This window comes from Lysobacter firmicutimachus, assembly GCF_037027445.1.
Classification (GTDB): Bacteria; Pseudomonadota; Gammaproteobacteria; order Xanthomonadales; family Xanthomonadaceae; genus Lysobacter; species Lysobacter firmicutimachus.
The window spans coordinates 4,891,569-4,949,004 of record NZ_JBANDL010000002.1; the positions used below are offsets into that span (position 1 = coordinate 4,891,569).

Sequence of the window (57,436 nt, forward strand, 5' to 3'; positions counted from 1 at the left end):
TCGACGACAACGACGGTTTCCGCGATTCGACCGCCTGGCTGCTGGAAACCGCCGGTTTCGAAGTGCTGGCCTATCCGTCCGGACCGGCCTTCCTCGACGCCTTCGCCGGCGAACGCCAGGGCGGCGGCGCCCAGTGCATCGTCTGCGATATCCGCATGCCGCTGATGAGCGGCCTGCAGCTGCAGGAGGAACTGCGCCGGCGCGGCATCGGCCTGCCGCTGGTGTTCGTCACCGCGCACGGCGACGTGCCCCTGGCGGTCGAGGCGATGCGCAAGGGCGCGTCCAACTTCCTCGAGAAGCCCTTCAACGACGAGACCCTGATCGACGCGCTGCGCACCGCGATCGCCAACGCCCGCCAGCACGCCGGCGCCGATGCCGGCGACGATCGCCTGTCGCGGCTCAGCCCGCGCGAGCGCCAGGTCATGGACCTGGTGGTGGCCAGCAAGCCGAACAAGATCATCGCCGACGTGCTCGGCATCAGCGTCAAGACCGTGGAACTGCATCGATCGAACATGATGAACAAACTCGGAGTACGCTCGCTGCCCGAACTGATGAAGGTGGCGCTGGGACATGGTTGAGACGAGCGAAGCGGCCGCACCGGCCGCCCATCCCGCCGCCGCACCGGTGCGCGGCCGTCTGCCGGCGCTGCACCCTTGGCAGGCCGAGGCCCTGCGCGACGTGTTCGCCCTGCGCCAGCGCTGGCCGACCCGCGACGGCGCCTGGCTGCAGTTCCTGCCGGCGCAGGCGGTGCACGGGGAAGTCTTCACCCTGGAAGGCGACGGCGCGCGGATCAAGCTGCATTTCGAAAGCAACCCGAGCCAGGAAGCCGATACCGGGCTGCATTGGAGCGACTACCAGGGCCGCTCGCGCCTGTTGGCCTGGAGCCTGGCGCACGAAACGCAGCTGATGCGGCTGAGCCAGGCGATCGACGTCGCCCTGATCCCGGTCGCCGACGACAACGACCCGATCCGCAGCGCGCATGCCGAGGCCGAGGCCGAGCTCGACGGACTGTGGCTGGCCTTCGTCATCGGCGATCCGTCCGGACAGCAGGTGCTCAGCCGGGGCAGCCTGCGCCTGCCGGTGAACTGGGTCGGCCAGTTGCTGTCGCGCTCGGACATCGTCGAGCCGGTGCAGGACCCGAACGCGATCGCCCGCTGGGGCGACCTGCCGGTGCCGGTAGCGCTGCGCTGGAACGGCCCGCAGTTGCGTTACGACCAATTCCGCCAGCTGCGTCCGGGCGACGTGCTGGTGATCGGCAACGCCCAGCGTCCGCCGCCGGTGCAGGCGCAGGTGCCGGGCTTCGCCTGGCCGCTGAGCGCGCTCGCCGACGGCTGGCGCATCGACGGCCCGCCCTTGACCCTTGCCACGCACCAGGAGACTTCCGCGATGTCCGACACCGAGTCCGCCGCCCCCGAGTCCGCGGAACCCACTGCGCCCGACGTGCCGGTCCGGCTCGACTTCGATCTCGGCCGCCTGGAGTGCAAGTACCAGGAGCTGTCCGGCTTCCAGCCCGGCTACGTGTTCGCCCTGCCCTCGCGCCTAGAAGGCGCGAACGTGGTGATCCGCGCCAACGGCCGCGACGCCGGCCGCGGCGAGATCGTGGCGGTCGGCGACACCCTCGGCGTGCGGCTGATCAGCTGGAGCTGACCGATGGATTTCAGTTCGTTCTCGCCGGCGCTGGTGCTGGTCACGGTGGTCAGCCTGGCGCTGGCCCCGTTCGTCGCGGTGATGGTGACGTCCTTCACCAAGATCGTGGTCGTGCTGAGCCTGCTGCGCAACGCGCTGGGCCTGCAGCAGGTGCCGCCGAACGTGGTCATCAACGGCCTGGCGATCGTGCTGTCGATCTACGTGATGTATCCGGTGATCCTGGAAACCCACGACGCGATCAATGCGCGCCTGAGCGGCCAACCGGCGGCGAGCGCGACTCAGGGCCAGCCGCCGGTCGGCGCCGCCGCGCCCGCGGGCGCACCGGCCGCCAGCGCAGCGACAGCGCCTGCGGCCAGCGCTGCGCCGGTCGCCGTCAATGCCGCTGCGACGCCCGCCGCGAACGCGCCGGCGCCGACCGGCTTGGCCGCCGGCACCAGCGTGACCGTCACCACCACCGCCACGCCGGTCGCCGCTGCGCCCGCCGCACCGGCCGCGGCCGCGACCACCGCCGGCGGCGCGGGCAAACCGCCCTCGGCCCTGCTCAGCGCCGGCGGCAAGATGGACACCGCGCGCCTGTTGGCGCTGATGGACGCCGGCAAGGAGCCGCTGCGCAAGTTCCTGATCAAGCACTCCAGCGATGCCGAGCGGGCGTTCTTCCTGCGCAGCGCCCAGCGCCTGCTGCCGCCGGCCGCGCGCGGCGACATCTCGGTGAACGACTTCATCGTGGTGATCCCCGCCTTCACCGTCAGCGAACTCACCGCCGCGTTCCAGATCGGCTTCCTGATCTTCCTGCCGTTCCTGATCATCGACCTGGTGGTGTCCAACATCCTGCTCTCGCTGGGCATGATGATGCTGTCCCCCACCACCGTCTCGCTGCCGTTCAAGCTGCTGCTGTTCGTGCTGATCGGCGGCTGGGCCAAGCTGGTGCACGGCTTGGTGTTGACCTACGGCGGCTAGCGCCGCCTTCGGGATTGGGGATTCGGGATTCGCCGAACCCCTCCCGGCCCCGCACCGCTTTAGCTTTCCAATCCCCAATCCCAAATCCCCAATCCCGGCCGCTATGGGCGACATGCTAGAACTCACCAAACAGGCCCTGTGGCTGACCCTGCTGTTGTCGGGGCCGCCGGTGGTGGCTGCGGCCGTGGTGGGCCTGGTGGTGGCCTTCATCCAGGCCGCAACCCAGTTGCAGGAGCAGACCTTCGCCTACGCGATCAAGTTCGCGGTGATCGTGGTGACCCTGTTCGTCACCGCGTCGATGATCGGCGGCACGCTGTACACCTTCGCCGACCGGATCTTCATCGACTTCCCGGGCCTGGTCCGGCACTAAGGCGCAGGCGGGCGATGAATTTCGATTCGGTCGGCAACGTCCTGCTCGCGCTGGGGCTGGTGCTGCCGCGGGTGATCGGGGCCTTCATGATGCTGCCGCTGCTCACCTCGGAGAACATGCCCCCACTGGTGCGCAACAGCTTCATGGTCAGCCTGGCGATCATCGCCATCCCGGTGGCCATGAACGGCGTGCCGCTCAATACCCTGGGCACCTTCGCCTGGGCGCCGATCATCCTCAAAGAGCTGTTCATCGGCGTATCGATCGGCTTCTGCTTCGGCATGGTGTTCTGGGCGATCAGCGCCGCGGGCAACATCATCGACACCCAGGTCGGCATGACCCTGGCGCAGGTGTTCGACCCGATCCAGGGCCATCAGGCCTCGCTGCACGGCAGCTTCCTGTCGCAATTCGCGGCCTGGCTGTTCATGGCCAGCGGCGCCTTCCTGGTGTTCCTCGACCTGCTGCTGTCGAGCTACGCGATGTGGTCGGTGACCTCGTACTTCCCCGACCTGCATCCGATCGGCATGGAGCTGTTCGTCGGACAATTCAGCTACCTGATGACCGCGCTGCTGGTGCTGGCCGCGCCGGCGATGGTGGTGCTGCTGCTGATCGACCTGTCGTTCGGCCTGGTCAACCGCTTCGCCCCGCAGCTCAACGTCTTCACCATCACCATGCCGATCAAGGCCTGGCTGGCGACCTGGATCATCCTGCTGATGCTCGGCGTGTACGTCGAGATCGTGCTCGACCGCCTGGCCGACAACCGCGGCTTGCTGGATGCCTTGAACCGCGTGTTCGGCGGGTGAGGCGGGGATTCGGGATTCGGGATTCGGGATTCGGGATTCGGGATTCGGGATTCGGGATTCGGCGGAGCATGCTGCCGATGCCCCTTTGGATCAACGCTGGCGGTTCTCCCTTTGAAAAAGGGAGGTAGGAATTTGCTTTTGGCTTCGCTTCGATGCGCTTGCTCGTGAAAGCAACCGCAACGGCAAATCCCCCCTAGCTCCCTTTTTCAAATGGGGAAACAGCGAGAGGATTGCGAAGGCCGTCCACAACCGCCGCGCCTCAGCGCGGCTCTTCCACCGGCGGCGGCAGTTCCGGCGTGCTGTCGTCGCCGTCGCGCAGGCGGCGCACGCCTTCGGCCCAGTGCAGGACCTCGGCCACCGCTTCGAAGAACTCGTTGCCGATGTAGTCGTCCAGGGCGACGCGCTCGTTGAGGCCGCGCGCGAGTTCGACGTTCTGCAGGATCGGCACCCCCGCCTCGACCGCCGCGGCCTTGATCTGCTCGGCCATGTAGCCCTCGCCCTTGGCGACCACGACCGGCAGGTCGGTCACGCCGTGCTCGTACTGCAGGGCGATGGCGATGTGGGTGGGATTGGTCACGACGACGTTCGACTGGCGGACGGCATTGAGCATGTTCTGCTGCGACCATTCCTGATGCAACTGCCGGCGCCGGCTCTTCACATGCGGGTCGCCCTCGTTCTCCTTGACCTCCTGCTGGATGTCGCGGCGGCTCATGCGCAGCTGCTTCAGGTAGGCGAACTTCTGGTACCAGACGTCGATCGCCGAGACGAAGAAGAACACGAAGATCGTCCACACCGAGATCCGCACCAGCCCGTGCCAGATGCCCGCGCCCATCGCCGCCGGCGGCGCGTAGGGCAGCAGCATCAGCTGGGCCAGCATCTGGAACAGGACGAAACCGCCGATGCCGATCAGGGCGGCGCTCTTGAGCACCGACTTGACCAGCTCGACCAGGTTGTCCATGGAGAACATCTTCTTCAGCCCTTCGGCCGGGTTCATCTTCTCCATGCTGGGCTTGAGCTTCTCCAGGGTCAGGATCGGCCCGACCTGGAGGAACTCGACGATCACGCCCAGGAACACCGCCATCGCCAGCAACGGCAGCGACAGCCACAGCAGGGCGTCGAACGCCGCTGCGCCGGATTCGCGCAGGGCGTCGCCGAAGGGTTGGTTGATCGCCTTGAGGCAGGTCTCGAACAGCCGGATCAGCTTGGTGCGCATGAAGTCCAGCATCAGCCAGCCGCATACCACCCAGCCGAGCACCAGCACCGTGCTGGTCAGCTCCTTGCTCTTGGCGACATTGCCTTCCTTGCGCGCGTCCCGGATCCGTTTTGGGGTCGGCGGTTCGGTCTTGTCGGCGCCCTGGTCCTTCGCCATGCGCGGCCCTTGCAGCGAGAGGGTGACGAGGCTATCACGCAGACCGGACCGCGACCGTGGCGGCGTCGCCACTCCGGTCACGCTCCGGCGCCGGGCAGCTGAACCGGGGCGAGGGCACCTAGGGTCGTCCCGAGTATCCTCCCTCCCCGTGCGGCGTTACATTTCGCCCATCCCCCCGACTTCACCCGTTGCCTGCCCCGCATGAGCACCATCGGTCCCGATTCGCGCATCGACCGCGCCAGCCTCGACGGGCAGGCCGCGCTCGAGAGTCTGCGCGGGCGCGAACCGACCGCACAGGAACAGATCCAGCAAGCCCCCCAGGTTGCCGAAGCGGCGATGCCGGCGTATGCGCCGCCGGCCGCCGACGCCGGCGAAACCGTGCTCAACGCCGACGCCTGGAGCGGCGTGCCGGAAGGCGAGCGCCGCCTGGCCGGCGATCCCGGCTTCGAGCACGAACTCGGCCGCCTGGACCTGTCCTCCGCCGCCGACCGCGGCGCCGACGCCGTCCTCGACGCGCTCGCCTGATCCGTTCCGGGGCAGGAGCGGCGCCAGCCGCGGCCGTGCCCCGGCGCGCCCTAACCGAGACATCGGCCCGGCCCCCGCGTCCGCGCTACCCTAGGCGCCGGTCCGACCGCGTCCCGCCCCGCTTGAACGATTCCATTCCCAGCCCCGAAGCCCTGCGCGCCGGCGCCGACCGGCTGATCTCCGCGCTCGCCGCGCACAGCGACGCGGAGTATCGCCTGGCCGTGCTCAAGCGCGTGGTGCGCCGGCTCGGCGAAGACCGCTATCCCTTGTTCATCCGCCTGCTCGGGGTGGTCGCCGAGAGCGACGACGCGCATGCCCAGCGCCTGCTCGCCGACACCTTCGGCACCGCCTTGCGGCGCATGGACCTGCCCGGCGGCGCGTTGAGCTCTTGGGGCGCGACCCGCCTGCCCGATGCCGGCGGCCCGGTCGCGGTCAGCGCCTTGTCCGGACATTTCTTCGGCGCCACGCCACGGCGCCTGCTCGGCCCGGTCGAATACCTGACCGTGTGGCACCTGCAACGCACTCAGCGCACCGCGCTGGGCGCGGCCAGCTTCCGCACCGCGTTGTCGCGCCTGATCGCCCTGCTCAACCGCAGCGAAGACGCGCGCACCCTGTATCCGCAGAAACTCGCCGCCGACGCCCAGAACGAAATGGAAGGCGCCTACACCCGCGCCACCCGCGAGCGCCTGGCGGCGATGGCCGCGGCCTGGAAAGCCGGACGCAGCCCGGACGAAGTCGCCCAGGCCGCGCTCGACAGCGGCGAAGACGCACCGCACCCCAGCGGCTGGGTGGTACGCGATCTGTAAGCGCTGGCAGCGCCACCCCACGCTGCGACACTCGACCACATCCGCGCCTGCGACGGCGGTGCTGCAATGCGGACCTCCCGCATCGACCAGGCCGCCGCCGTGTCCGCGCTCCGCCTTCCCGTCCCGATCGAACTGTCTGCGCGCCGCCGCATCCTCGCCGGCCTGGCCTGCGCCGGCCTGCTCAGCGCCTGCGGCGGTCAGCGTCCGCTGTCGCTGCACGGCATCAACTTGACCGGACGCGATTTCGCCCGCGATTTCCAGTTGCTCGACCCGCAAGGCCGCGAACGCCGCCTGGCCGAATTCCGCGGTCGCCCGGTGTTGCTGTTCTTCGGCTTCACCCAGTGCCCGGACGTGTGCCCGACTGCGTTGACCCGCGCGGTGCAGATCCGCAAATTGCTCGGCGCGCAAGGCGAGCGCCTGCAGGTGATCTTCGTGACCCTGGACCCGGAGCGCGACACGCCGAGCGTGCTGGACACCTACGTGCGCGCCTTCGACCCGGGCTTCCTCGGGCTGTACGGCGACGCCGAGCGCACCGCCCGCACCGCCAAGGACTTCCGCGTGGTCTACGCCAAAGTTCCGACCGGCGCGTCCTACACCATCGACCACTCGGCGCTGAGCTACGTGTTCGACGCCGAAGGCGCGCTGCGCATCGCCCTGCGCCACGAGCAGAGCGCGCAGCACTGCGTCGACGATATCCGTCAGATCCTCTGACGTCCGCTCTCCTCGGTCCCCCACGAGCGCTACCCGATGATCGCCCGCTTCCGTTGCGCCGCCCTGGCCGCGTTGTTGTGCTTGTCCAGCGCCACCGCCGCCGCCCAAGTCGCGGTCGACGCGCCCTGGGTGCGCGCCAGCGTCGCCCAGCAACACGCCACCGGCGCCTTCATGCGCCTGACGGCGCAGCGCGACACCCGCCTGATCGCGGCCCGCTCGCCGGTCGCCGCCGCCGTGGAAGTGCACGAGATGGCGATGGACGGACAGATGATGCGCATGCGCCAGATCGCCGCCCTGCCCCTGCCCGCCGGTCGCCGCATCGCCCTGGCCCCGGGCGGCTACCACATCATGCTGATCGGCCTACATCGCGCCCTGCGCGCCGGCGAACGCGTGCCGATGCCCCTGGTGTTCGAAGATGCGCAGGGCAAGCGCAGCGAGACGCAGGTGCAGGCGCTGGTCAGACCGCTGGGGGCGACGGGGCCGTGAGGCCCCAACGCGGCGACGGCGATACGCGCTGTTGTTGCTGTTGCCGTGAAGCGCTTGGCGCCGCTTCGGACTCGCGAAAACAAATCGAAGCCCCGTCGGGCGGCCCGCAGGGAGGCGGGCCGTGCGCAGCCGGGCCAGGGAGGGCCTGTGAGGAGCAGCCCGCGCCATGAGGTTTTCTTTGGTTGCTTTTGACCGAAGGAAATCCGGTAGGACTGCCTTGGTCAAGAAGGTGGCCTGGCCGCTAGCGGACGGAAGCTTCGCTTGAAGCTTTGAAGCCTTCGAGCGACAAACGCCGCGAGACCGCACGAGCGCGGTCGCGGCTTACGCCGCTCCTACAAAGGTCTAGGACAAAGACGCGACGAGCGTGAAGGATGGCGGTCGCGACTTGCGTCGCTCCTACAAGGGGGCCAGGACAAAGACGCGGCGAGCGTGAAGGATGGCGGTCGTGGTTTGCGCCGCTTCTACGCCGCGACGGTCGCGGGCTTCGATCGGTGGCGTCGGCGTTGGGCTCTCTGCGCGTCCCGGGGGCGCGGCGTATGACCGGAGGAAATCCCCGTGCTGCGCCGCTCCCACCTGACCGGGTTACAGGCCGACGATGCGGCGCTCCGGACCGGGACGCTTGCCGAGCTTGCGCTGCAGCGAACGCCGGTGCATGCCGAGCAGGCGCGCAGTCGCCGAGATGTTGCCCCCGGTGTCGTTGAGCGCCTGCTGGATGTGCTCCCACTCCATCCGCCGCAGCGGCATCATCGTCTCGCTCGCCGCGGCCACCGGCGGCGGCGCGTCCGCCGATTCGATGCCGAGCACCGCCAGGATCGCCGGCACGCTGGCCGGCTTGGGCAGATAGTCGTCGGCGCCGCGCTTGATCGCATCGACCGCGGTCGCCACGCTGGCGTAGCCGGTGACCAGCACGATGCGCATGTCCGGCCGCAGCTCGCGCAGCGGCCGGATCAGCTGCAGGCCGGATTCGTGGCCGAGCTTGAGGTCGATCAGGGCGAAGCCCGGCGGCTGCGCCAGGGCCAGGTCGAGCGCCTGGCGGACGCTGCCGGCAGTGCGGCTTTCGATGCCGCGGCGGGCGAGGCTGCGTTGCAGGGTGGCGACGTAGGCCGGGTCGTCGTCGACGAGCAGGCCGCTCAGTAACGGACGGGACAATGCGTTCATGCGCCGCATCCTAGTCCCGTCGCCGCGCCGCAGGGCTGCGGCAAACCGCCGCAGGACAAACTGTCCAGGGGTCTGCTAGCACGCCGCCCGTGTAGGAGCGGCGCGAGCCGCGACCACCGGAGCGGTGGGATACCACGCCACGCTCAAAAAGCGACTACCCGCCCGATCCGTAGCGCCATGGCCTCGCCTACCGGGCCTTGCCCACAACGCTTGCGTACGTCGCTTCGGTTGTCGCGGCTTACGACCGAAGGAAACCCCCGTGGGAGGCCGTTCCTACAGGACAGCGGCGACGCCGCTCCGCCCGGCGGGCGAAGCGGCGCTGCGAGCGTCACTGGCGCTTGCAGTCGATCACCTTCTCCGCGTCGGTGCCGTAGGCCACCTCGTGCAAGGTCAGCGAAGTGCCGGCCCCCGCCTGCAGGCCGAACGGAATCTCCAGCTTGGCCATGTCGGCGCCGGCGGCGCGCAGACACTTCAGCGGCACGCCGATGCGCTGCCACTGCCCGCGTGGCAGCGCGCGCAAGGCCGCGCTCAGCGGCAGCCGGGCCTCGCACTTGGGCCCGCAACCGGCCAACAACGCGACCTCGTCCGCACCGATCGCATCGACCTTGAGCGCGATCAGCAACTGCACGTCGCCGTTGGTCTCGCGCAACAGCTCCTGCGGCGCATCGGCGATCCACTCCAGCCGAGCCGCGTCCTTCCATTGCAGGCGCCACGCGTCTTCCTGCGCACGGTAATCCACCGCCGTCACCGCCAATGCCGCCGCGGCCGCCAGCGGCGGCTTGATCGCTTCGCTGGCGCGCCCCTGCGCGGTCGCGCGCAGGCGCCAACCGCGCGGGAGCGCGCCGCGACCGAGGAATTGCACCGAGCGCGGGTCCAGATCGGCCGTGCCCGGATCCTCCGCCAGCGTCCCGAGCGTGCCCCCCTGGGCATAGCTCAGGCCATAGCCGAACGCGAACTGCGGTGCATAATCGCGATCGCCGACATTGACCGTCTGCACCGCCGTCTTCGGCCACGAGTACGACAGCTTGCCCTTGAAATCGTGTTGCACGCGGCCGTCGCGGCCGCGCAGCAACACATCGGCGATGCCGCCGCCCTCCGAACCCGGCAGCCAGGCGGCGACGAAGGCGTCGGAAGCATTGATCTCGCGATTGACCCACAGCGGCCGCCCCGACAGGAACACGCTCACCACCGCGATCCCGTCGGCCTTGAGCTTGCGCAGCAGGTCCAGCTCGGGATTGCGCGTCGGCCGGAACGCCAGCGTGCGCAAGTCGCCCTGGAACTCGGCATACGGTTCTTCGCCGTAGACGTAGACCGCCACGTCGGGTTTGCGCCGGTAGCGGCCGTCGACGGACAACTCCGCTTCGCCGCCGCCGGCCTGGATCTGCTCGCGCAGGCCGGCCCAGATGGATTGCGCATGCGGGAAGTCGGACGGCTTCAGGCCGGTGCCCTGCCAGTTCAAGGTCCAACCGCCGGACTGGCGGGCGACGTCGTCCGCGGCCGCGCCGACCACCAGGACGCGGGCCTTGGGCGAGATCGGCAGCGTCTCGCCTTCGTTCTTGAGCAACACCAGCGATTCGCGCACCGCCTGGCGGGCGACGGCACGGTGCGCCGGACTGCCGAGCAGTTCGAACTTGCCGCCGAGCGGACGCTGCGAGGGCTTGCCGGCCTCGAACAGGCCCAGGCGCAGCTTGACCCGCAGGATTCGCGCCACCGCATCGTCCAGCCGCGCCATCGCGATCTCGCCGCTGCGCACCTGCTTCAACGCGCTCTCGTAATAGCCGCGCCAACTGTCGGGCGCCATCAGCATGTCGACGCCGGCATTGAACGCCGCCGCACAATCCTCGTTGCGGCACCCCGGCAGCTGGCCGTGCGCGTTCCAGTCGCCGACCACGAAGCCGTCGAACTGCCAGCGCTGCTTGAGCAAGCCGGTCAGCAAATCGCGATTGCCGTGCATCTTGCGGCCTTGCCAGCTGGAGAACGAAGCCATCACCGTCTGCGCGCCGGCCTGCAGCGCCGGCGGATAGCCCGCGCCGTGCACCGTGCGCAGTTCGTCCTCGTCGATCCGCGCATCGCCCTGGTCGCGGCCCTCGAACGTGCCGCCGTCGGCGAGGAAGTGCTTGGCCGAGGCGATCACGTGCGCGCCGTCGAGAAACTGCTTGCTGCCGAGCTTGCCCTGCAGGCCTTCGATCGCGGCGGCGGCATAGTCGGCGACCAGGCGCGGGTCTTCCGAATAGCCTTCGTAGGTGCGTCCCCAGCGATCGTCGCGCGGCACGGTCAGGGTCGGGGCGAAGGTCCATTCCATGCCGGTGCTGCGCACCTCGGCCGCAGTGGCTTCGCCGATGCGGCGGATCAGTTCCGGATTGCGCGTCGCGCCCAGGCCGATGTTGTGCGGAAACAGCGTCGCGCCGATCAGGTTGTTGTGGCCGTGCACGGCGTCGATGCCGAACAGGATCGGAATCGCCGGCTTGCCGTCGGCGGTGTCCATCGAGGCCTCGTAGAAGCGGTCGGCGATGTCCAGCCATTCCTTGGGCGCGGCGTCGTAGCGTCCGCCGGGCTCGGAGATGCCGCCGGGCTCCGAATTGCCGCCGGCCAGCACCGAACCGAGGTGGTACTTGCGCACGTCGTCCGGGGTGGCGCTGTTGATGTCGGCCTGGACGATCTGGCCGACTTTCTCCTCCACGCTCATCCGCGCCAACAGCGCGGCCACGCGCGCCTCCAATGCGGCGTCGCGCGGGATCGGCGCCTGCTGCGCGGGCCAGCGCGCAAGATCGAGCGAAGGCGCCTGCGCCGGCGCCATCGCCGGCAAGCAGGCCAGAGCGAGCGCGCAGGCCAACCGGTGCGGAACCGGGCGCCGCGCCGGCGACGGTACGTGATCGGCGCCTGCGCGCCCGCTGCTTGCGTTCATGGTTCGCTCCTCGGGATCGATGGATGTGCCGAACATGAGCGTCCTATGGGCGCTGTGTCCGTACGGCGGAACGGGAGTGGGCGCGGCGCGGGCATCCGCCGCCGGTTCTGGCAGAATGCGCCCAACACGCGACAGGGAATCGGCAGCTCATGCGGGTGCGTATCGAAGACGTGGCGGACGCGGCGGGCGTGTCGATGAAGACGGTGTCGCGCGTGCTCAACCAGGAGCCCAACGTCAGCGACGAGACGCGCAAGCGCGTCGAAGCCGCGGCGCGCAAACTCCAGTACCGTCCCAACCCCTCCGCGCGCAGCCTGGCCGGCCAGCGTTCGTTCCTGGTCGCGCTGCTGTACGACAATCCGTCCAGCAACTATCTGATGGAGGTGCAGGCCGGCATGCTCGACGCCTGCATCGCCCAGCACTACAACCTCATGCTCGCGCCGGTCACCTACGGCGAGCGCAAGCTGGTGGCCCACGTCGACGAGATCGTGCAACGCTCGCGCGCCGACGGCCTGGTGCTGACCCCGCCGCTGACCGATCATCCCGGGCTGATGAAGCGGCTGGGCCAGCTCGGCATTCCCTACGCCAACATCTCGCCCAAGCTGCGCAGCGGCCGCATCGGCGTGATCCTCGACGAAGAGCGCGCAGTGCGCGAAATGATGGCGCACCTGATTTCGCTCGGCCATCGCCGCATCGCCCACATCAAGGGCCATCCTGAACACGGCGCCAGCCAGTGGCGCTTGAACGGCTATCGCGACGGCCTGGCCGCGGCCGGCATCGCCTACGATCCGGCGCTGGTGGCGGAGGGCGACTTCCACTACGACACCGGCGCGATCTGCGCCCAGCGCCTGCTGTTGATGCCCGATCCGCCGACCGCGATCTTCGCCGCCAACGACGACATGGCCGCCGGCACCATCCGCACCGCCAGCGAAATGGGCCTGTCGATTCCCGGCGACGTGTCGGTGTGCGGCTTCGACGACACGCCGATCGCGCGCCAGATCTATCCGCCCTTGACCACGGTGCGCCAGCCGACCCGCGAGATGGGCCGGCTGGCCACGAACGAGTTGTTCAAGCGGATCAAGTCGCCGCAGGACGGGCAGATGATCGTCGCCGCCTACGAGTTGCAACTGCGCCAGTCCACCGGTCCCGCCGCCAAGGCCCGCACGCGCCGGCGCTGATCGCGCCCGCCGCCGGCGTGCGGCGCGGCGGCCGCACGGATCGGGCGCTGCCGCCCTCACCAGAACACGGCGTACAGCGCGACCAGGATCGCCAGCACGGCGATCGCGGCGAGGTTGAACGAAGGCGCGGTCGCATAGCTCACGCCGTCGTGGCGGATGCGGTCGACTCCGGCGCCGGAGGGCGTGGCCAGCGAGACCAGCACGGCCAGCGCCGCGGCGAGCACGAACACCAGTCCGACCCGATTGACGAACGGCAACTCCGGCCAGGCCAGCTTCAGCGCGATCGACAGCAGGAACGAACCCAGCGCCGCGGCCAGCGCGCCGGCTTCGTTGGCGCGTTTCCAGAACAGGCCGAGCACGAAGATCACCACGATGCCCGGAGTGAAGAAACCGGTGTATTCCTGGATGTACTGAAAGCCCTGGTCGAAGCCGCCGATCAGCGGGCGCGCCGTCAGGATCGCGATCGCGATCGCGATCGCCGCGGTCACGCGCCCCACCCGCACCAGTTGCCGCTCCTGCGCATCGGGTCTGCGCTTGGCGTAGAAGTCCAGGGTGAAGATGGTCGCGACCGAATTGATCTTCGAGGCCAGCGAGGCCACGATCGCCGCGACCAGCGCCGCGAACACCAGGCCGAGCACACCGGTCGGCAGCAGCGCCATCATCGCCGGATAAGCGTCGTCGGAGCGCGGCAGGTCCGGCGCCAGCATCAGCGCGGCGATCCCCGGCAGGACCACGATGATCGGCAGGATGATCTTCAGCGCGGCGGCGAACACGATGCCCTTTTGCGCCTCGCGCAGGTCCTTGGCGGCGAGCGCGCGCTGAATGATGTACTGGTTGAAGCCCCAGTAGCTGACATGCATCACCCACAGGCCGCCGAGCAGCACGCCGATGCCGGGCAGGTCCTTGTAGTGCGGGTTGTCGGGCGAGAGGATCATCTTGAAGTGATCCGGATGCGTCGCCCACAAGGTCTTGAAGCCGGCCAGGATGCCGGCGTCGCCGCCGATCTTGCCCAGTGTCAGCGCCGCCACCATCAGTCCGCCGAGCACCAGCAGGGTGACCTGGACGATGTCGGTCAGCGCCACCGCCTTGAGGCCACCGTACAACTGGTAGGCGAGCGCGAACGCGCCGAGCAAGGCCAGGGCCAGGAACTGGTCCATGCCGGTGACCTGGGCCACCGCGATCGAGCCCAGCCACAGGATCGAGGTCAGGTTCACGAACACGTACAGGCCGAGCCAGAACACCGCCATCACCGTGCGGATGCCGTTGCCGTAACGCTCCTCGAGGAACTGCGGCATGGTGTAGATGCCGTTGCGCAGGAACACCGGCAGGAAGAACTTGCCGACCAGCAGCAGGGTGGCCGCGGCCATCCACTCGTAAGACGCGATCGCCAGGCCCAGGGCATAGCCCGAGCCGGACATGCCGATGATCTGTTCGGCGGAAATGTTGGCGGCGATCAACGAAGCGCCGATCGCCCACCACGGCAGCGCCTTACTGGCGAGGAAATAGTCCTTGGCGGTTTTCTCGTGGCCGCCCTTCTCGCGCGAAACCCATTGCGCGAGGGCGAACACGCCGGCCAGATAGAACAGAACGATCAGGGTATCGAGCAGGGAGAGTTTCATGCGGTTCCGGAGAATGGCTGCGCGGTGCCTGCCGTTCTACCGGCCGCTGCCGGGCTTGACCACGGCGCAGCGGCGTTTTCGGGCAAGAATTCGATTGCAATGAAATCTACGGCGGCGGGGAGCAGGCTGAATCGGGAAGTAGGCACACTCCATGCACGACGCTGGCGCGCAGGGAGCGCACCCGGACACCGCGGAATCGACCCGATGCCGTGCCCGCAAAGGCGGGAGTCCAGGGCTCCGCCGAGGCATGACGCCGAAGCCTCTGGATTCCCGCGTTCGCGGGAATGACGGGGGAGAGAGTGCACTGAAGCCGCTGGACTCCCGCGTTCGCGGGAACGGCGCAACACAGAGCGTACTGAAGCGTCCGAATCGCCGCTGTCGCGGGGACGACCATGGCGGGGCGTCGCCGAAGGCTCTTGGCCCGCTGTCGCCAACGCGTCCAGCCGTTGCCGCCGTGCGCCGCGGAGCGGAGCGCACGACGGCACGGCCGGCTTGCAAGGCCGTGTTGCCGGCATCAGAAGTTCCAGCGCACGCGCATGCCGTAGCTGCGCGCGTCGTTGAGGAAGCGCACGTTCACGCCGGAACCGACCAGGGCCTTCTGCGACACGTCTTTGTTGGTCAGGTTGCTGCCCCAGACCTCGAACCGCCAAGCGCCGTCGAGGGTGGTGAAACCGGCGCCGGCGTTGATCTGGGTGAAGCCGGGCTGCTCGTCGGGGAAGCCGGCGATGGCCGAACTCTCGACCCGGTCGACCGTGCCGGCGGTATCGCGCAGGAAGGTCACGTCGCGGTCGTTGTACTGGGTCAGGAAGAACGAGGAGCGGTAGGCCGCGAGGACCTGCCAGTCGAACGTGCCGCGGGCGAAGTCGATCGCCTGCTGCAGCCGGGCGTTGAGGGTGAACCGCGACGACAACGGCAGTTCGTTGCCGGCCAGGTCGATCTGCGAAGTGATGCCGCCGTTGCCGAAATCCTGGCTGCGCACGTCGGCGACCACGCCGCGCTTGATCTTGGTCTGCAGGTACAGCGCGTTGAGGTCGAGGGTGAAGCCGCCGCCGAAGCGCAGACGGCTCTCGGCCTCCAGGCCGTACAGTTCGGACTTGCCGACGTTGCGGTTGACCAAGGCGAAGCCGGTGGCCTCGCCGTCGGGGTTGAACGCGATCACGCTCAGGTCCTGGAACACCTGATCGGCATAGTCGTAGTAGAAGCCGCTGACGTTGAAAGTCGCGGTGCGGCCGAGGAAATCGAACGAGTTCTTCGAGCCGATCTCCAATGCGGTGAGCTTCTCCGGCTTGTAGGTCTCGGGAATGACGTTGACGTCGAAGCTGTCGTTGAAGCCGCCGGCCTTGTGGCCGGTGGAGACGGTGGCGTAGAGCAGGTTGCGCGGAGTCAGGTCGTATTCGAAGCCGATGCGCCAGTCGAGGAAGTCGAAAGCGCTGGAACCGTGCTGCGGCGACGGCACGCCCAGCACCAGGAAGCTGTGCTGGCCGTTGGCCGGGCAATCGACGCTGTTGCCGCCGATGTCGGGGCGGTCGATGCAGGTGCCGTTGGGACGCGAGCCGTCGACGATGCCCTGCAGTTGTTGCTGCATGGTGTCGCGCGCGCCGGCTCGCAAGATGCCCTGCAGCAGGAAGCGGGCCATGTCGGCGTTGCTGCTCAGCCCGGCGACGTCGAAGCTCGGCCGGTCGAGCAGGGTCGGCATGAAGCCTTCGGTGCCGAGCCGGGTCTGGAACACGCCGCCCTCGCCGCCCAGGCCGATGGTCCAGTTGCCGCCGATGCCGTCGCGCGACTTGCGCTCGTCGGTGTAGCGCAGGCCGCCCTTGACCCGGAACCGCTCGTTGACGTCGAAGGTGCCGTCGCCGAACACCGCCCAGGACTTGCCGTCGACATCGGGCATGGTGAACTCGGTGCCCGAGTAGAACGCGCCCTTGTCGGCCAGGGCGATGAAGCCCACCTGTTGCTTTTCGTGGAAGTAGAACCCGCCGGTGGTCCAGCGGAAGCGCGCATCGTCGGCCGACGACAACCGCACTTCGTGGGTCTGCGCCTGCGACCGCGCTTGCAGGTAGTTGGTGCCGAAGTTGTCGTAGTCGATGCCGCCCCAGGTCGCCGGCTGTCCGGGCGGACGCTCGCGCAGGTCGCGGCCCGGCCAGGTATTGCCGTCGGAGGCGGAGTTGATCTGGAAGTAGTCGACGTCGCGGTAGCTGCCGTTGTATTCCAGGTTGACCGGACCGAAGTCGTAGCGCACGGTGCCCTGGAAGCCCCACAGCTTGTTGTCGACCTTGCCTTGTACGCCGCGATAGATGATGTCGCGCAGTTCGATATCGTCGGCGTCGTAGCCTTCCTGGGCGGCGCGGAACAGGTTCGCGCCCGGATAGCCGGTGCCGCGTTCGCGGCCGACGTCGAGCATCGCGAACACCGAGAGCTTGTCGTCCGGCTCGTACAGGAACGACAGACGGCCGGCGTTGTCGTCCTGGATGCCGGCCGGCTGGATATGCCGCCACAGGCCGACGTTCTCGAACCCGGCCTCCTTCTCGATGTGGTAGCCGGCGAAACGCAGTGCGGCGTAGTCGCCGAGCGGGAAGTTCAGCGCGGTCTCGTAGCCGCGCTGTTCGCGGTTGCCGATCTCGCCCTGGACGTAGCCGCCGAACACGCCGCCGAGCTCGGGCCGCTTGGTGACGATATTGAGGGTGCCGGCCAGCGCGTTGCGGCCGCGCAAGGTGCCCTGCGGACCCTTGTTGATCTCGACCCGTTCCAGGTCGTAGAACATGCCGCCCAAGCCGCGCGGACGCGGGATGTAGGCGCCGTTGACGTGCGGCGCGGCGCCGGGGTCGCCGAGTTCGGTGTTGTTGGAGGAACCCACGCCGCGGATGAAGACTTCGGTCGCGCCCTCCTGATTGGCGATGCTCAGCCCGGGCACGGCGACCTGCATCTGGCGCAGTTCGTTGTTGATGCCGAGTCCGCGCAGATCGTCCTGCGACAAGGCCTGCGCGGTGCCGGCGTACTTCTGCAGGCTCTGCTCGCGGCGCTCGACGGTGACGATCACCGAGTCCAGGTCGGTGGCTTCGCGCGCGCTCGCCGCGGCGCTCGTTTCGGCCGTCGGCGCGGACTGCTGGGCCCAGGCCGGCGCCGCCATCAGCACCGAACAGATCGCAAGACTCAGGCTCGAACTGCGCAAGCGCGCGCTGCTGGACACGGTCATCAGTACATCCCCTCCCCGGGGTCGGCCGGCGGCCGATGGTTGTGGCCTGTGGTGTGCGCGGCTCGAATCGGAGTCGAATCCGAAGCCGGCGGCTGACGATGCGCGGCCGATGTAGCCCGACTATGACAGCGCTGTCAATTTTCCGGACACGATGCGGCGATGCAGCATGGTTTCGAGCCTCAGCCGATCGGGACGGCAAGACCCGTCGTCGGCCTGGACGAGCGTGACCCCAATCACGCATGTGCCTGCCGACGGTCGACGTAAGCGGTTACACGCGCCGGTAGACGCGCGAGTCGTTCGACCAAAGTCGATAGGCCTCCGAACGGACGCGGCGGCCCGGTAAGCGGGTTTGAGGCATCGCTGCATGGCGCAGTGCATCATGCGTTCGCGCGAGCGCGACGGACGCCGAAAAGACGAACCCCGGCCGAAGCCGGGGTTCGCAGGACGGGCAGGCCGATGCCGGCGATGCGGTTACGGCGTGGCGTCGGTGGCTGCGTCGGCGTTGGCGATGCCGGTACCGATCGGCGGAACCGGAGGGATCGGGAACGGGGTGACGTTGGCCTTGATGATGGACTCGATCCCGGCCGGCGACGGCGCGGCGGCAGGCTTGGAGCGCATCAGCGCGACGATGCCGGCCACGAACGGCGCCGCCATCGACGTGCCGCTGTAGTTGGCGTAGCTGGCCGCTCCCGGCGTGGTGGTGCCGCTGTTCAAGGTCGACAGGATGCTCACGCCCGGCGCGGCGACGTCGACCGCCGGCCCGTGGTTGGAGAAGCTGGCGCGCGCGCCGGCCGAAGTGGTCGCGCCGACGGTGATGACGTTGGCGCAGCTGGCCGGCTGGAAGTTGCGCGCGTCGGCGTTGCTGTTGCCGGCGGCGACGACCACCGTCGTGCCGCGCGACACCGCGCCGTTGATCGCGGTCTGGAAGGTCGAGCTGCAGGCGCCGCCGCCGCCCAGGCTGAGATTGATCACGCCGGCCTTGTTGGCGCCCACCGCCGGCACGCCGGCGACCACGCCGCCCGAGGCCCAGGTGATCGCATCGGCGATGTCGACCAGGGTGCCGCCGCACTTGCCGAGCACGCGCGCCGACAGCACTTTGGCGCGGAATGCGGTGCCGGCGACGCCGGTGGCGTTGTTGGTAACGGCCGCGGCGATGCCGGTGACGTGGGTGCCGTGCCAGCTGGACGGGTTCGGCGAGCACCAGTCGCCCGGATCGCTCGGGTCGCTGTCGCGGCCGCCGCCGTCGTTGGCGGTCGCGGCGTTGCTGATGAAGTCGTAGCCGCGCGGCGTGGTCAGGTTGGCGATCAGGTCGGGGTGGTTGGTGATGCCGGTGTCGAGCACCGCGATGACTTCGCCCTGCCCCTGGTAGCCGTTGTCCCAGCCGGTGTTGGCGCGGATGCCCCAGGTGCCGTGCAAGCCCCATTGCGAGGGATAGTTGGTGTCGTTCGGGGTCAGCGCCGGATGGAAGATCGAGTTCGGCTCGACGTATTCCACGTTCGGATCGGCGGCGATGTGCTGCATCAGCGTGGTCGCTTCGGCCACGTCGAGCGGACGGCTGGTTTCGACCAGTTCGGCGCCGGTGGATACCGAGCGCGCGTGCTTGATGCTCAGGCTCCGCTTGCCGAGTGCGCCGACGGCGATGTCGAGGCGGCGCTGGAAGTCGGCGGCCTTGCCCGGCGAACCGGACTTGTAGGCGATGATGAAGCCCTCGACCGGACGATTCGGATCGAGGCTGCTCAGATTGACGCGTTCGGCGGCGAAGCCGGGAACGGCGACGGCGGCGAGGGTGGCGGCCGCCAGGATGTGCCGGCGGAGGTGGCGCTGGGATTGCTGAGACATTGGCGAAACTCCCGTGAGGTTTCGTTTCGTTTGGCCGCGCTAATGCGGCGAACCGTCCTGGTTCTCTCGCGATCGACGATGGAGATACGGCTGCCTTCCGCGATTGCGTCCGGACGTCGTAAGGGATGCAGCGCTATGCATCCGGGCTAGGCAGCCTAGGCAGGAATATTTATTCGACAACGGCTAAACGTCTATTCGTCACATCGGTTCCGTGGCGCCGGATCGGAATTGCGGTTGGCGCGCGGTCGCAGTGGGCAGCGCCGCAGCGCCATCGGTGCGCGAGCCGGTTCGGAACGCGCCGGCGGCGCAACCGAGAGTGGCGTGCCGTCCACCGCCTGCCGGGGATGGATGCCGGCTGCGGCGGTCCGCGTCGCCCAGGGCGCCGGAAAAGCCGGCGTTCACGCCCGCCGCGGCAGTGCGTTTCTCCGGGTGCGCCGCGCGAGCGATCCGTCGCCGCCGCCTTTGTCACGTAGCGGAGTTCCTGCATGTCGACGATACGCATCGCGTTGTCCGGTGCCGTATGCGGCTTGGCGATCCTGGCGTCGCCGGCGGCGGCGAACGAACGGGGCCCGGCGACGATCGATTGGCCGCAGGCGCAGTCCGATATCCGCGCCGACGAAAAGCTCGAGCCCGACACGGTGCGCCTGCTGCGTTCGGCGCCGCCGTGGCGCGCGGCGCGCGCATCGGCCGGGTGTCCAACGACTTCGACGGCGCCGCGACCACCGTCCACCTGCATTTCGATATCAAGGACAGCGTGCGCGTGGGTGCCCGCAGCGAAGTGGTGTTCGTGCCGCCGTACAGCAGCCGGCGCAAGGCGTACGAACGCTTGCTGAGCGGACAGCCCTGACGCCGGTGCGCGGTGCGCTCGCCGTCCGCACCGGCCACGGCGCGCGGCGCGGCGCAGTCGCGGCCGGCCTTTCGCGCGAAAGGCCGGCCGCCGTGGATCAGCTTTCGTACGCCGATTCGCCGTGGCTGGTGATGTCCAGCCCCTCGCGCTCGGCTTCCTCGGCCACGCGCAGGCCGACCACGGCCTTCACTACGACGAAGGCGAGCACCGACACCAGGCCCGACCAGACCACGGTAATGCCGACGCTGAGCGCCTGCACGCCGACCTGTTCGAGGATGCTGTCGTTACCGGCGCCCAGGCCGAAGCCGCCCAGCGCCGGCGAGCTGAACACACCGGTGAGCAACGCGCCGATGATGCCGCCCAGGCCGTGCACGCCGAACACGTCGAGCGCGTCGTCGGCGCGCAGCAGGCGCTTGAGCCCGTGCACGCCCCACACGCAGGCCGCGCCGGCGATGGCGCCGATCGCGATCGCGCCGAACGGCCCGACCGTGCCGCAGGCCGGAGTCACCGCGACCAGTCCGGCGACCACGCCCGAGGCACCGCCCAGCATCGACGGCTTGCCCTTGATCACCGCTTCGACCAGGCTCCAGGCCAGCGCCGCGGCGGCGGTGGCGAGCAAGGTGTTGAGGAAAGCCAGGGCTGCGCCGGCGGTCGCTTCCAGGTTGGAACCGGCGTTGAAACCGAACCAGCCCACCCACAGCAGCGAGGCGCCGATCATGGTGTAGGCGACGTTGTGCGGCTTGATCGCCTCGCGCCCGTAGCCGATGCGCTTGCCGACGAAGTAGGCGCCGACCAAACCGGCGACGCCGGCGTTGATGTGCACCACCGTGCCGCCGGCGAAATCGATCGCGCCCTTGGCGAACAGGAAGCCGTCCGGCCCGTACCAGACCATGTGCGCGATCGGCAGGTAGGCGAAGGTGAACCAGAGCGCCGCGAACAGCAACACCGCGGAGAACTTGATCCGCTCGGCGAAGGCGCCGACGATCAGTGCGCCGGTGATGCCGGCGAAGGTCGACTGGAACGCCACGAACACGTATTCCGGCAACGACACGCCGGCGCTGAAGGTGGCCGCCAGGGCGTCCTTGTTCACGCCCTTGAGGAACAGCTTGTCGAGGCTGCCGATCCAGGCGTTGCCGCCGGCGAAGGCCAGCGAATAGCCGTAGCTGACCCAGAGCAGCACGATCAGCGAGAACACCGCCAGCACCTGCATCAGCACCGACAGCACGTTCTTGGAGCGCACCAGCCCGCCGTAGAACAAGGCCAGGCCCGGCACGGTCATCAACAGCACCAGCAGGGTCGAGGTCAGCATCCAGGCCACATCGCCCTTGTCGACTACGGGCGCAGCGGCGGCGGCCGCGTCCTGGGCGCGCGCGGCGCCGGCGGCGAGCAGCGCCAAGGCCGGCGCCGCGGCCAGGGCCCACGCGCGGGCCGAGGCATGGGGGGACCGCTCGCGCGAGCGGGATTCGATCGTCGTGTACTTCATGGTCGTATCTCGCGTGAGGGTTCAAAGAGCGTCGTCGTCGAGCTCGCCGGTGCGGATGCGCACCGTCGCTTCGACCGGCAGGACGATGATCTTGCCGTCGCCGACCTTGCCGGTGCGCGCGGCGTTCTGGATCGCCTCCAGCGCGGCGTCGAGCAGGCTGTCGGGAACCGCGCACTCGACTTTGAGCTTGGGCAGGAAATCGACGACGTATTCGGCGCCGCGATACAGCTCGGTATGGCCCTTTTGCCGGCCGAAGCCTTTGACTTCGGTGACGGTGATGCCCGATACGCCGACTTCGGTCAGCGCTTCGCGCACTTCGTCGAGCTTGAACGGGCGGATGATCGCAATGATCAGTTTCATCTCGCAGCTCCGTGGATGTCTTGGACGGTGGGGCGCAAAGCGTTCAGAACGCCTTGGTCAGGGTCAGGGTGAAGGCGTCGTCGGCGAGGAAGTGGCCGTGCGCGTTGGTGTACAGCGCCTTCTCGGCGTCGGTGCCGCTGTAGGCGGCGGCGACCGAGAATCCGTTGTCGAAGCTCTTGGTCACGCCGAGCTTCCAGTCGGTGTACTCGAAGTCTTCGTTGTGCTCGATCCACTGCTTGCCGCCGTGCAGGTTGAGCGTCCAGCCGGGCTGGAAGGTCCAGTTGAGGTTGGCGTCGAGGTAGGACGAACCGTCGGAGTCGGCGTAGCCGAACAGATCGGTGACGGCGTAGGAGTACTTGAGCCCGAGCGACACCGCCTCCGACGGCGCCACGCTGCCGCCGAGGTAGATCTCGGTGGTGTTGGGGCTGTTGAAGCCGGACGGATAGTCGCCGGGGTAGTAGTAGGTCAGCACGCCGACGTCGTAGGACACGATCTCCCCGGCCTTGCCGCGGTAGCCCAGGTAAGCGTCCAGTTCCAGGCTGTTGGAGATGTCGTCGCCGACCACCACGGTGTCGGACAGCCAGCTGACGTTGCTGCCCCAGGCGCCGGCGTAGAAGCCGCTGTCGTGGGCGTACTCGATCCCGCCCTGCAGGGCCGGATCCTGATCGGTCTGCGACACGCCGCGGAACAGGTAGTCGCTGGTCAGAGCGATCGAGCCGGTGACCCCGGCGTGCACGGGCACCGCGGCGAGCGCGGCGAAGGCGGCCGTCATGGCCAGGGCGAGCGCGTGCGCGCTCGTGCGCGCCGTGCGGACGCGGCGGGTGACGCGATGATTGGCATGTAACGACATGACGCAGGCTCTCCTCATAAGCGGTGGCCCCTCCCCGGTCATTGCTGCGGGCGTCCCGGTCCCGGTAGCGGGATGCGGTCGCCGATGCGACAGCGGACTCTTCGGTCCGCCTTGCATGGGTCGTTTCGTCCTCCTGCGATCGTTGGCGACGGCGACGGAACCTGCGGACTCTGTCGGTCTCGTGTCGGTTCCGCGATAAAGCGCTTTGCTGCATTTGTTGCGGGTTTCTTCGGCCAAGCCGCTCCCGCGACGGCGGCCGTGGGCCGTCGTCGGGCGGGGGTGGGCGGGTGGCGCCGCCCGGCTTGGAGTTCGTTCCCTGAAAGCGACACGGCCCGGAGCGCTAGCCCCGGGCCGTGTGCCGTTTCATCCCGCTGCGCGCACCGCCGCGCACCGCCGCATCGCATCGCGCCGCGCCGCAGCGAAGCGGCGCAGGCGGACAACGGGCGGTGGTGGGGCGAAAGCGTTCATGGCGGTCGATTGCTCTACGGCGTGGATCGTGCAGTACATCGGGTACTCGAGCGGGCGAACCGGGGGCCGTCCGGAATGCGTTGAAGCGCATTCCGGCCCGGTGAGCGCCCGACCCGCCCGGGGCGGGCTGGACATCCGCCGGTCAAAGACCGCGATACGCCCGTCCTACTGCGCGGCTTAGATCGTGTAGTACATCTGGTACTCGAGCGGGCGAACCGGGAGCCGTCCGGAATGCGTTGAAGCGCATTCCGGCCCGGTGAGCGCCCGACCCGCCCGGGGCGGGCCGGACATCCGCCGGTCAAAGACCGCGATACGCCCGTCCTACTGCGCGGCTTAGATCGTGTAGTACATCTGGTACTCGAGCGGATGAGTCGCCGCGCGGAACTTGGTGACTTCCTGCATCTTCAGCGCGATGTAGCCGTCGATGAAGTCGTCGGTGAACACGCCGCCGGCCTTGAGGAAGTCGCGGTCCTTGTCCAGCGCTTCCAGGGCCTGGTCGAGCGAGTGGCACACGGTCGGGATGCCCTTCTCCTCTTCCGGCGGCAGGTCGTACAGGTCCTTGTCGCTCGGCGCGCCCGGATCGATCTGGTTCTTGATGCCGTCCAGGCCGGCCATCATCAGCGCGGCGAAGGTCAGGTAGCCGGACTGGATCGGGTCGGGGAAGCGCATCTCGATGCGGCGCGCCTTCGGGTTGGCCACGTACGGAATGCGGCAGCTCGCCGAACGGTTGCGCGCCGAGTAGGCCAGCATCACCGGCGCTTCGTAGCCCGGCACCAGGCGCTTGTAGCTGTTGGTGCCCGAGTTGGTGAAGGCGTTGATCGCGCGCGCGTGCTTGAACACGCCGCCGATGTACCACAGCGCCAGCTGCGACAGGCCGCCGTAGCCGTCGCCGGAGAACAGGTTGACGCCGCCCTTGGCGAAGGACTGGTGCACGTGCATGCCGCTGCCGTTGTCGCCTACGATCGGCTTGGGCATGAAGGTCGCGGTCTTGCCGTTGCGGTGGGCGACGTTCTTGATGATGTACTTCATCGTCAACAGTTCGTCGGCCTTGGCGACCAACGAGTTGAACTTGGTGCCGATTTCGCACTGGCCGGCGTTGGCGACTTCGTGGTGGTGCACTTCGACCTCGATGCCGACCTGCTCCAGGGTCTTGCACATCTCGGCGCGGATGTCGTGCAGCGAGTCCAGCGGAGCGACCGGGAAGTAGCCGCCCTTGATGCCCGGACGGTAGCCGCTGTTGCCGCCTTCGTATTCGCGCGCCGAGTTCCAGTGCGCCTCTTCCGAGTCGATATGGAAGAAGGTGTGGCCCATCTCGTTGGCGTAGCGCACCGAATCGAAGATGAAGAATTCCGGCTCCGGACCGAAGAAGGCCTGGTCGGCGATGCCGCTGGACTTCAGGTAGGCCTCGGCGCGCTTGGCGACGCCGCGCGGATCACGCGAGTAGGCCTGCATGGTGGCCGGGTCGAGGATGTCGCAGGTCAGCACCAGGGTCGGATCGGCGGTGAACGGATCCAGGAACGCGGTGGTCGAATCCGGCAGCAGGATCATGTCGGACTCGTTGATGCCCTTCCAGCCGCTGATCGAAGAGCCGTCGAACATCTTGCCGTCCTCGAACAGCGCCGGCTCGACGATCGACTTCGGGAAGGTCACGTGGTGCTGCACGCCACGCATGTCGGTGAAGCGCAGATCGACGAATTCGACCTTGTGGTCCTTGATGAGCTTTTCGACGTGTTCGAGGGACATGACTGATCCGGGATTGGCGATTGGGGATGGGGGATTCGTGCGCAGCGAGGGCGTTGGCGCCGCCTGCCCATAGGGATAGCAAGCGCCATGCCAAGTTTTTCTGATCCGCAAGCGACTGTTTTTTATAAGGATCGTCGTGTCCGCCACGAACGAACGCACCAACCGGATGCACGAAACAGGGGCATTGCACCAAGTTAGTGCAACACGCTTTCCGCTATCCTGACCCGCCGCCGCGCCTCCCCCGACCGCAGCGGCTCGAAGCCGAATCCCCTCTCCCGAATCCCCAATCCCCGCCCCCAAAGCATGACCGACCTGTTAGCCGCCCTGATCCTGGGCATCATCGAAGGCATCACCGAGTTCCTGCCGATTTCGAGCACCGGGCACCTGCTGATCGCCCAGCACTGGCTCGGCCACCGCTCCGACCTGTTCAACATCTCGATCCAGGCCGGCGCGATCCTGGCGGTGGTGGTGATCTACTGGAAGCGGCTGTGGGAGCTGGCCACCGGCTTCGCCCGGCGCGAGAACCGCGACTACCTGTTCAAGCTCGGCGCCGCGTTCGGCGTCACCGCGGTGCTCGGCATCGCGGTCAAGAAAGCCGGTTTCCAGTTGCCCGATCAGGTCCTGCCGATCGCCTGGGCGCTGGTGCTGGGCGGGGTGTGGATGATCGCCGCCGAGCATTTCGCCGCCAAGCGCGCCGCCACGCTCGGCGAGCGCAGCGCGATCACCTGGACTGTGGCGATCCTGGTCGGCATCGCCCAGGTGATCGCCGGCGTGTTTCCGGGCACTTCGCGTTCGGGCGCGACCATCTTCATCGCGCTGCTCGCCGGCACCACCAGCCGCGCCGCGGCGACCGAGTTCACTTTCCTGGTCGGAATCCCGACCATGTTCGCCGCCACCGGCTACGAACTGCTCGACGTGCTCGGCACGCCGGCCGCTGCGAACGAGGACTGGAACGCACTCGGCGTGGCCTTCGCCGCCTCGGCGGTGACCGCCTTCATCGCGGTGAAGTGGCTGCTGCGCTATATCCAGACCCACCGTTTCACCGCTTTCGCGATCTACCGCTTCGTATTCGGCGCGGCGCTGTTGCTGCTGATGCCGTCGGGCAGTTGATCGCTTTCCGGAGCCCGCCATGCACGATCCCGACGAATCCGATCCGCAACGCCTGCTCGACTATCAGGAACTGTCCGCGCCGGAACGCTACGCGGCCTGGCTGGACGCGGTCGCCCGCGAGGGCCGGCTGTGGGTGGCGGTGTCCGGCGAGTACGTGCTGACCCTGTTCGACGACGACGGCCAGGAGCTGCTGCCGGTGTGGCCTTCGGCCGAGACCGCGCGCGCCTCGCTGGCGCCGGCGGCGAACCTCAAGGACTACGCACCGGCCTCGCACGAGCTGGCGGCCTGGCGCGAACGCGCCGTGCCGGCGCTGGAGCAGGACGGCCTGCTGGTCGGCGTGTTCCCGAACGCTCAGCGGCAATGCGCGGTGATCGAACCGGCGCAGGTCTTGGCCCATCTGGATGCACTGCTCGTCGACGGAGCGGTCGGCGACGGCGCGGACAAGAGCGGCGATACGGCGGACAGCGGCATCGATCTCGAACAGGCGCGGCGGGCGCTGGCGCAGAAGTTCGCCCAACCCAAGGACTGAGCGCCGGCTCCCGGCTTTGCCGGCGGCGCGCCGCTAAGATCGCAGCTCCGGCCGGCGCGGTTCGCGGCCTCCGACCAGGAAGGTCCTCATGCATCGGTTGATCTTGGCGCTGTCGCTCGCCGGCGCGATGACGACGGCCGCAGCGGCCGTGGCGGCGGAAAAGCCGCCGGTCGCTACCCAGCCTGCCGCTGCCCAGTCCGTAACCGCCAAGCCGGACGCCCGCCTGGCCGAGCGGCTGCAGTCGGTCGACTGGCGGCCGGTATGGGCCCGCGACGCCCACGGCAGACCGGTAGTCGCATTGAACCTCACGCTCGGGCGCGACCTGCGCGCGCGCTTCCGCAACGGCGCCTACGAACTGATCGGCGTGTGCAACACCGTCAGCGGCGCGTACCGGGTCGAAGGCGGTCGGCTGTTGCGCGACCGCCGGCTCGATACGGTGGAAACCACCGCCGGCTGCCAGCGCGACATGGCGGCCGAGCGGGCCTTCTTCGCCCAGCCGCTGCTCGATACACGCATTTCCATCGACCGGGATTGGAAGCGGCGCGTGTGGACGCTGCATGCGGTCGCCGACGACGGCTCGCGCATGGAACTGGTCGAAGCAACGGCATTGAAGACGGCGCCGGGTCGCTGAAGCGACGCCGGGCCGGCGAACTGTTTGCTTCTTCGACAACGTGACCGGTCTGGCGTTTTTGCCGGCTGCGGCCATAGCGCGGCACGGCATGCGCGCCCCAGGCTATGCCATTCCGCCCAGGGCGCGGCCATGCCCTCGCCGGCCGAGGATCGCGGCGGCAGTGTCGGCGGCGAGGCGCGACCGCGACGAGAGCGACCGCCACGCGCCGCCGCCCCGATCGCCGCAACGCACTCGAGCCCGAATTCGCTCTGCCCTGCCCGACCGAGAAAGCCGCATGGTTACGTTCGCTTCGTTTCGCTCTTCCAAGCCCGGCGCATTGCGGTTCGCCGTATCGGTCGCGGTGCCGCTGGCGCTGGCCGTCGCATCGGCCGGCTGCGGCTTCGGTGGGTCGCGCGACGGCGGCAACGCCGCGCCGGCCAGCGCCGTTTCGGTGCCGCAGCGCGCCGCCAACGAGAGCGACCTGGCCGAGTACCAATGGCAGGTGCAGCTGGCGACGCGCGCCGACGGCAGCGCCCTGGCCATGTTGCAGGCCGACGCCGATCGCCAGGTGCGGGTCGATTTCCGCCATCGCCGCATGGCCTTCAGCGGCGGAGCCAACACCGTGTCGGTCGACTATCGGCTCGAAGGCGCGCGCATCGTCGCGGTGGGCGACGGCTTCGAAACGACCCTGATCGGCACCTCGCAAGAACGCGCGCAAGCGATCGACGACGCGCTGCTGCGTTACCTCAAGCCGCCGTTCCGGCAACGCCTGCACGGCAGCGGCGCGACCCAGCGACTGCACCTGACCGGCGCCGACGGTACGACCCTGGTGCTGCAAACCGCGGACGCGCCCTACGGCGCCAAGGGCGAGGACGTGAGCCTGGAAATCGCCGCCGTGCCGCGCACCTGCTCGGTCGGCTGCGCGCCCTTGAATCCGCCCGCCCCGAACTGCGTCTCGGCGCGCAGGCTGCACTGGGTCGACGACAGGCCGCAGCCGGCATCGGCATGGTTCGACTTGCCGCTGCATGTCTTCGATGGTCCACGTCCCCGGCCCGGCCGGCGCCAAGTGCTGCAAACGCGTCATTACCCGAGCCTGAGCGGACAGGCCTGCTCGCTGGGCGTGTATCGGGTCGAAGAGATCGCCGATGTCGCAGCGCTGGCTCAAATCGCAGCGCAGGGCGACACGGTCGCCGCCCCCGCACAGCCCTGAGCGGCGCAGGCGAACCCGACCCGCGGCTGAACGCGCTCAACCCCACCGCGCGCGCGGGGCCGTTGATCCGATCTTCGCAGTTCAACCCGGATCATTGCGCCCCATGAATATCCAACGCCCCCTGCTCCTCGCCGCCGCGCTGTCCAGCGTCCTGCTCGCCGCCTGCGCCGCGCCTTCGACCAACCACAACGGCGCCGACGCCGGCGCCAAGCCCGAGAGCGCCGCCCTGGATGCGGCCAAGTCCGACCCGGCGCCGGCCGCGTCCGCGATCGAGCTGCCCGCCTACGTCTGGCACCTGGAGCGCGCCAGCGACGCCGCCGGCAAGCCGATCGCGCTGCTGCAGCGCGAAGGCAAGTACGGCCTGCAGCTGAGTTTCCGCGACGGGCGCCTCGGCGTGTCCGGCGGTTGCAACCGCGCCGGCGCCGCGTATGCGTTGAGCGGCGGCAAGATCGAGATCAAGTCCTTCCAGACCACGCTCATGGCCTGCCAGGACCAGCGCCTGATGCAGATGGACAGCGAGATCGCCAAGCAGTTGGAAGGCAGCGCCCAGTACGCGATCCAGGGCGAAGCGCCGCAGCCGCGCCTGTTGCTGACCACGGCCTCGGGCGCCAAGCTCGAACTCAGCGGCGAGCCGACCGCGGAAACCCGCTATGGCGGCCCCGGCACGACCGCGTTCTTCGAAGTGGACGCGCAGCGCCGCACCTGCCCGCATCCGCTGATGCCGAACCACCAGTGCCTGTGGGTGCGCGAGCGCAAGTACGACGGCAACGGCGTAGCGCTCAAGCCGGACGGCGAGTGGCAGTTCCTGTACCAGGAGATCGAGGGCTACACCCACGAACCCGGCGTGCGCAACGTGGTGCGGGTGAAGAAGTTCGACGTCAAGAACCCGCCGGCCGACGCATCGTCGGTGGCTTACGTGCTCGACATGGTGGTCGAGAGCGAGCTGGTCTCGCCCAAGCGATAAGCGCCGCTCGATCGTCCGGTGCGGGCGCGCTCAGCGCGTCCGCACCACCCGGGTGCGCGGCAGACGATCGTGCCAGCCGAGCCCGGCGAACAGCACCGACAGCGGCTCGAACGGAATCAACCGGCACAGCGTGCGCCCCAGCACCTGGCCCCAGGTCGGCGGCCGCCCCTGTTCGTCGACCACTCGCGTGCCGGTGACCAGCTTGCCCAGGGTCGCGCCGAACATGCCTTCCAGCGGCACGTAATAGACCAGCATCAGCACGATGTTGAAGCCGATGTCGCGCGCCAGGTTGGGCTGCTCGAGCGCGGCGATCGCGGCCTCGCCGGCGACCAGGCCGTAGCCCATGGCGCCGACGAACATCATCGCCAGCATGGCGACGGTGTCGATCAAATGATTCGCCAGGCGCCGGCCGCGACCGGCGTCCACCAGCGTGCCGATCCGTTCCGACACGGCCACCGCCGCCTGCGGCGCGTGGTAGGGGTTGTGCTGCTCTTCCATGCGCGACACCGTTCGTCCTGGATGAGGGCGCGACTCTAAGCCGGCCGCCGTCCTGCCGCAATCCGCGTCGAACGCGCTTCGGCGCAGCCCCTCGGGCGCGCCGCGCTCAGCCTTCGACCGCGGGGTTCAACGAGTACGTCGCATAGGTCGTCGCCTGGCCCAGCACATGCCCCTGCATGGCGTAGAACACGTCCGCGGCGGTGAAGCGCGGGCCCAGCGCCAACCGCTCGACGTCGAGCGCGAACAGGCGGAAGAAATAGCGGTGCAGGCGCAGGTCGTTCGGCGGCGGGAAAGCGCCGTCGTAGCCGTACCAGTCGCCGGCCATGTCCGGGTCGGCGGCGAACCAGCCGGTGTAATCGTTCAGCCCCTGGCGCGAGCCGCCGGGGCCGGCCGGATCGCGCTTGCCGTGGGCGACCACGCCGTCGCTGCAGCTGCCGGCGGCGATTTCGCGCAGGTCGGCCGGCAGGTCGGCGACCACCCAATGGATGAAATCGCAGCGCACCTGATGTTCGGGGATCTGCACGTCGGCGCGGCCGACCATCTCGGCCACGGTCGGCACGTCGGGATCGATGCAGATCAGCGCGAACGAACGGGTGCCGGCCGGGACGTCGTCCCAGGCCAGATGCGGATTGCGGTTGGCGGCGAAACCGTAGCCGTCGCCGCTGGCCTGGCCGGCGGCGAACTCGACCGGCAGGCGCCGGCCATGCTCGAAGCTGTTGCTGTGGATGCGCATCGGAACTCCTTTTGTGCGGCGGCCGCGCCGGCACGATCGCGGCGCGGCGGAACGGGACGGTCAGGACACGGACGATACGGCAAGGCCGCGCGCGCGAAAGCGCGCGGCGGCCCGGATCACTGCTCGGGATAGCCCAGGCGGCGCGCGACCGGAGTCAGCACGGCGAAGCATTCGCCCAGCGCTTCGCCGTACTCGCGCCAACGCCCCGCCGGCAGGCGCTCGCCGCCCAGGCCGACGCCTTCCGGCAGCGAGATCTGCACGCGCAGCGTGTCGGCGATCGTCTGGGCGATCGCGCCCGGGTCTTGGCCGATCTCGTCGAGCTTGACCAGGGCGTGCGGGAACAGTTCGTGCTCGTGCAGATCGGCGATCTGTTCGAGCAGGCGCGCCAGCCAGCGCGCACCGGCCTCCGGGGTTTCCAGCGCGTACGGGGTCGGGCTGCCGTAGGCCAGCCAGTCCAGCAGCATGTCGCGCGGGTCGCGCACTGCGATCAGCAGCAGTGCTTCGGACAGGTTGGGGCGCAGCGCGCGCAGCAGGGCGTTGTCCCACCACAGCAGCCAGTCGAACACCGGCCCTTCGGCGGCGCCGCGCGCCGGCAGGGCGGCGCGGTAGAGCTTGGCCAGGAACGCCGGATCGAGTTTGCCGGCGACCAATTCGTCGACCGTGCCGTAGCGCTGCAACGGATCGGTGGGCGGCTGCGCGCCGAAACGGTCGACCAGCAGCGGCGCACCGGCCAGGCGCAGCACCTGCGCGACGCGCTCGACCTGCGAACCCGGCGCGCCCCACAGCAGCAGGATGCCGCGGCTGCCCTCGGCGAGCGGCGTCAGCGCCGGCCATTCCTCGCCGCCGCGCGCGCTGATCGCGTTGCGCGGCAGGCGTTGGTCGGCGACTTCGGCGTGCAGTTCGGCCCAGGTCGCGGCGGCGGCCGAGGGCTGACCGGCGATGTCCAGCGAACGGCCCAACAACTGGCGCAGCTCGCGCTGGACCAGCGGATCGGCGGCCATCCCGATCAGGCGCTCGATGCGCTCGACCGCCGCATCGGGGTCGCGCTCGACCAGGCCCTGGACGATGCGCATCTCGGCGCGCGCATCGCCGGGGCTGAGCTCGACGATGCGATGGGCGATGGCCTCGGCCTGCTCGTGTTCGCCGAGGTGGTCGTGGATCGCGGCGCGCGCTTCCAGCGCGCCCAGATACTGCGGCATGGCCTGGTGCCAACGTTCCACCACCGCCAGCGCTTCGGGGCCGGCGAACGGTTCCAGCGCCAGTCGCGCGCGCCACAGGTTGGGCTGGTCGGCGTGGGTGGCCAGAGCCGATTCCAGCGTGCGCCGCGCGTCGTCGGCATCGCCGAGGCGGCGCCAGGCTTCCATGATCGCGTTGAGCGTGCGCGGGTCCTGCGGATGCGCGGCCAGCGCGGCGCGCAGCAGCGGCAGGGCGCGCTCCGGGCGGCCGGCGTCGACTTCCAGCTCGCCGGCCCAACGCTGTACGCCGAAGCCGGCGTCGGCGGCCTGGGCCAGCGGCGCGATGCGGTCGGCGGCGTCGGCGAAACGCTCCTGGCGGCGCAGCAGGTCGGCGATCAGCAGTTGCAGCGAACTCTGTTCGGGGTAGCGCTCGGCCAGCTTGCTGAAGGCGCCTTCGGCGAAGGCGAAGTGGCCCTTGGCGAAGTAGGCGAAGCCCAGGCTGTGCAGGATCTGCGCGTCGTCCGGCGCCAGTTCGGCGGCGTGGCTGAGCACGGCCAGGGCGCGGTCGGGATCGCCGCGGTGCAGGGCCAGCGCGCCCTCCACCGCCGCCACCTGCGGATGATTCGGCGCGATCCGCGCGGCGGTGCGGCCCAGCCGCTCGGCCTCGTCGAGATCGCCGCGCGAAATCGCCAGGTGGGCGCGCATGACATAAGCCGGGAACTGGTTCGGGTCCAGGCCGATGGCCTGGGCCAGCGCGGCCTGCGCTTCGTCGAGCTGGCGCCCGTCGAGCAGGGCGCCGGCGCGCTCCAGATGCAGTTGCGCATCCTCCGGCGCCAGGCCGATGGCCCGGTCCAGCGCGGCCAGGGCCGCGGCCGGATCGCCGTTCAGGCGCAGCGCGGCGGCGTGCAGGCGGTGCGCGCCGACGTCTTGCGGATCGGCGGCCACGGCCTGTTCGGCCGCGGTCACGGCCTGCGCTGCGTCGCCGCGGCGCAGGGCCTCGAGGATGGGTTCGTACATTGCGGATGCTTCGGCTAAGGGTAGACCGGCCATTGTAGGCGGCCTACGGCGGATTTCCCCGGGCCTTTTTTACCGGGCCCGCTCCCGCGGCCGGCGCTCAGGCCGCGGCGAACGCGGCCAGGCGGTCGCCGATCCAACGCTCGGCGAAACCGTCCAGGCGGGCGTTCTCGAGGAAGCCGCAGTGCCCGCCCCAGGGCGCGATCTCCAGCCGCGCGTGCGGCGGCAGCACCAGCTCGCGGAAGCCGGCCAGCGGAATCACCGGGTCGTCGGCCGCCATCAGGATGCTGACCGGCACCGCCAGCGCGGCCAGGCGCTCGCGGGCGATCGAATAGCCGTCGAAATACCGGTCCAGGGTGCCGTAATCGGTATGCCGCTCGACCATCCACTGGGTCAGCGGGCGCATGCTCAGGCCGAGCGTGCGGTCGTCGAAGTCGTGCAGGGCCGGGAACAGCGCGCGCTTGCGCGCCAGCGAGCCGCGCCATTTGCGTTCGAAGTACCACAGGTACACCGGCAGCCCGGCTTCCATCGAATCCATGGTTTGAGCCGGGTCCAGCACCGGGCAGACCGAGGCGACGTGGACCAGGTCGAGGCCGGCCTGCGGCGCGCGCAACGCCAGGCGCAGGGCGAAGTTGCCGCCGAGCGAATAGCCCGCCACCGACAGCGGCAAGTGCGGAAAACGCCGGGCGATCTCCAATGCCGCCTCGACCACCTCGTCGATGCGGTTGGAATGGAACAGGCCTTCGTTGAGGTGATGGGTATCGCCGTGGTCGCGGAAGTTGAGCCGGAACACCTCGAAGCCGCGCGCCAGCAACTGCGCCGCGGTCAGGCGCATGTAGTTGGACTCGGCGCTGCCCTCCCAGCCGTGCAGCAGCAGCACCAGGCCGCGGCTGCGCGCGCCGGGCACCAGGCTGTGCAGCCCGTGCAGGCGCACCCCGCCGGCGGTTTCGATCAGATGCGATTCGGTGCGCGCGCCGGCTTCGGCCAGGCGCTGCTCGGCGCGGCGCCGGCGCAGCGGGCTGGACCCCAGCACCGACTGCACGTGCGCGTTGCGGAGCCAACGCGGCGGCGCGTAGTCGGACGCGGTCAGCACGGCCTCAGCCCGCCATCGCCTCGAGGATGCGCTGCCGCGCCAGTTCGGCGATGCGGCGGCGCCCGTCGGCCTCGCCCGGGCCGATCGGAGTCAGGAAATGGATCTCGGCCAGCCGGCCGGGTTCGCCGAGCAGGCGCAGGAAATTGGCGAAGAAGCTTTCCTTGTCCTGGAACGCGACCACGGTCTGGGCGCTGCCGCCCTCGCCGTAGCGCAGCGCCACCGGCTGCACCGGCACCCCGGCCTCGACCGCGGCCAGGAAGATGCGGGCATGGAACGGGCCGATCTCGCGGCCGCCGCGGGTGCCGCCTTCGGGGAACACGCCGACCGAGCGCCCCGCGCGCAGGCGCGACAGCATCTCGTGCAGCACCCCGCCCAGCGATTCGGTGCTGCCGCGGCGATGGAAGATGGTCTCGCCGCGCGCGGCCAGCCAGCCGACCACCGGCCAGCCGGCGATCTCGCGCTTGGCGACGAAGCCCATCATGCGCTGGCTGTGCAGGATCTCGATGTCGACCCAGCTGACGTGGTTGGCCACGAACAAGGTCGCGCCCGGCAGCGGGGTGCCGATGCGGCGCAGCTGGAAGCCGAAGATCCGCATCAGCCCGGCCGACCAGGCCCGGATCAGGCGGTGCTCCAGGCTTTCAGCGCCGATCCGGAGGCGCCCGGTCAGCGGCGAGGACAACAGCAGCACCAGCGGCAGGTGGACGAGCACATGCCACAGCAGCAGGGGCACACGGATCAGGTAACGCAGCGCGCGCGCGGTCGGCGCCCCGGAGGGCGCGAGCGCGCCGGCGTGGGGAGGCGGCGCATTCATTGTGTGCACGATACCGAAGCGTCGGGTCAGCGGCCAGCGGCGATTTCACGCTTGGGCGCGAACGGCGCGCAGCGGTGAATAGTTGACCGAGCGTTCGCATCCGCCGCAGCGGCGCCGGGACGCGCCGCCGGCCGGCCCGGCGCGGGCCGGCCGCGCGGACGCCGAAGCCTCAGTTCGGCGCCGCCACCGCCGCGCTCGCGGCGGCCGCGCGCTGGCGCAGCCCGACCCGGTGCCCGGCCTGGGCGAAGTACAGGATGTACAGGTAGCACGGCACCATCAGCAGCAGGAACACCAGCTGGAAGTCCAGGTGCTGCTTCAGCACCGCGTACAGCTGCGGAATCACCGCGCCGCCGGCGATGCCCATGATCATGATCGCCGAGCCGACCTCGGTGTGGCGGCCGAGCGCGCGGATGCCGAGCGGGAAGATCGCCGGCCACATCATCGCGTTGGCGAAACCCAGCGCGGCGACGAAGCCGACCGAGACATAGCCGCGAGTCGCGAACGCGCCGACCGTCAGCAGCACGCCGAGCACGGCCGACACGCTGAGGTAGCGCTCCTGGGTGATGAAGCGCGGGATCACGATCAGGCCGACGACATAGCCGACCAACATCCCGCCCAGGGTCAGCGAGGTGAAGAACTTGGTCTTGTCCAGCGGCAGGCCGAAGCTCTGGCCGTAGGTGCCGATCGCGTCGCCGGCCATCACTTCCACGCCGACGTAGACGAAGATGCACAGCGCGCCCAGCCACAGGTGCGGGTACTGCAGCAGGCTCTGCCGTCCGCCGCCGTCCACCGGGCCGCTGTTGACCTCTTCCGCGCGCAGCTCCGGCAGCGGCGAAAACAGCACGCCGACCGCGAGCAGAGCGAGCAGGCCGGCCATCAGCAGATACGGGCCATGGATGCTGGCGGCGAAGGTGTCGAGCAACTGCGCCTTGGTCGCCGGATCGGCCGCCGCGACCTGTGCGGCGAGATCGCCCATGCCGTGCAGGACCAGCGCGCCCAACACCAGCGGCGCCAGGATGCCGGCGATCTTGTTGCAGATGCCCATCACCGCGATGCGCTGCGCCGCGCCCTCGATCGGGCCGAGGATGCTGATGTAGGGATTGACCGCGGTCTGCAGCACCGCCAGGCCGGCGCCGATCACGAACAGGCCGCCGAGCGCGCCGGGGTACCAGCGCTGGGTGGTGAACTCGCCGAACACCGCCGCACCGATCGCCATCACCAGCAGGCCCAAGGCCATGCCGCGCTTCATACCGGTCCGGCGCAGGATCGCCGACGACGGCAGGGCGAGGAAGAAGTAGGACAGGTAGAACGCCATCGGCACCAGGAACGCGCCGACTTCGTCGAGATCGAAGGCCAACTGGGCGAACGTGATCAGCGGCCCGTTGAGCCAGGTGACGAAGCCGAAAACGAAGAACAGCGCGCCGATGATCGCGATCGAGCCCAGATACCGCGGCTGAGCGCTGGCGTTGGAAACCGACATGTGACTCCCCTCCCAGAGAGGCGGGGGAACGCCCGCCACGTCGCGCGGCCGCTCCGGTTGACCGGTACGACAAGCGTCGGCCCAACGTTGTCACAACTTTTCCGCCGACGCCAGCCGCAGGCCCGAAAGCCCCGCCAAACCGTGATCTCACGCGCGCGCCGGCATGTTGCGCCGCATCAATATCCACGACCGGATTCGGGGTTTTTTGTGCCGTCGTGACAATTTCGCGGGAACTTGTTGACAACGTTGTCAAACGCATCGCACTCTCGGCGCCGCCAGGGGAACCGACGGCCTGTGGAGGGCGCATGCAGTGGGATTGGTACGGGACGTCGTCGATGTCCCCGCGGGGACGCAGCTTGAACGACGCAGGCGCACAGGCGCGCGCCGCCGGAGCGGCCGCATGACCGCTCCCGCCCGGCTGAACCCGGCCGCGACCCAGTTCATCGCCGCCGACGTCGGCGGCACCCATACCCGGGTCGGCCTGGTCCGTCCCGGCAACGGCGCCGAATCGGCCGTGGCCGTGCTCGCGCATCGCAAGTACGTGTGCGCCGACTACCCCAGCCTGGCCGCGATCCTGGCCGAGTTCATCGCCGGCAACGGCGTCGGCATCGACCGCCTGGTGATCGCCTGCGCCGGCGTGGTGCTGGACGACCAGGTCATCAATTCCAATCTGCCGTGGCGGATCTCGCTGTCCGAGCTGCGGCGCGAACTGGGCCTGCGCGAGGTCCTGTTCATCAACGATTTCCAGGCCAACGCCAACGCCGCCCAGTGCATGGCGCCGGGCGACTCGACCCTGCTCACGCCCGGCGTCAGCGAATCGGCGCCGGGCCCGACCCTGGTGATCGGCCCCGGCACCGGCCTGGGCGCGGCGGTGCGCATCCCGCACGGCCGCGGCACCGTGATCCTGCCGACCGAAGCCGGCCACACCGCGTTCGCGCCCGGCAACGCGCGCGAAGTCGACATGCTGCGCCTGGCCCAGCAACGCGGCCAGACCCACGTGCCGACCGAATATTTCGTCTCCGGCCCGGGCCTGGTGAATCTGTACAGCGCGCTGTGCACGCTCAACGGCGTCGAGCCCTCGCTGCGCGCGCCGGCGGCGATCACCGAAGCGGCGCGGCGCGGCGAAGCGCTGGCGCGCGAAGCGGTGCTGACCTTCTGCGCCCTGCTCGGCAGCGTGATCGGCGACCTGGCGACGATCGCCGGCGCCAAGTCGGTGTTCATCGCCGGCGGCATCCTGCCGCAGCTCAAGGACTTCCTCCCCGACAGCGAATTCCACGCCCGCATGCTCGACAAGGGCGCGATGCGCCCGGTGATGGAGCGCGTGCCGGTGCGCTTGATCGAGAACGAACGGCTCGGCGTGATCGGCGCGGCGAGCTGGTACCTGGAACACGGTCAGTACGAATCCGGCGACAACGGTTCCGACGCCGGCGCGAACGCGCCGAACGCGTCGGGCCGGCAACAGCAAACGCAGTAGGCGCAAGGCCTCAGGCGCACGCGCGCAAGGCGCGTGCGCGCGTCATCGCGGCCTCGCATCGAAGGCGGCAACACGCAGCAACCGGAAGCGGCGCCGCCGCGACCGCCACGCACCACTACGAAGAACACAACCGGACTTCGCGACGAACCGGCTGCCCGGTCGATCGCCGAGCCATCACCGCCCGAGGGAGGAACAGTTCAATGAAAGCGCGCAAGACCATCTTGTCGGCCAGTATCTTCGCGGCCCTGGCCTTCGGCCCGGGCCTGGCGATGGCCCAGGACACGGCGGCTCCGGCCGCCGGCACCGACGCCACCGAGCTGGACGCCGTCGTCGTCACCGGCATCCGCGCCAGCCTGGAGAAATCGCTCGACACCAAGCGGGCCAACGTGACCGTGTCCGAGGCGATCACCGCCGAAGACATCGGCAAGTTCGCCAACACCAACGTCGCCGAAGCGATGTCGCAGATCCCCGGCGTGGTCCTGGACCGCCGCTTCGGCCAGGGCGAGCGCGTCAGCATCGACGGCACCGATCCCAGCCTCAACCTCAGCTTCCTCGACGGCCATCCGGTGGCGCAGTCGATCTGGCTGTACGGCGAGCAGCCCAACCGCGGCTTCGACTACACCTTGCTGGCGCCGGAAATCCTCGGCCGGCTGGAAGTGATCAAGTCCTCCGAAGCCCGCCTGACCGAAGGCAGCCTCGGCGGCACCGTGCTGATGCACACGCGCAAGCCGCTGGACATGGACGCCCACTCCATCGCCGGCTCGATCAGCTTCAACTACAACGACCAGGGCGGCGACACCCGCCCCAGCGGCTCGGTGATCTACAGCTGGAAGAACCTCGACGAGCGCTTCGGCGTCAACGTCGCCGTCCAGCACTACGAAGAAACCGTGGACCGCCAGGGCGTGGAAATCTTCGGCTACCGCAAGGCCAGCGAGTTCCCCAACCAGACCGGCGCCGCCCCCGACGTCGACGTGGCCAACTTCGTCAACGCCGCCTGGTTCCAGCAGACCCGCGAACGCGACAGCGTCAACGTCAACCTGCAGTTCAAGCCCAGCGACGAGCTGGAGTTCAACCTCGGCGGCTTGTACATCAAGGAAAGCTTCGACAACTACAACCAGTCGATGTACAACTTCTTGACCCAGCGACCGGGCGCGGTGGACCGCATCAACGGCGGCGGGGTCGTCGCCACCGGCGGCCACAGCAACGCCAATCCGGTGTTCTACGACAACAACGTGCGCGCCTCCGAGCCGGAGACCCGCGGCATCGACCTGACCGGCAAGTACCAGACCGACGCCTGGGGCGTGTCCGGCCAGATCGGCCACAGCAAGTCGGAGAATGCGCTGGAGCAGTGGTTCATCGAACCGGTCTACACCGGCGGCTACAGCTGGGATCTCAAGCGCGGCCTGACCTTCGACAACCCGGCGGCGGCGACCAACCCGGCCAACTGGGCCGGCGACGGCTTCATGGGCAACTACGGCGTCATCGACACCGAGACCAAGGACACCTACGGCCAGGTCGACTTCAACGTCCGCTTCGACAGCGTGTTCAACAACCTGCAGTTCGGCGTACGCCGCGGCAAGCACGAGGAAGACTACCGCCAGAACGTCTACGGCGGCCTGCCGGTCGCCGACCTGGTCACCGTCGGCACCATCGGCCTGACCGACCTGCGCGGCTTCAACCCCGGCTCGGCCCATCACGTCCAGGTCGGCCGCCAGAACGTGATCGACTACGTCAACCGCTATCGCGGCGGCCTGCGTCCGGACCCGGGCAGCTTCCTCAACAACACCTTCGCCGTCGAGCAGACCAACACCGCCGCGTACGTGCAGGCCGACTTCTCGGCCGGCGCCTGGCGCGGCAACCTCGGCCTGCGTTATGTCGAGTCCAAGACCGATGGCCAGGGCTACGCCTACGGCGGCGCGCCGAGCCTGGACAACCTCGCCTCCAAGCTGCGCAAGACCTCGAGCAAGGACGACTTCCTGCTGCCGTCGGTGAACGTGGTCTACGACACCGGCAACGACCTGCTGTTCCGCTTCGGCGCGGCCAAGGTCATCGCCTGGGCGCCGTACAACCAACTGGTCGGCAACACCTTCCTCAACGACAACACCTTCACCGGCACCGGCGGCGCATCCGACCTGGACCCCTACGAGTCGACCAACTACAGCCTGTCGGCGGAGTGGTACTTCGCCGAGCAGTCGGTGCTGGCGGCGTCGGTGTTCTACAAGGACATCGACAACTACATCATCAGCCTGCCGCGCACGGAGCGTCAGTTCAATTCCAACGCCCAGACCGCGCCGGTGTTCTACCAGACCCGCCTGGTCGGCATGAACGGCTGCACCACCGACGGTTTCTGCGATTACAGCATCACCCGTCCGCAGAACGCCGGTAAGGGCAAGGTCAAGGGCTTCACGCTCAGCTACCAGCAGCCCTTCGGCGAGACCGGCTTCGGCCTGACCGCGAACTACACCTATGCCGACGGCGAGGGCGCGCAGGGCACTGACCTGCCGTACCAGTCGCGCGACTCGGTGGCGATCAGCCCGTACTACGAGAAGGGGCCGCTGGCCGCGCGAGTGAGCTACAACTGGCGCAGCGACTACATCGCCGGCGGCTACGTGGCCGGCGCGCCGATCTCCAGCGTGGACGACTACGCCGAACTCGGCGCCAGCGTCAGCTGGACCTTCGACGACCGCCTGACCGTAGCGCTGGAAGGCATGAACCTGCTCGATTCCGAGTATCGCCAGTACTACACCATCGAAGAACGCATCGCCCAGCGGTATCACACCGGTCGCCGTTTCATGGCTTCGTTCCGCTTCAAGTTCTGAGCAGTACCGGCTCGCGCCGAGCCGTAAGCGCCGATGCGGCGGCTTCGCGCCGCCGCATCGGCCGCCGCAGGACGCCGGCCCCGCGCCGGCGTTTTGCGTTTTCGGCCGATCGCGCGGCGCGGTGCCGCGCGACGGCCATTTCCCGCGCGGTCTGCGTTATCGGTGACGGCCGCACCGACGACGACGCGCTCGCGCATCGCCCGACCGTTTCGTTCACGCCACCCATCGCCCGCTCGCGCCGCTGCGGCCGCGCGGCGGCGCAGCAAGGACTCTGAGCCGATGAAGACACGCACTGCCTGGACCCGCACCGCCGCCACCGCGCTGAGCCTGGCGCTGGCCGCCTGCACCGGTGCCGATCCGAAAACGCCCGCCGCGACCAAGCCCGATGCCGCGGCGCCGGCCGACGCGGCGGCCGCCACCGCCGCGCATCCCAGCGCGCTGATTCCGCGGCCGGCGCAGATGGTGCCGGGCCAGGGCCGCTTCGTGCTCGGCCCGCAGACCCGGCTCAGCGTCGCCGCCGGCGACGCGGCCGCGCGCACGGTGGCCGAAGACTTCGCCGCGCGCTTGCAGCGCGCGCGCGGCTTCGCTCCGGCGATCGACGCCGCCGCCCAGCCCGCCGCCGGCGCGGTGTCGTTCGCCATCGATCCGGCCGCGCCGGCCGGCGAGGAGGCGTATGCGCTGGACATCCGCGCCGACGGCGTGCGGGTGCGCGCGCGCGCCGCCGCCGGCCTGTTCTACGGCGCGGTCAGTCTGTGGCAATTGGCCACCGCGGCCCCCGGCCAGGGTCCGACCGCGATCGCCGCGCAACGCATCGAGGATGCGCCGCGCTTCGCCTGGCGCGGGCTGATGCTCGACGTCGCGCGCCATTTCCGCAGCGTCGAGGAGGTCAAGTCGATCATCGACCAGATGGCGCTGCACAAGCTCAACACCTTCCACTGGCACCTCACCGACGACCAGGGCTGGCGGATCCAGATCCAGCGCTACCCGCGCCTGACCGAAGTCGGCGGCTGCCGCATTCCCGCCGGCGCCGCCGGCCGCGGCGAGGACGGCACGCCGCGGCCGTACTGCGGTTTCTACACCCAGGCGCAGATCCGCGAGGTGGTCGCCTACGCCGCCGCGCGCCACATCGCCGTAGTGCCGGAGATCGAAATGCCCGGCCACGCGCAGGCGGCGATCGCCGCCTATCCCGAACTCGGCGTGCGCGACGTGTTGAAGCAGGCGCCGCCGGTATCGCCGGACTGGGGCGTGCACACCTATCTGTACGGGGTCGACGAACCGACCTTCGAGTTCCTGCAGAACGTGCTCGACGAAGTCGCAGGACTGTTTCCGTCCAAGTACATCCACATCGGCGGCGACGAAGCGGCCAAGGACCAGTGGATCGCCTCGCCCGCGGTGCAGGCCAAGATCCGAGCGCTGGGGCTGAAGGACGAGATGGCGCTGCAGAGCTGGTTCGTCGGCCGGATCGGCAAGCACCTGGAGACGCGCCAGCGCGTGCTGGTCGGCTGGGACGAGATCCTGGAAGGCGGCAAGCTGCCGGCGAGCGCGACGGTGATGTCCTGGCGCGGCACCGCAGGCGCGGTCGAAGCCGCGCGCGAAGGCCACGACGTGATCCTGTCGCCGGACCGCAAGCTGTATCTCGATTACGCGCAGAGCGATCGCGACGACGAGCCCAGCGGCCGCTATCCGGTCAGCACGCTGCAGGATTTCTACGGCTTCGAGGTGATTCCGCAGGAGCTCCAGGGCGAACAGGCCAAGCGCGTGATCGGCGCCCAGGCCAATCTGTGGAGCGAGCACAAGCGCGGCTTCGACCGGGTCGAGCTGGCGCTGTATCCGCGCCTGGACGCGTTGGCCGAAGTCGTGTGGTCGCCGCAGGCCGGCCGCGACTGGAACGATTTCCAGCGCCGCCTGGTGCCGCAGTTGGCGCGCTATCGGGCGCAGAAGGTCGGCGCCAGCGACGCCGCCTATGCGGTCAAGTTCGAACTCGCCGGCGAACCCGGCGCGGCGCCGCAGATCCGCCTGTCCAACCAGACCGGCTTCGGCCAGATCCGCTACCGCACCGACGGACGCGAGCCGGACGCGAGTTCGCCGGTCTATGCCGCGCCGCTGCCGGCCAAGGCGCCGCTGGATCTGGTCGCGACCACGTTCTTCGACACGCAGCCGGTATCGGCGCCGCGCCGCTACCGGATCGCCGACGCGGCCGAATTCGGCGCGCTCGGCAGCGCCGCGCTGACGCCCTGCCGCGAGGGCTACAACCTGCGCGTGGAGGACGATGCCGCGCGCGACGGCCGCGGCGACGGCGAGCGCGCTGCGTTGACCGTCAACCTGATCGACCCGTGCTGGATCTATCCCAACGCCGCGCTGGACGGGGTCGGCCAGATCGAGGTCCGGGTCGGCCAACTGCCCTACAACTTCCAGCTCTGGCACGACACCAAGAACATCGTGACCCGCAAGGCCGAACTCGGCGGCGCGTTGGAAGTGCGGCTGGACGACTGCAAGAGCGAACCGGTGGCGCGCCTGCCGCTGGCGCCGGCGCGCGGTTCGGCCGGCATCAGCGAGCTGCGGGCGCCGCTGCCCAAGCTCAGCGGCCGCCACAACCTGTGCCTGGTCTTCGCCAGCGGCAGCCACGACCCGTTGTGGGCGCTGGACCGGGTGCTGCTGCGACCGGGCGGCTGATCGCGGCCGCGGCGCGCAAATACGCGAATCCGCCGGCCTGAAGCAGGCCGGCGGCCAGTTTATGTCAAAGAATTATGTGCGCTCGTTCATGGATTGTGCTGTGCAGCGGTTAGCATGTACGGGTAGCCAGGGGGATTCGATCTACATGCTCATCCGCAACTCGTTGTTGGCGGCGGCGCTTGCCGCGGCCCTCGTGTCCGGCGCTGCCGGCGCCCAGACCCTGTCCAAGCCGGTCGAGTTCTATTTCGACGTCGACGGACAGACCACCAAGCCGGTGATCGCGCTGCGCGAAACCGGCGAAGCGGCGATGGAACGCCTGGCCAAGATCCTCGAACGCAAGGCCAACGCGCCGGCCGAAGCGGCCCAGCTCGGCCATCTGGCGATGGACGCCGGCCGCGCCGAACTCGGCCGCCAGCTCTACGCGCGCGCGTTCCGCGATGTCGACAGCGGCAGCAGCCTGTGGCGCGCGATCAACTGGAACTACGGCTGGGACCTGTACCGCGCCGGCGCCTACGAAGACGCGTTCAAGCAGTGGACGGTGCTGCACAATGCGCGCAGCGTCAGCGCCGCCTGGATGCCGCCGACCTTCGCCGTGGCGCTGTGGCAGCTGGGGCGCAAGGACGAAGCGCTGCAGTGGTACGCCGCCGCCGTGCGCACCGAGCCGGACCTGTGGCGCGGCACCTCGCGCTACGCCGAGCTGCTGCCGGACTGGCGCGACGCCGAGCGCGCCACCCTGGCCGAAGTGCAGCAGGCCTGGGCCGCCAACCCGCCGCGCTGGCCCTGAGTGGCCGGGCCGGGCCCTCGCGCCCGGCTCCGCCACCGGCCAGGTTTCACGCGCCGCCGCCGTGCGGCGCGTAATCTGATCGGCGACCGTTCGTCGCCGCGCCCTGCGCTCGTCCGCAGACCCGGCTACAGTCGGCCTTCGCGGCCGGATGTCCGCCCCCGGGACGTCGGTCCGCCGCTGCGCACGCAGCCGAGGGATCGCATGTCGCTATCGGCCTTGAGCGTACTGGTAGTCGAAGACCACGGCTTCCAGCGCCGCATGGCCCTGCGCCTGCTGGCCGAACTGGGCATCGCCCGCCTGCACGAAGCCGGCGACGGGGTCTCCGCACTGCGTCTGCTGCGCGCGTTGCCGCAAGCGCCCGATGTGGTCGTGGTCGATCTCGACATGCCCGGCATGGACGGCATCGAATTCATCGACCACCTCGCCCATGAGCACCTGGCGCGCTCGGTGCTGGTCGCCAGCGCGCTCGACGCGGCGTTGCTGCATACCGTGCAGACCATGGCCCGCGCCTGCGGCCTGCACGTGCTGGAAGCGGTGCCCAAGCCGCTGACCCGGGCCAAGCTGGCCCAGGCCCTGGCCGGCCTGGACCAAGCCGTCGCCGCCGACGCCGACGAGGACCCCGGCGAGATCAGCCCCGACAGCGCGCGCGCCGCGCTCGATAGCGGCGACATCCAGCCCTGGTTCCAGCCCCAGGTCGAGCTCGGCAACGGCCGCGTGATCGGCGTCGAGGCGCTGGCGCGCTGGCGCCGCGGCGACGGCCGCGTGGTCATGCCGCAGCACTTCATGCCGGTGCTGGAAGAACTGCAGTTGCTCGACACCCTGACCGAACGCATCCTCGCCGGCGCCTGCACCTGGAAACGGCAGTGGGAACGCCAGGGCCTGCGCCTGAAGCTGTCGGTCAACGTGCCGGCGACCGCGCTCGACGACGCCGGCGCGGCCGACCGCTACCAGCGCATCGTCCGCGCGGCCGGCGTCGAGCCCGGCGAAGTGGTGCTGGAGCTGACCGAGAGCTCGCTGATCGCCGATGCCGCGCGCGGCCTGGGCGTGCTGGCGCGGTTGCGGCTGAAGGGCTTCGGCCTGTCGATCGACGACTTCGGCACCGGCTGGTCGTCGCTGTCGCAGCTGTCGCAGGTGCCGTTCACCGAACTCAAGATCGATCAGGAATTCGTCGCCGGCGCCGCCCACCAGCCGCGCCAGCGCGCGGTGGTCGAGGCCAGCCTGGACCTGGCGCGCAAGCTCGGCCTGGACGCGGTCGCCGAGGGCGTGGAAACGGTCGAGGACTGGCAGATGCTGGCTGACCTGGGCTGCGCCATCGCCCAGGGCCGGCTGATCGGCGACGCCGTGCCCGGCGGGGAATTGCCGGCCCTGCTCGGCCGTTGGCGCCGGCCCGAGCATTGAGGCGGCGATGCTGGCCTGGCTCGACCGGATCAGCGTGCGCCACCAACTGTGGGGCCTGTTCGGCCTGTTCCTGCTGACCGGCGCCAGCGTGCTGGTCATCGACGAGGTCGAACAGTACCGGGCACGCAAGACCCTGCACGCCTTGAAGGACGACGGCCTGATCGGCCTGCGCTTGCTCAAGACCGTGTCCGACGCCTACGGCCTGGACGTGGTCGACACCACCTTTCGGGTGCGCAACGGCCTGGTCGGCTGGGACGAGGGCCTGCGCCGGGTCGACGACGCGCGCCGGCGCATCGACCGCGGCTGGCGGCGGCTGCAGCACCTGCCGCATACCGCGATCGAGCACGATCAGTTGCGCGCCGCCGAACAGGCCCGGCACGACGCCGACGCCGCCACGGCCGAACTGCAGGCGATCCTGCGCCGACGCGACCTGCCCGCGCTGGGACGCTTCGCCGACACCCGCCTGTATCCGTCGATCGACCCGTTGACCCAGCGCCTGCAGGCCATCTCCGACCTGGAGCTGATCCAGGCCGAGGCGGTGGTCCGCGCCGACATCGCCCGCAGCGAGCGGGTCAGCCTGCTGCGCATCGGCCTGTCGCTGGCGGCGCTGTTGCTGGCGGCGCTGGTCGGCCGGCGGGTGCTGCGCAACGCCTCGCGCGGCGTGGTCCGGCTGACCTGGCTGGCGCGGCGCATGCGCGAGCACGACTACACCGCCGAGCCCGGCGAGTTGCCGCCGGGCGAACTCGGCGCGGTCATGCAGGCCTTCATCGACATGCGCCGCGACGTGCTCGGCTTCGAGACCGAACTGACCGGCCAACTGATCCGCAACGAGCGCACCCGCGCCGAGTTGGAACGGCGCGAGCGCTTCCAGCGCTCGCTGCTGGAAGCGGCGCAGACCGCGATCCTGGCGGTCGACGAGCAAGGCCGCTTCAGCCTGGTCAATCCTTTCGCCGAACGCCTGCTCGGCATCCGCGCCGAGGAAGCGATCGGCCGCGATTACCTGCACTCGGTGTTCGAAGGTCGCGCACTGCGCGCGCTGGCCAGCGAACTGGGCATGCGCCTGGGCCGGCCGGTGGAGGCCGACTGGACTGCGCTGCGCGAACTCGCCCGCTTGCGCGCCGCGCCGCGCGAGATCCGGCTGCGCCACCGCAACGGCACCTGGGTGCCGGCGCTGGTCGCGGTCTCGGCGACCGCCGACGAAGACGACCGTCCCGGCCTGCTGCTGATCGCCGCCGACCTCAGCGCGCTGAAGCGGCTGGAACGCGAGCTGCGGGTCAGCGAAGCGCGGGCGCAGGACGCGAGCCGGGCCAAGTCCTCGTTCCTGGCGGCGATGAGCCACGAGATCCGCACGCCGATGATCGGCGTTACCGGCATGATCGAAGTGCTGGCGCATTCGCGCCTGGACCCGGAGCAGCGGCACGCGCTGGAAGTGATCCAACAGTCCTCGCAGTCGCTGCTGCAGATCATCGGCGACATTCTCGACTTCTCCAAGATCGAGGCCGGCCGGCTGGAGCTGACGCTGGAACCGACCGCGCTGCCGGCCTTGCTGCGGACCACCGTCGCCGGCTTCCTCGGCGCCGCCGCCAGCCGCGGCATCGAACTGCACTGCGAGGTCGACCCGCGGGTGCCGCCGGCGCATCGCGCCGATGCGCTGCGGTTGCGGCAGATCCTCGGCAACTTCCTGTCCAACGCGGTCAAGTTCACCGAACGCGGCACGGTCGAGGCGGCGCTGATCTACGAGGGCGAGGCCGCGCCCGACGCCGACGGCCGGCCGCGCGACGCGCTGTGCTTCCGCGTCTGCGACACCGGCATCGGCATCGGCGCCGAGCAGCAACAGCATTTGTTCGAACCCTTCAGCCAGGCCGACAACGAGACCACCCGCCGTTACGGCGGCACCGGCCTGGGCCTGGCGATCTGCCGCCGACTGGCGACGCTGATGGAAGGCGAGATCGAACTGGACAGCGAACCCGGTCGCGGCACCACCCTGCGATTGCGCCTGCCGTTGGCGCGCGCCCGCGAAGCCGAGCTGCCGCCCGCGACCGCGCCGATCGGCGACGGTGCGGCCCTGGCCGCGCGCGCGGTGCCCGACGTCGAGCAAGCGCAGCGCCAGCGCAGCCTGATCCTGCTGATCGACGACCATCCGACCAATCGCCTGGTGATCGCGCGGCAACTGGCCTTGGCCGGCTACGCCAGCGAGCCGGCGGCCGGCGGCGAGGACGGCTTGCAGCGCTGGCGCAGCGGCCGCTACGCGTTGCTGCTGTCGGACGTGCACATGCCGGGCATGGACGGCTACGCCCTGGCGCGCGCGGTGCGCGCCGAGGAAGCGCGCGAGCGCCGGCCGCGCACGCCGATCGTGGCCCTGACCGCCTCGGCCCTGAAAGGCGAGGCCGAGGCCTGCCTGGACGCGGGCATGGACGATTACCTGGTCAAGCCGGTCGCGGTCGCGCGACTGGCCGCCTGCCTGCAACGCTGGTTGCCGCATACCGCGAACGCCGCCGAAGCGGCGCCGGACGAGCGCGACCCGGCCGAACAGGCGCAGGTGTTGGACCGCGAGGTCCTGCGCGGCCTGCTCGCCGAAGGCGAGGGCAACGCCGGCGACGTGCTCGACGACTTTCTCGCTGCGATGGCCCAGGACCACAGCGTGCTGCACGGCGCGCACCGCGACGGCGACATCGTCGCCGTACAGCGCCAGGCGCACCGGATCAAAGGCGCCGCCGCACTGGTCGGCGCGCACGAACTCGAACGCGCCGCGCTGGCCCTGGAGCAGGCCGCGCGCGCCCAGGACTGGGCCCTCGTACTGCCGCTGCTGAGCGACTTGGAGACGGCGTTGGAACGCTTGCGGCGTCTGGTTTGAGGGCGGGCCTCGAGAGCTGAGAGCAAGCTCCCTCGGTGCGCCCCTGGCAAGGGGGAACCGGCACGCGCTGCGCTCACACGGGGTAGGAGCAGCGCAAGCCGCGACCACGAAAAGGCAGAGCCTTCAACACCGCCGCCGCCGAACGAAGCCGCAAACGCCCGCCGGTAGGAGCGGCGTAAGCCGCGACAACCGAAGCAGCGGAATGCCACGCCGCCGGCCGAAAATCGCCATCGGCCCAAAGAACACCCGATTGCCCCGGCGTCGGTGGCTGACCAACTGCGCGGCGCAGCGGCGGGCAGCGGTTACACCGCTCCTGCCCAAAGGCGGGAACACCGTTCCGAACCAGAACGCGCTCGTCAGGACGGCTGCGCATCTCCCGTCGCGGCTTATGGCCGGAAAAATTCCCGCGCTACGCCCCCCTACCCGGAACGCTGCCCGAAACGCGCTCGGCGCAGGCTCACTTGGCCTGCGCGTCCTCGACCGGGATGCGATGCTCGCGCAGCCACTCCACCACCGCCTCGCGCTGATCGCGGGTGCGGGCGTTGAGCAGCTTGCTGGGGGTCATGAACATGAAGCGCTGGAAGCTCGCGCCCTGCACGTTGCGCGCGTTCGGACTGGCGCCGGCCTTGAGCAGGGTCAGGGCATGACCGAATTCGTTGACCTTGGCCGCCTCGTGCAGCGGCGTGTTGCCGGTGCGGTCGGCGAGGTCGGGCTTGGCGCCGGCGGCCAGCAGCGCCTCGAAGTTTTCCTCGCGCTCGCCCATCAACGCCGACGCCAGCGGGCTGGCGCGGGTCACGGTGTTGGGCAGGTTCGGGTCCACGCCCTGGTCGAGCAGCGCGCGCAGCAGCCGCGGGTCGTTGGCCATCGCCGCCAGATGGACCACGGTCATGCCGTCGTCGCTGCCGACCGCAGGGTCGGCGCCGGCGCTGAGCAACGCCTTTAGGCCGTCGGTGCTGCGGTGGTACAGCGCCCACTGCAGCGGCGTCACTCCCTTGGCGCCGCGGGCATTGGGATCGGCGCCGGCGGCGACCAGCTCGCGCACGCGCGCGCCGTTGCCTTCGGCGGCCGCCTCGGCCAGCTCGGCGTTGCGCAGGTCGGGGAAAACTTCGCTGGCTTGCATCGATCCGCTCCCAGGGCCGGCACACGCCGTGCAGACCGACAGCATAAGCAAGACGGCGGCGGCCATCACGCGCGAGGGCAGGCGCCGCAGGATCGGAGAGTGCGCGGGCATGGCGATCACCTGGATTCGCTGGGTCGGCCGATGCTAGCGCAGGCCGGCGCCGACGGCTGCGAAGTCAGTCTCGTCGCGCCGTCCGGCCCCCGTCGCGATCCCCACCCCGCCGAACGAATCTCGGGCCGGGAAGAGCATGCGCTCGTAACCCCGGAGCGAAGCCGAAACCGCCCCCTCCCCCTTTTTCAATGCAGGTACGGGGAGGGGCTTCCGCTCTTGGCCCGACAAGCGACGGCGGCGCGACTCAATCGAAGGGGTTGAGGAAGCTGCCGACGTCCTTGGCCACATTGACCGTGCCCTCGGCGACGTCGCCGACCACGTCGAAGGTCGCCTCGGCCACGGTGCCGACGCCGTCGATCACCGCCTCGCTGACGTCGCCCAGGTCCTCGGCGCGCGCACCCAACCATTGGCCGCTGTCCTCGAGCCAACCGCCGACCGTGTCGCCGGCGCCTTCCAGGCCGACGTATTCGCCGAGGTCGCGGATCAGCCCGCCGCTCAGTTCGCCGGCGCCCTGCAGCACGTCGCCGGTCAGGTCGAACGCGCCTTCGGCGACGTCGCCGGTCAGATTGACCAGACCTTCGGTGACGTCGCCGGCCAGCTTCAGCGTGCCGTCGATGTAGCGGCCGTTGGCGTACTCGTTGTTGATCACGCCGTCCAGGTCGCCGCCGAAGTCGTAGCCGACGTTGAAGGCGTCGACGCCGAGGTCGACCACTTCCTGGATGCCGTCGCCGAGCAGGTCGATGCCGGTTTCGGACACGGTTTCGGCCATCGCGTCGAGCGCGCCGAGTTCGTCGCCCTCGGTGCTTTCGGTCGGGGTCGGCGTCTGGGTCTTCATCGCCTCGATCACGGTCGCGCTGCCGTGCGCGCTGAGCACGTTGGGCCAGCCTTCCGGATGCTTGAGGTTGAGCTCGAAGCCGACCGCATCGGGCATGCCGTTGAGCACTTCGACGCTCTGCTGCACGCCGGTCAGCGGATCGCCGTCGACGTTGTAGCGGCGGATCTGCCCGTCTTCGGCCTGCGAGCGCGCCTCGTGCGGGCTGAAGCCCAGGTCGCGCAGGGTGTCGTTGCTGAGGCCGGCGGCGTTGAAGGTCACCGCGGTGTTGCCGGTGGCCAGGGCCGCGGTCGAGGCCAGGCCGCCGCCGAGGGAGTGTCCGGTGTAGACCACGTTGTCGCCGAACGCGGCCTCGGCTTCCTTGGCCAGCGCCACCGCCTGCTTGTACTGGCTGGTGTTGAAGCCCAGGCCCTGGCCGACGTCGTTAGCGATGTCGCCGTCGCCGAGCGGGTTGTAGCCGTTGGTGCCGGCGAAGGCGACCACGTACTGGCCGTTGCCGTTGGTGTAGATCGCGGCGCGGAAGCCCGAGCTTTCGACTTCCAGATCGTTCGGGTCGATGCCCGCCGGCTGGCCGTCCGGCGTCTTGAGCGCGCTGACCTGCTCCGGGCTCAGGCGCGTCCAGCCCGCGGCGCCCTTGCCTTCGGTGTCGTAGACATCGCTGGACAATTCGGCCAGCGCGGTGTCGATCTCTTTCTGCGGCTGCTGGCCGTAGAGCTGTTCGCTGAAGGGCTTGGTCTCGGCCTTCGGCACCGGCGCATACGGGCTGTAGGGCAGTTCGATCGGCGCCGCCGGCGCCTGCTCGACCACCGGGGCTGGCGTCGCCGGCTGTTGCGGTTGCTGCTGGTGCAGCAGCTGGTCGATCAGCCCGGGCAGTTGCGCGAAGCGCAGCAGCGGATTCGAGAATTCCGGAAAGCTCATGGCGCGACCCTGTTCCGTTATCTGGACGGCAGCGTATGTACTGACAAGATCGGCAAACAGCTGGTGCCTTCCCCAGCTAGGGTCGACCCTAGGTCGCCCTCTGGGGGGGAGTTGAGCCGGGCACGGAATGGGCCGACCGACATGAGCCCGGCGGCTTGAGCCCTTTCGCCCCCTTGCCTTCGGCCCGGGCGGGCCCGGCGCCGACTGCGCTATCGTCGCTCGTCCACCGGAGAGAGCCGTCATGTCCCGACCGATCATCGCGCGACGCCGGCCGGCGCTGCGCGCCGCGCTGGCCCTGGCCTGCGCCCTGGCCCTGCCCACCGCGGCGCCGGCCGCCGACCGCATCGGCGGCCAGCCCTTCGCCACCCGCAGCGAGGTCTACGCCCCGCATGCGATCGCCGCCACCTCGCACCCGCTGGCCACCCAGATCGCGCTGGACACGATGAAGGCCGGCGGCAGCGCGATCGACGCGGCGATCGCCGCCAACGCCGCGCTCGGGCTGATGGAACCGACCGGCAACGGCATCGGCGGCGATCTGTTCGCGATCGTGTGGGACCCCAAGAGCAAAAAGCTGCACGGCTACAACGGCTCCGGCCGCTCGCCCAAGGCGCTGAGCCTGGCCGAGTTCGAGAAGCGCGGGCTCAAGGAAGTGCCGGCGCACGGCCCGCTGCCGGTCACCGTGCCCGGCACGGTCGACGCCTGGTTCGCCCTGCACCAGCGCTTCGGCCGCAAGCCGATGGCCGAGAACCTGGCGCCGGCGATCCGCTATGCCCGCGAAGGCCACCCGGTGCACGAGGTGATCGCCTATTACTGGAACGCCTCGGTGCCGCGGCTGTCGAAGTGGCCGGGCTTCAAGGAGCAGTTCACCCTCGACGGGCGCGCCCCGCGCACCGGCGAGATATGGAAGAACCCGAATCTGGCCGACACCCTGGAACAGATCGCGCGCGGCGGCCGCGATGCGTTCTACCAGGGCGATATCGCCCGCACCATCGACGCCTATTTCAAGGCCAACGACGGCTTCCTGCGCTACGAGGACCTGACCGAGCACCGCGGCGAATGGGTCGAGCCGGTCAGCAGCAATTACCGCGGCTACGACGTCTGGGAACTGCCGCCCAACGGCCAGGGCATCGCCGCGCTGCAGATCCTCAACATCCTGGAAGGCTACGACCTGAAGGCGCACGGCTTCGGCAGCGTCGAGCACGTGCACCTGTTCGCCGAAGCCAAGAAACTGGCCTTCGCCGACCGCGCGCGCTGGTACGCCGACCCGGCGTTCGAGAAATCCTCGCCGGTGGCCAAGCTGATCTCCAAGGACTACGCCGCGCAACGCCGCAAGCTGATCTCGATGGACAAGGCACTGCGCGAGGCGCAGCCGGCGACGCCGGCGCAGCTCGACCAGGGCGACACCATCTACCTGACCGTGGCCGACGCCGACGGCATGATGGTTTCGCTGATCCAATCCAACTACCGCGGCATGGGCAGCGGCATGGCGCCGCCGGGGCTGGGCTTCATCTTCCAGGACCGCGGCGAGCAATTCGTGCTCAAGGAAGGGCATCCGAATTCGTTCGCGCCGGGCAAGCGCCCGTTCCACACCATCATTCCCGCGTTCGTGACCAAGGACGGCAAGCCCTGGCTGTCGTTCGGGGTGATGGGCGGGGCGATGCAGCCGCAGGGGCATGCGCAGATCCTGATCAACCTGATCGACTTCGGCATGAACCTGCAGGAAGCCGGCGACGCGCCGCGGATCCAGCACGACGGTTCGACCGAACCGGCCGGGCAGGCCACGGCGATGAGCGACGGCGGCGAGCTCGACCTGGAGACCGGCTACCCGTACGAAACCGTGCGCGAACTGATGCGCCGCGGCCACAGCGTGCGGTTCGCGCACGGGCCTTACGGCGGCTACCAGGCGATCATGGTCAACCCGCACGGCGGCTACATCGGCGCCAGCGAGTCGCGCAAGGACGGTCAGGCGGCCGGCTATTGATCCGCGGCCTTCTCGGCGGGTACGTCGCTCCTTTACCGCGAACTCCGACATGACCGACACATACGACCAACGCCTGTTCTCCTACGGCACCCTGCAACTGCCGGCCGTGCAGCAGGCCACCTTCGGCCGCCTGCTGCAGGGCCGCGCCGACGCGTTGACCGGCTTCCGCCGCACGATGGTCGGGATCGAAGATCCGCAGGTCGTCGCCACCAGCGGCGAGGCCTATCACCCCATCGTCGAGGCCAGCGGCGACCCGCACGACCGCGTCGACGGCACGGTGTTCGCGATCAGCGCCGCGGAACTGGCGCAGGCCGACGCGTACGAAGTGGACGAGTACGAACGCGTCCAAGCCGAACTGGCCTCCGGGCAACGCGCCTGGGTATACGTCAAGCGGCGCGGTTGACGCCGCGCCGCGGCATTCGGCGCCGCAACGATCCGCGCCCCTTCAACGCCGCAGCGACGATCGTGGCCATGGCGGTCGTCGCCGCGATCGCCGCATTGCCTCCTGCATCCCGCCCGAAAACGGCGCGCGCTCAATCCGCCGCGACGGTGCGGCCGCGCGCCCATTCGCGCAAGGCCTCGACCTGTTCGGCCATCGTCACCGACAGCGGCCGGGTCTGCTTGAGTTCGCCGCGCAGCACGAAATCCGACAGCGGCGCGCCGGCCGCATGCGCGGCGTACAGCGCGGCGACGATGGCCTGTTCGATCTCGGCGCCGGAAAAGCCCTCGCTGGCGGCGGCCAGCGCCGGCAGATCGAACTGCTGCGGTTCCAGCGCGCGCTTGCGCAGATGGGTCGCGAACAATGCCTCGCGCACCTCGGCCACCGGCAGGTCGACGAAGAAGATCTCGTCGAAGCGGCCCTTGCGCAGCAGTTCCGGCGGCAAGGCCTCGATCTGGTTCGCGGTCGCGACCAGGAACAGCCTGGACTTGCGCTCGGCCATCCAGGTCAACAGATAGCCGAGCACGCGCCGCGACACGCCGCCGTCGCCATCGCCGCCGCCGGAGGCCAGTCCCTTCTCGATTTCGTCGATCCACAGCACCGCCGGCGCCAGTTGCTCGGCCGAGGCCAGCGCCGCGCGCAGGTTCTTTTCGGTTTCGCCGTGGAACTTGTCGTACAGGGTGCCGAAATCCAGGCGCAGCAGCGGCACGCCGAAGCCGGAAGCCACCGCCTTGGCCAGCATCGATTTGCCGCAGCCCTGCACGCCCAGCAGCAACATGCCCTTGGGCGGGTCCAGGCCCGGCGGCGGTTCGGCGCCGGTAAACACGCTGCGGCGCTGTTCGACCCAGCGCTTGAGCCGGCGCGCGCCGGCCACCTCGTTCATGCGCGCGCTGTCGTATTCGTAATGCAGATGGCCGGAACGGTTGAGCAGTTCGAACTTGAGCTTGGCCAACTCCGGCAGGTCGTCGGCGCCGATCGCACCGTCGCGGAAGATCAGGTGGCGGGCGATACGGCGCGCATCGACCAGGTCCAGGCCGCGCAGATTGCGCACGATCTGCCCGACCGCCTCGGCATCGCTCTCGACCCGGCGCCCGCCGTGCTCGCGCATGTAGTTGGCCGCTTCCTCGCGCACCAGCTTGAGCAGCGCGTTGGCGTCGGGCAGGCGCGGCGCGAAGCGCACCGCCAGCGAGTCCAGATCCGCCGGCAACTCGACCTGATGCCCGACCAGCACCAGCACGTGCGGCTCGCAGTCGCGGCGCTGGGCGATCTCGCGCAGCTGGCGCTGGGTGCTGGCGTAGCCCAGGTAGGGGTGGGCGTCGAACAGCAGATAGATGCCGCGCTGGTCGGCATCGCGGATCGCCTGCAAGGTGGTGGAGATGTCCGGCGCGACATCGGCCTCGTCCTCGCGGTCCAGATCGATCCGGCGCAGGCCTTCGGTGATCGACCAGCGATGCAGCGTGCGCCAGACGTTCATCAGCGCCTGGCGGAACAGTTCGACCACCCGCGCTTCGTCGCGGGTCTCGATCACGATCAGGGCGGTGTTGGAACGGATCAGCGCGGTCAGGTCTTGCAGGTCGCTCATCGGGATAGTTCTTCCGTGGAGCGGACATGATACGGCGGCGGGACGGGGCCGCCGAAAGCCAGGGCAGCGCCAATGCCCGCGCCCGCTGCGCGGTCGCCGCCGCTTCTTGCGAAGCGGGCGACGGCAACGTCCGCATCGACGCCAAACCGGCGGCGGTGAGCGCCGGCACCGCCCCCCATGCCAGCACCAACGCCAATACCGGTACCCATCCCATCGCCAATGCCATCGCGGGCACGGGTACGGATACGGGCGCCGGCTACTGCCGCAACGGCGGCAGCGACGCACTCCGCTCCGCCCGATGCGCTCCCCCGAGACGGCGCCCTCCTTTGTGATAGCAGGCCGGGAGAGATTCGCTTTTGCCCCCTCCGTCCGAGCGCCCCCTACCGCGCCTAAGCCGAAAGCCGCCTTGAGCCCGCGCCGCGCAACCGCGACCATCGTCCTACCGTTGCGCACCGACGACTCCCGCCCATGGCCTTCGACGCCTTCGCCCTGGTCCTGGCCATGCTGGTCCTGGGCTACCTGTTCCAGCGCCTGCGCGCGCTGCCGGACAACGCCGCCCAGACCCTCAACCTGGTCGTGCTCTACGTCTGCCTGCCGGCGGCGGTGCTGCGCTACGCCCCGCGGCTGCAGCTGGAGCCGGCCCTGCTCGGCGTCGCCGCGGTACCGTGGCTGTTGCTCGGCGCGACCGTCCTGCTGGTCGGCGCCCTGGCCCGGCTGCTGAAGCTGCGCCGCGACGAACAAGCGGTGCTGCTGCTGACCGTGGCCCTGGGCAACACCAGCTTCCTCGGCTACCCGCTGACCCGCGCCCTGATCGGCGAACACGCCCTGCCCTATGCGGTGGTCTACGACCAGTTCGGCGCCTTCCTGATCCTGTCGACCTTCGGCCTGTGGGTGCTGGCCCGTTACGGCGGCGACGCCCGCCCCGGCCCGCGCGACATGCTGCGGCGGGTGCTGCGCTTCCCGCCGCTGTGGGCGCTGCTGATCGGTTTCGGCGTCATGCCCGCCGAGCCGCCGGGCTGGATCGCCGGCGGACTGCAGCGCCTGTCCGACGCCCTGCTGCCGCTGGCCATGCTGACGATCGGCCTGTCGGTGAAACTGACCCTGCCGCGCGAAGAACTCAAACCGCTGGCCGCCGGCCTGGCGCTGAAACTGGCGCTGATGCCGGCCCTGGCCTGGCTGCTGCTGCCCTGGCTGGGCCTGCACGGCGAAGCGGCCCGCACCGTGGTGCTGGAATCGGCGATGCCGTCGATGGTCACCGCCGGCGCCCTCGCCATTGCCTACAACCTGGCCCCCCGCCTGACCGCGGCGATGGTCGGCTACGGCTTGCTGCTGTCCCTGCTGACCCTGCCGTTGTGGGCCGGCGTCGGCACCGGCTGAGGTCGGCGCCGACTTGGCGTTACCGGTCACACCCCACCCCGCCCCTGTGATGACCCGTCCCCGCCCCCGGTGTACGCTGCGGGTTCCTTCCGGAGGGGAGCTCGCATGAAAACCGTGCTGGTGGCCAGTTCCAAGGGCGGGGTCGGCAAGACCACGATCGCGACCCATCTCGCCGCGCAGGCGGCCTTGGACGGGTTGCGCACGGCCTTGATCGACGCCGATCCGCAGGGCTCCTCGACCCGATGGGCGCAGCGCCGCTCGGTGCTGGAAAGCGCGGTCCTGCCGTTGGACGGCACGCGCAGGAAGGCCTGGCGCAAGCACCTGCCCGAAGACGCCCAGCGCACGGTCATCGACGCGCCGGCCGGGGCGATGGCCGAGGACCTCGACGGCTTTCTCGAAATCGCCGACGCAGTGGTGGTGCCGGTGCAGCCCTCGACGCTCGACATCGAGGCCACCGTGCCCTTCCTCGACACCCTGGCCCAGCACCCGCGGGTGCGCCGCGGCCAGCTCCGGGTCGGCCTGCTCGGCAACAAGCT

At 69.7% G+C, this 57,436-nt stretch carries 45 protein-coding genes (2 of these 45 only partly in view); 26 read left to right on the plus strand and 19 right to left on the minus strand.

Going from position 1 to position 57,436, the window contains the following annotated elements:
* The 5 genes from V2J18_RS21145 to sctT form a co-directional block, all read left to right on the plus strand.
* Positions 1 to 578, plus strand: the 3' portion of a protein-coding gene (locus V2J18_RS21145) for a response regulator transcription factor (RefSeq protein WP_064748017.1). The gene continues 25 nt to the left of window position 1, outside the view; 578 of the gene's 603 nt are visible here — the last part of the coding sequence; its start codon lies off the left edge, out of view; the stop codon is at positions 576 to 578.
* On the plus strand, positions 571 to 1,647 hold the full coding sequence (gene sctQ, locus V2J18_RS21150) for a type III secretion system cytoplasmic ring protein SctQ (protein WP_079248180.1): 1,077 nt from the start codon (positions 571 to 573) through the stop codon (positions 1,645 to 1,647). The genes V2J18_RS21145 and sctQ overlap by 8 nt, the downstream gene beginning before the upstream one ends.
* A 3-nt stretch (positions 1,648 to 1,650) precedes the next feature.
* A complete protein-coding gene (locus tag V2J18_RS21155) occupies positions 1,651 to 2,604 on the plus strand; it encodes an EscR/YscR/HrcR family type III secretion system export apparatus protein (protein WP_336132810.1) in 954 nt (317 codons plus the stop codon).
* Positions 2,605 to 2,707: 103 nt separating this feature from the next.
* Positions 2,708 to 2,974: a type III secretion system export apparatus subunit SctS gene (gene sctS / locus V2J18_RS21160; RefSeq protein ID WP_064748015.1), complete on the plus strand. Its 267-nt coding sequence runs from the start codon at positions 2,708 to 2,710 to the stop codon at positions 2,972 to 2,974.
* A 14-nt stretch (positions 2,975 to 2,988) separates the two neighbouring features.
* Positions 2,989 to 3,774 carry a type III secretion system export apparatus subunit SctT gene (gene sctT, locus V2J18_RS21165; protein ID WP_064748014.1) on the plus strand — a complete coding sequence of 262 codons (786 nt, stop codon included), beginning with the start codon at positions 2,989 to 2,991 and terminating at the stop codon, positions 3,772 to 3,774.
* A 259-nt stretch (positions 3,775 to 4,033) separates the two neighbouring features.
* On the opposite strand, the gene sctU is transcribed toward sctT, so the two are convergent.
* Positions 4,034 to 5,143, minus strand: coding sequence for a type III secretion system export apparatus subunit SctU (gene sctU, locus V2J18_RS21170; RefSeq protein WP_064748013.1), 1,110 nt, complete (start codon positions 5,141 to 5,143; stop codon positions 4,034 to 4,036).
* 201 nt (positions 5,144 to 5,344) lie between these two features.
* Here sctU and V2J18_RS21175 point away from each other — a divergent pair, with 201 nt between their 5' ends.
* From V2J18_RS21175 to V2J18_RS21190, 4 genes are all read left to right on the plus strand, one after another.
* Positions 5,345 to 5,668, plus strand: coding sequence for a hypothetical protein (locus tag V2J18_RS21175; protein ID WP_064748012.1), 324 nt, complete (start codon positions 5,345 to 5,347; stop codon positions 5,666 to 5,668).
* A gap of 122 nt (positions 5,669 to 5,790) precedes the next feature.
* Complete coding sequence (locus tag V2J18_RS21180; protein ID WP_336132811.1) at positions 5,791 to 6,474, plus strand: hypothetical protein; 684 nt, start codon at positions 5,791 to 5,793, stop codon at positions 6,472 to 6,474.
* A 66-nt stretch (positions 6,475 to 6,540) separates the two neighbouring features.
* A complete protein-coding gene (locus V2J18_RS21185) occupies positions 6,541 to 7,185 on the plus strand; it encodes an SCO family protein (RefSeq protein WP_336132812.1) in 645 nt (214 codons plus the stop codon).
* A 36-nt stretch (positions 7,186 to 7,221) separates the two neighbouring features.
* Positions 7,222 to 7,671: a copper chaperone PCu(A)C gene (locus V2J18_RS21190; protein WP_336132813.1), complete on the plus strand. Its 450-nt coding sequence runs from the start codon at positions 7,222 to 7,224 to the stop codon at positions 7,669 to 7,671.
* Between the two features lie 582 nt (positions 7,672 to 8,253).
* Here the strand turns inward: V2J18_RS21190 and V2J18_RS21195 are convergent.
* On the minus strand, positions 8,254 to 8,829 hold the full coding sequence (locus V2J18_RS21195; protein ID WP_064748008.1) for a response regulator transcription factor: 576 nt from the start codon (positions 8,827 to 8,829) through the stop codon (positions 8,254 to 8,256).
* A 328-nt stretch (positions 8,830 to 9,157) separates the two neighbouring features.
* Positions 9,158 to 11,734, minus strand: coding sequence for a glycoside hydrolase family 3 protein (locus tag V2J18_RS21200; RefSeq protein WP_064748032.1), 2,577 nt, complete (start codon positions 11,732 to 11,734; stop codon positions 9,158 to 9,160).
* Positions 11,735 to 11,883: 149 nt separating this feature from the next.
* Between V2J18_RS21200 and V2J18_RS21205 the strand changes: the two genes are divergently transcribed.
* Complete coding sequence (locus V2J18_RS21205) at positions 11,884 to 12,909, plus strand: LacI family DNA-binding transcriptional regulator (RefSeq protein WP_336132814.1); 1,026 nt, start codon at positions 11,884 to 11,886, stop codon at positions 12,907 to 12,909.
* A gap of 56 nt (positions 12,910 to 12,965) precedes the next feature.
* Here V2J18_RS21205 and V2J18_RS21210 read toward each other — a convergent pair whose 3' ends face one another.
* The 3 genes from V2J18_RS21210 to V2J18_RS21220 form a co-directional block, all read right to left on the minus strand.
* The gene (locus tag V2J18_RS21210; RefSeq protein WP_336132815.1) at positions 12,966 to 14,528 is read right to left on the minus strand and encodes a sodium/sugar symporter; all 1,563 of its coding nucleotides are present in this window, start codon (positions 14,526 to 14,528) and stop codon (positions 12,966 to 12,968) included.
* Positions 14,529 to 15,042: 514 nt separating this feature from the next.
* A complete protein-coding gene (locus V2J18_RS21215; protein WP_336132816.1) occupies positions 15,043 to 17,721 on the minus strand; it encodes a TonB-dependent receptor in 2,679 nt (892 codons plus the stop codon).
* Between the two features lie 471 nt (positions 17,722 to 18,192).
* Positions 18,193 to 19,560, minus strand: coding sequence for a S8 family peptidase (locus tag V2J18_RS21220; protein WP_064749353.1), 1,368 nt, complete (start codon positions 19,558 to 19,560; stop codon positions 18,193 to 18,195).
* Positions 19,561 to 20,224: 664 nt separating this feature from the next.
* Here V2J18_RS21220 and V2J18_RS21225 point away from each other — a divergent pair.
* Complete coding sequence (locus tag V2J18_RS21225; RefSeq protein ID WP_064749352.1) at positions 20,225 to 20,407, plus strand: hypothetical protein; 183 nt, start codon at positions 20,225 to 20,227, stop codon at positions 20,405 to 20,407.
* A gap of 97 nt (positions 20,408 to 20,504) precedes the next feature.
* On the opposite strand, the gene V2J18_RS21230 is transcribed toward V2J18_RS21225, so the two are convergent.
* From V2J18_RS21230 to glnA, 4 genes are all read right to left on the minus strand, one after another.
* Positions 20,505 to 21,890 (minus strand): ammonium transporter, encoded by a 1,386-nt coding sequence (locus V2J18_RS21230; RefSeq protein WP_079248293.1) that lies wholly within the window; start codon positions 21,888 to 21,890, stop codon positions 20,505 to 20,507.
* A 21-nt stretch (positions 21,891 to 21,911) separates the two neighbouring features.
* On the minus strand, positions 21,912 to 22,250 hold the full coding sequence (locus V2J18_RS21235; protein ID WP_064749351.1) for a P-II family nitrogen regulator: 339 nt from the start codon (positions 22,248 to 22,250) through the stop codon (positions 21,912 to 21,914).
* 43 nt (positions 22,251 to 22,293) lie between these two features.
* Positions 22,294 to 23,100, minus strand: coding sequence for a TorF family putative porin (locus V2J18_RS21240; protein WP_075575239.1), 807 nt, complete (start codon positions 23,098 to 23,100; stop codon positions 22,294 to 22,296).
* An 801-nt stretch (positions 23,101 to 23,901) separates the two neighbouring features.
* Positions 23,902 to 25,311: a type I glutamate--ammonia ligase gene (glnA, locus tag V2J18_RS21245; protein ID WP_064749696.1), complete on the minus strand. Its 1,410-nt coding sequence runs from the start codon at positions 25,309 to 25,311 to the stop codon at positions 23,902 to 23,904.
* A gap of 303 nt (positions 25,312 to 25,614) precedes the next feature.
* On the opposite strand from glnA, the gene V2J18_RS21250 reads away from it, so the two are divergent.
* From V2J18_RS21250 to V2J18_RS21270, 5 genes are all read left to right on the plus strand, one after another.
* Positions 25,615 to 26,421 (plus strand): undecaprenyl-diphosphate phosphatase, encoded by an 807-nt coding sequence (locus V2J18_RS21250; protein ID WP_064749695.1) that lies wholly within the window; start codon positions 25,615 to 25,617, stop codon positions 26,419 to 26,421.
* A gap of 19 nt (positions 26,422 to 26,440) precedes the next feature.
* The gene (locus V2J18_RS21255) at positions 26,441 to 26,950 is read left to right on the plus strand and encodes a DUF2750 domain-containing protein (protein WP_064749694.1); all 510 of its coding nucleotides are present in this window, start codon (positions 26,441 to 26,443) and stop codon (positions 26,948 to 26,950) included.
* Positions 26,951 to 27,038: 88 nt separating this feature from the next.
* Complete coding sequence (locus V2J18_RS21260; RefSeq protein WP_336132817.1) at positions 27,039 to 27,581, plus strand: META domain-containing protein; 543 nt, start codon at positions 27,039 to 27,041, stop codon at positions 27,579 to 27,581.
* 274 nt (positions 27,582 to 27,855) lie between these two features.
* The gene (locus tag V2J18_RS21265; RefSeq protein ID WP_336132818.1) at positions 27,856 to 28,770 is read left to right on the plus strand and encodes an META domain-containing protein; all 915 of its coding nucleotides are present in this window, start codon (positions 27,856 to 27,858) and stop codon (positions 28,768 to 28,770) included.
* 103 nt (positions 28,771 to 28,873) lie between these two features.
* On the plus strand, positions 28,874 to 29,734 hold the full coding sequence (locus tag V2J18_RS21270) for an META and DUF4377 domain-containing protein (protein WP_064749691.1): 861 nt from the start codon (positions 28,874 to 28,876) through the stop codon (positions 29,732 to 29,734).
* 30 nt (positions 29,735 to 29,764) lie between these two features.
* On the opposite strand, the gene V2J18_RS21275 is transcribed toward V2J18_RS21270, so the two are convergent.
* The 6 genes from V2J18_RS21275 to V2J18_RS21300 form a co-directional block, all read right to left on the minus strand.
* A complete protein-coding gene (locus V2J18_RS21275; protein WP_336132819.1) occupies positions 29,765 to 30,232 on the minus strand; it encodes an RDD family protein in 468 nt (155 codons plus the stop codon).
* A 106-nt stretch (positions 30,233 to 30,338) separates the two neighbouring features.
* On the minus strand, positions 30,339 to 30,965 hold the full coding sequence (locus V2J18_RS21280) for a YbhB/YbcL family Raf kinase inhibitor-like protein (RefSeq protein WP_064749689.1): 627 nt from the start codon (positions 30,963 to 30,965) through the stop codon (positions 30,339 to 30,341).
* Between the two features lie 116 nt (positions 30,966 to 31,081).
* Complete coding sequence (locus V2J18_RS21285; RefSeq protein ID WP_064749688.1) at positions 31,082 to 33,157, minus strand: tetratricopeptide repeat protein; 2,076 nt, start codon at positions 33,155 to 33,157, stop codon at positions 31,082 to 31,084.
* Between the two features lie 97 nt (positions 33,158 to 33,254).
* Positions 33,255 to 34,244, minus strand: coding sequence for a YheT family hydrolase (locus V2J18_RS21290; RefSeq protein WP_064749698.1), 990 nt, complete (start codon positions 34,242 to 34,244; stop codon positions 33,255 to 33,257).
* Between the two features lie 7 nt (positions 34,245 to 34,251).
* Positions 34,252 to 35,058: a lysophospholipid acyltransferase family protein gene (locus V2J18_RS21295; protein WP_079248345.1), complete on the minus strand. Its 807-nt coding sequence runs from the start codon at positions 35,056 to 35,058 to the stop codon at positions 34,252 to 34,254.
* Positions 35,059 to 35,227: 169 nt separating this feature from the next.
* On the minus strand, positions 35,228 to 36,538 hold the full coding sequence (locus V2J18_RS21300; protein WP_336132820.1) for a sugar MFS transporter: 1,311 nt from the start codon (positions 36,536 to 36,538) through the stop codon (positions 35,228 to 35,230).
* Between the two features lie 400 nt (positions 36,539 to 36,938).
* Here V2J18_RS21300 and V2J18_RS21305 point away from each other — a divergent pair, with 400 nt between their 5' ends.
* The 6 genes from V2J18_RS21305 to V2J18_RS21330 all read left to right on the plus strand — a co-directional run bounded on the left by V2J18_RS21305 (position 36,939) and on the right by V2J18_RS21330 (position 48,540).
* Positions 36,939 to 38,012, plus strand: coding sequence for a glucokinase (locus V2J18_RS21305; RefSeq protein ID WP_336132821.1), 1,074 nt, complete (start codon positions 36,939 to 36,941; stop codon positions 38,010 to 38,012).
* A 200-nt stretch (positions 38,013 to 38,212) separates the two neighbouring features.
* Entirely contained in the window at positions 38,213 to 40,831 is a 2,619-nt protein-coding gene (locus tag V2J18_RS21310) for a TonB-dependent receptor (RefSeq protein WP_336132822.1), read from the plus strand.
* Positions 40,832 to 41,110: 279 nt separating this feature from the next.
* Positions 41,111 to 43,504 carry a family 20 glycosylhydrolase gene (locus tag V2J18_RS21315; protein ID WP_336132823.1) on the plus strand — a complete coding sequence of 798 codons (2,394 nt, stop codon included), beginning with the start codon at positions 41,111 to 41,113 and terminating at the stop codon, positions 43,502 to 43,504.
* A gap of 145 nt (positions 43,505 to 43,649) precedes the next feature.
* Positions 43,650 to 44,288 (plus strand): hypothetical protein, encoded by a 639-nt coding sequence (locus V2J18_RS21320; protein ID WP_064745927.1) that lies wholly within the window; start codon positions 43,650 to 43,652, stop codon positions 44,286 to 44,288.
* A gap of 201 nt (positions 44,289 to 44,489) precedes the next feature.
* Positions 44,490 to 45,686, plus strand: coding sequence for an EAL domain-containing response regulator (locus tag V2J18_RS21325; RefSeq protein ID WP_336132824.1), 1,197 nt, complete (start codon positions 44,490 to 44,492; stop codon positions 45,684 to 45,686).
* Between the two features lie 7 nt (positions 45,687 to 45,693).
* Positions 45,694 to 48,540: an ATP-binding protein gene (locus V2J18_RS21330; RefSeq protein ID WP_336132825.1), complete on the plus strand. Its 2,847-nt coding sequence runs from the start codon at positions 45,694 to 45,696 to the stop codon at positions 48,538 to 48,540.
* A gap of 457 nt (positions 48,541 to 48,997) precedes the next feature.
* Here V2J18_RS21330 and V2J18_RS21335 read toward each other — a convergent pair whose 3' ends face one another.
* Both V2J18_RS21335 and V2J18_RS21340 read right to left on the minus strand, forming a co-directional pair.
* The gene (locus V2J18_RS21335; protein ID WP_064745930.1) at positions 48,998 to 49,660 is read right to left on the minus strand and encodes an ankyrin repeat domain-containing protein; all 663 of its coding nucleotides are present in this window, start codon (positions 49,658 to 49,660) and stop codon (positions 48,998 to 49,000) included.
* Between the two features lie 355 nt (positions 49,661 to 50,015).
* Positions 50,016 to 51,521 (minus strand): Tle-like phospholipase domain-containing protein, encoded by a 1,506-nt coding sequence (locus V2J18_RS21340; RefSeq protein ID WP_336132827.1) that lies wholly within the window; start codon positions 51,519 to 51,521, stop codon positions 50,016 to 50,018.
* A gap of 241 nt (positions 51,522 to 51,762) precedes the next feature.
* On the opposite strand from V2J18_RS21340, the gene ggt reads away from it, so the two are divergent.
* Positions 51,763 to 53,502 carry a gamma-glutamyltransferase gene (gene ggt, locus V2J18_RS21345; protein WP_336132828.1) on the plus strand — a complete coding sequence of 580 codons (1,740 nt, stop codon included), beginning with the start codon at positions 51,763 to 51,765 and terminating at the stop codon, positions 53,500 to 53,502.
* A gap of 49 nt (positions 53,503 to 53,551) precedes the next feature.
* Positions 53,552 to 53,905, plus strand: a complete 354-nt coding sequence (locus V2J18_RS21350; protein ID WP_064745932.1) for a gamma-glutamylcyclotransferase family protein — start codon at positions 53,552 to 53,554, stop codon at positions 53,903 to 53,905.
* Positions 53,906 to 54,035: 130 nt separating this feature from the next.
* On the opposite strand, the gene V2J18_RS21355 is transcribed toward V2J18_RS21350, so the two are convergent.
* Positions 54,036 to 55,523: an AAA family ATPase gene (locus V2J18_RS21355; protein ID WP_336132829.1), complete on the minus strand. Its 1,488-nt coding sequence runs from the start codon at positions 55,521 to 55,523 to the stop codon at positions 54,036 to 54,038.
* A gap of 468 nt (positions 55,524 to 55,991) precedes the next feature.
* Between V2J18_RS21355 and V2J18_RS21360 the strand changes: the two genes are divergently transcribed.
* Both V2J18_RS21360 and V2J18_RS21365 read left to right on the plus strand, forming a co-directional pair.
* The gene (locus tag V2J18_RS21360; protein ID WP_336132830.1) at positions 55,992 to 56,900 is read left to right on the plus strand and encodes an AEC family transporter; all 909 of its coding nucleotides are present in this window, start codon (positions 55,992 to 55,994) and stop codon (positions 56,898 to 56,900) included.
* A 105-nt stretch (positions 56,901 to 57,005) separates the two neighbouring features.
* A protein-coding gene (locus tag V2J18_RS21365) for a nucleotide-binding protein (RefSeq protein ID WP_336132831.1) crosses the window boundary here: on the plus strand, positions 57,006 to 57,436 show its 5' portion. The gene runs 199 nt beyond the window's last position; 431 of the gene's 630 nt are visible here — the first part of the coding sequence; its start codon is at positions 57,006 to 57,008; its stop codon lies beyond the right edge, outside the window.

What these genes read in the sequence shown, in the direction of transcription:
- sctQ (WP_079248180.1), top strand. Translation starts at nt 571, where the DNA reads ATGGTTGAGACGAGCGAAGCGGCCGCACCGGCCGCCCATCCCGCCGCC.
- V2J18_RS21155 (WP_336132810.1), top strand. Translation starts at nt 1,651, where the DNA reads ATGGATTTCAGTTCGTTCTCGCCGGCGCTGGTGCTGGTCACGGTGGTC.
- sctS (WP_064748015.1), top strand. Translation starts at nt 2,708, where the DNA reads ATGGGCGACATGCTAGAACTCACCAAACAGGCCCTGTGGCTGACCCTG.
- sctT (WP_064748014.1), top strand. Translation starts at nt 2,989, where the DNA reads ATGAATTTCGATTCGGTCGGCAACGTCCTGCTCGCGCTGGGGCTGGTG.
- sctU (WP_064748013.1), bottom strand. Translation starts at nt 5,143, where the DNA reads ATGGCGAAGGACCAGGGCGCCGACAAGACCGAACCGCCGACCCCAAAA.
- V2J18_RS21175 (WP_064748012.1), top strand. Translation starts at nt 5,345, where the DNA reads ATGAGCACCATCGGTCCCGATTCGCGCATCGACCGCGCCAGCCTCGAC.
- V2J18_RS21185 (WP_336132812.1), top strand. Translation starts at nt 6,541, where the DNA reads ATGCGGACCTCCCGCATCGACCAGGCCGCCGCCGTGTCCGCGCTCCGC.
- V2J18_RS21190 (WP_336132813.1), top strand. Translation starts at nt 7,222, where the DNA reads ATGATCGCCCGCTTCCGTTGCGCCGCCCTGGCCGCGTTGTTGTGCTTG.
- V2J18_RS21195 (WP_064748008.1), bottom strand. Translation starts at nt 8,829, where the DNA reads ATGAACGCATTGTCCCGTCCGTTACTGAGCGGCCTGCTCGTCGACGAC.
- V2J18_RS21200 (WP_064748032.1), bottom strand. Translation starts at nt 11,734, where the DNA reads ATGAACGCAAGCAGCGGGCGCGCAGGCGCCGATCACGTACCGTCGCCG.
- V2J18_RS21205 (WP_336132814.1), top strand. Translation starts at nt 11,884, where the DNA reads ATGCGGGTGCGTATCGAAGACGTGGCGGACGCGGCGGGCGTGTCGATG.
- V2J18_RS21210 (WP_336132815.1), bottom strand. Translation starts at nt 14,528, where the DNA reads ATGAAACTCTCCCTGCTCGATACCCTGATCGTTCTGTTCTATCTGGCC.
- V2J18_RS21215 (WP_336132816.1), bottom strand. Translation starts at nt 17,721, where the DNA reads ATGACCGTGTCCAGCAGCGCGCGCTTGCGCAGTTCGAGCCTGAGTCTT.
- V2J18_RS21220 (WP_064749353.1), bottom strand. Translation starts at nt 19,560, where the DNA reads ATGTCTCAGCAATCCCAGCGCCACCTCCGCCGGCACATCCTGGCGGCC.
- V2J18_RS21230 (WP_079248293.1), bottom strand. Translation starts at nt 21,890, where the DNA reads ATGAAGTACACGACGATCGAATCCCGCTCGCGCGAGCGGTCCCCCCAT.
- V2J18_RS21235 (WP_064749351.1), bottom strand. Translation starts at nt 22,250, where the DNA reads ATGAAACTGATCATTGCGATCATCCGCCCGTTCAAGCTCGACGAAGTG.
- V2J18_RS21240 (WP_075575239.1), bottom strand. Translation starts at nt 23,100, where the DNA reads ATGTCGTTACATGCCAATCATCGCGTCACCCGCCGCGTCCGCACGGCG.
- glnA (WP_064749696.1), bottom strand. Translation starts at nt 25,311, where the DNA reads ATGTCCCTCGAACACGTCGAAAAGCTCATCAAGGACCACAAGGTCGAA.
- V2J18_RS21250 (WP_064749695.1), top strand. Translation starts at nt 25,615, where the DNA reads ATGACCGACCTGTTAGCCGCCCTGATCCTGGGCATCATCGAAGGCATC.
- V2J18_RS21255 (WP_064749694.1), top strand. Translation starts at nt 26,441, where the DNA reads ATGCACGATCCCGACGAATCCGATCCGCAACGCCTGCTCGACTATCAG.
- V2J18_RS21260 (WP_336132817.1), top strand. Translation starts at nt 27,039, where the DNA reads ATGCATCGGTTGATCTTGGCGCTGTCGCTCGCCGGCGCGATGACGACG.
- V2J18_RS21265 (WP_336132818.1), top strand. Translation starts at nt 27,856, where the DNA reads ATGGTTACGTTCGCTTCGTTTCGCTCTTCCAAGCCCGGCGCATTGCGG.
- V2J18_RS21270 (WP_064749691.1), top strand. Translation starts at nt 28,874, where the DNA reads ATGAATATCCAACGCCCCCTGCTCCTCGCCGCCGCGCTGTCCAGCGTC.
- V2J18_RS21275 (WP_336132819.1), bottom strand. Translation starts at nt 30,232, where the DNA reads ATGGAAGAGCAGCACAACCCCTACCACGCGCCGCAGGCGGCGGTGGCC.
- V2J18_RS21280 (WP_064749689.1), bottom strand. Translation starts at nt 30,965, where the DNA reads ATGCGCATCCACAGCAACAGCTTCGAGCATGGCCGGCGCCTGCCGGTC.
- V2J18_RS21285 (WP_064749688.1), bottom strand. Translation starts at nt 33,157, where the DNA reads ATGTACGAACCCATCCTCGAGGCCCTGCGCCGCGGCGACGCAGCGCAG.
- V2J18_RS21295 (WP_079248345.1), bottom strand. Translation starts at nt 35,058, where the DNA reads ATGAATGCGCCGCCTCCCCACGCCGGCGCGCTCGCGCCCTCCGGGGCG.
- V2J18_RS21300 (WP_336132820.1), bottom strand. Translation starts at nt 36,538, where the DNA reads ATGTCGGTTTCCAACGCCAGCGCTCAGCCGCGGTATCTGGGCTCGATC.
- V2J18_RS21305 (WP_336132821.1), top strand. Translation starts at nt 36,939, where the DNA reads ATGACCGCTCCCGCCCGGCTGAACCCGGCCGCGACCCAGTTCATCGCC.
- V2J18_RS21310 (WP_336132822.1), top strand. Translation starts at nt 38,213, where the DNA reads ATGAAAGCGCGCAAGACCATCTTGTCGGCCAGTATCTTCGCGGCCCTG.
- V2J18_RS21315 (WP_336132823.1), top strand. Translation starts at nt 41,111, where the DNA reads ATGAAGACACGCACTGCCTGGACCCGCACCGCCGCCACCGCGCTGAGC.
- V2J18_RS21320 (WP_064745927.1), top strand. Translation starts at nt 43,650, where the DNA reads ATGCTCATCCGCAACTCGTTGTTGGCGGCGGCGCTTGCCGCGGCCCTC.
- V2J18_RS21325 (WP_336132824.1), top strand. Translation starts at nt 44,490, where the DNA reads ATGTCGCTATCGGCCTTGAGCGTACTGGTAGTCGAAGACCACGGCTTC.
- V2J18_RS21330 (WP_336132825.1), top strand. Translation starts at nt 45,694, where the DNA reads ATGCTGGCCTGGCTCGACCGGATCAGCGTGCGCCACCAACTGTGGGGC.
- V2J18_RS21335 (WP_064745930.1), bottom strand. Translation starts at nt 49,660, where the DNA reads ATGCAAGCCAGCGAAGTTTTCCCCGACCTGCGCAACGCCGAGCTGGCC.
- V2J18_RS21340 (WP_336132827.1), bottom strand. Translation starts at nt 51,521, where the DNA reads ATGAGCTTTCCGGAATTCTCGAATCCGCTGCTGCGCTTCGCGCAACTG.
- ggt (WP_336132828.1), top strand. Translation starts at nt 51,763, where the DNA reads ATGTCCCGACCGATCATCGCGCGACGCCGGCCGGCGCTGCGCGCCGCG.
- V2J18_RS21350 (WP_064745932.1), top strand. Translation starts at nt 53,552, where the DNA reads ATGACCGACACATACGACCAACGCCTGTTCTCCTACGGCACCCTGCAA.
- V2J18_RS21355 (WP_336132829.1), bottom strand. Translation starts at nt 55,523, where the DNA reads ATGAGCGACCTGCAAGACCTGACCGCGCTGATCCGTTCCAACACCGCC.
- V2J18_RS21360 (WP_336132830.1), top strand. Translation starts at nt 55,992, where the DNA reads ATGGCCTTCGACGCCTTCGCCCTGGTCCTGGCCATGCTGGTCCTGGGC.